46 protein-coding genes, 1 tRNA gene and 9 pseudogenes are annotated in these 56,639 nt (G+C 70.2%); 41 read left to right on the top strand and 15 right to left on the bottom strand.

Annotation, left to right across the window (positions count from 1 at the left end):
- Positions 1-354: 354 nt before the first annotated feature.
- Both ACZ4SA_RS18650 and ACZ4SA_RS18645 read left to right on the top strand, forming a co-directional pair.
- Positions 355-1,392, top strand: a complete 1,038-nt coding sequence (locus ACZ4SA_RS18650) for a bile acid:sodium symporter family protein (protein WP_468275589.1) — start codon at positions 355-357, stop codon at positions 1,390-1,392.
- Positions 1,389-1,796 carry a thioredoxin domain-containing protein gene (locus ACZ4SA_RS18645; protein ID WP_468275587.1) on the top strand — a complete coding sequence of 136 codons (408 nt, stop codon included), beginning with the start codon at positions 1,389-1,391 and terminating at the stop codon, positions 1,794-1,796. The genes ACZ4SA_RS18650 and ACZ4SA_RS18645 overlap by 4 nt, the downstream gene beginning before the upstream one ends.
- A 109-nt stretch (positions 1,797-1,905) precedes the next feature.
- Here the strand turns inward: ACZ4SA_RS18645 and fdhD are convergent, their stop codons facing one another.
- Positions 1,906-2,745: a formate dehydrogenase accessory sulfurtransferase FdhD gene (gene fdhD / locus ACZ4SA_RS18640; protein ID WP_468275584.1), complete on the bottom strand. Its 840-nt coding sequence runs from the start codon at positions 2,743-2,745 to the stop codon at positions 1,906-1,908.
- Positions 2,746-2,750: 5 nt separating this feature from the next.
- Positions 2,751-2,933 (bottom strand): annotated as a pseudogene (locus ACZ4SA_RS18635) (2Fe-2S iron-sulfur cluster-binding protein); the annotation flags it as partial.
- Positions 2,934-3,179: 246 nt separating this feature from the next.
- On the opposite strand from ACZ4SA_RS18635, the gene ACZ4SA_RS18630 reads away from it, so the two are divergent.
- The 22 genes and pseudogenes from ACZ4SA_RS18630 (at position 3,180) to ACZ4SA_RS18525 (ending at position 28,882) form a co-directional block, all read left to right on the top strand.
- Positions 3,180-4,127: a beta-ketoacyl-ACP synthase III gene (locus ACZ4SA_RS18630; protein WP_468275582.1), complete on the top strand. Its 948-nt coding sequence runs from the start codon at positions 3,180-3,182 to the stop codon at positions 4,125-4,127.
- Between the two features lie 22 nt (positions 4,128-4,149).
- On the top strand, positions 4,150-4,611 hold the full coding sequence (locus ACZ4SA_RS18625) for an NUDIX hydrolase (protein ID WP_468275579.1): 462 nt from the start codon (positions 4,150-4,152) through the stop codon (positions 4,609-4,611).
- 126 nt (positions 4,612-4,737) lie between these two features.
- Positions 4,738-5,415: a GntR family transcriptional regulator gene (locus tag ACZ4SA_RS18620; RefSeq protein ID WP_468275576.1), complete on the top strand. Its 678-nt coding sequence runs from the start codon at positions 4,738-4,740 to the stop codon at positions 5,413-5,415.
- Between the two features lie 583 nt (positions 5,416-5,998).
- Entirely contained in the window at positions 5,999-7,180 is a 1,182-nt protein-coding gene (locus ACZ4SA_RS18615) for an ROK family transcriptional regulator (protein WP_468275573.1), read from the top strand.
- A 95-nt stretch (positions 7,181-7,275) separates the two neighbouring features.
- Positions 7,276-8,799, top strand: a complete 1,524-nt coding sequence (locus tag ACZ4SA_RS18610; protein WP_468275571.1) for a sugar ABC transporter ATP-binding protein — start codon at positions 7,276-7,278, stop codon at positions 8,797-8,799.
- Positions 8,796-9,830, top strand: coding sequence for an ABC transporter permease (locus ACZ4SA_RS18605; protein ID WP_468275569.1), 1,035 nt, complete (start codon positions 8,796-8,798; stop codon positions 9,828-9,830). Before ACZ4SA_RS18610 ends, ACZ4SA_RS18605 begins: the two co-directional genes overlap by 4 nt.
- An 81-nt stretch (positions 9,831-9,911) precedes the next feature.
- Entirely contained in the window at positions 9,912-10,958 is a 1,047-nt protein-coding gene (locus ACZ4SA_RS18600) for a substrate-binding domain-containing protein (protein WP_468275567.1), read from the top strand.
- 77 nt (positions 10,959-11,035) lie between these two features.
- Entirely contained in the window at positions 11,036-12,250 is a 1,215-nt protein-coding gene (locus ACZ4SA_RS18595; protein WP_468275564.1) for a Gfo/Idh/MocA family protein, read from the top strand.
- A 33-nt stretch (positions 12,251-12,283) separates the two neighbouring features.
- The gene (locus tag ACZ4SA_RS18590; RefSeq protein ID WP_468275560.1) at positions 12,284-13,291 is read left to right on the top strand and encodes a sugar phosphate isomerase/epimerase family protein; all 1,008 of its coding nucleotides are present in this window, start codon (positions 12,284-12,286) and stop codon (positions 13,289-13,291) included.
- Positions 13,292-13,545: 254 nt separating this feature from the next.
- Positions 13,546-17,241, top strand: coding sequence for a ThuA domain-containing protein (locus ACZ4SA_RS18585; RefSeq protein WP_468275558.1), 3,696 nt, complete (start codon positions 13,546-13,548; stop codon positions 17,239-17,241).
- Positions 17,242-17,325: 84 nt separating this feature from the next.
- On the top strand, positions 17,326-18,462 hold the full coding sequence (locus ACZ4SA_RS18580) for an inositol-3-phosphate synthase (protein ID WP_468275556.1): 1,137 nt from the start codon (positions 17,326-17,328) through the stop codon (positions 18,460-18,462).
- Positions 18,459-20,006 carry an SDR family oxidoreductase gene (locus ACZ4SA_RS18575; RefSeq protein WP_468275554.1) on the top strand — a complete coding sequence of 516 codons (1,548 nt, stop codon included), beginning with the start codon at positions 18,459-18,461 and terminating at the stop codon, positions 20,004-20,006. Before ACZ4SA_RS18580 ends, ACZ4SA_RS18575 begins: the two co-directional genes overlap by 4 nt.
- A complete protein-coding gene (locus ACZ4SA_RS18570) occupies positions 20,003-20,875 on the top strand; it encodes a sugar phosphate isomerase/epimerase family protein (RefSeq protein WP_468275551.1) in 873 nt (290 codons plus the stop codon). The genes ACZ4SA_RS18575 and ACZ4SA_RS18570 overlap by 4 nt, the downstream gene beginning before the upstream one ends.
- Positions 20,872-21,519: an EboA domain-containing protein gene (locus ACZ4SA_RS18565; protein WP_468275549.1), complete on the top strand. Its 648-nt coding sequence runs from the start codon at positions 20,872-20,874 to the stop codon at positions 21,517-21,519. Before ACZ4SA_RS18570 ends, ACZ4SA_RS18565 begins: the two co-directional genes overlap by 4 nt.
- Positions 21,519-22,367, top strand: a complete 849-nt coding sequence (locus ACZ4SA_RS18560) for a TatD family hydrolase (RefSeq protein ID WP_468275546.1) — start codon at positions 21,519-21,521, stop codon at positions 22,365-22,367. The genes ACZ4SA_RS18565 and ACZ4SA_RS18560 overlap by 1 nt, the downstream gene beginning before the upstream one ends.
- A 12-nt stretch (positions 22,368-22,379) precedes the next feature.
- Positions 22,380-23,549: a metabolite traffic protein EboE gene (gene eboE, locus ACZ4SA_RS18555; RefSeq protein WP_468275544.1), complete on the top strand. Its 1,170-nt coding sequence runs from the start codon at positions 22,380-22,382 to the stop codon at positions 23,547-23,549.
- The gene (locus tag ACZ4SA_RS18550; RefSeq protein ID WP_468275542.1) at positions 23,546-24,964 is read left to right on the top strand and encodes a nucleotide pyrophosphatase/phosphodiesterase family protein; all 1,419 of its coding nucleotides are present in this window, start codon (positions 23,546-23,548) and stop codon (positions 24,962-24,964) included. Before eboE ends, ACZ4SA_RS18550 begins: the two co-directional genes overlap by 4 nt.
- Positions 24,965-24,983: 19 nt before the next feature.
- Complete coding sequence (locus tag ACZ4SA_RS18545; protein WP_468275539.1) at positions 24,984-26,153, top strand: sugar phosphate isomerase/epimerase family protein; 1,170 nt, start codon at positions 24,984-24,986, stop codon at positions 26,151-26,153.
- Positions 26,154-26,358: 205 nt separating this feature from the next.
- The gene (locus ACZ4SA_RS18540) at positions 26,359-26,982 is read left to right on the top strand and encodes an HAD family acid phosphatase (protein WP_468275536.1); all 624 of its coding nucleotides are present in this window, start codon (positions 26,359-26,361) and stop codon (positions 26,980-26,982) included.
- Positions 26,983-27,130: 148 nt separating this feature from the next.
- A pseudogene (locus tag ACZ4SA_RS18535) lies at positions 27,131-27,395 on the top strand (aldehyde dehydrogenase family protein); the annotation flags it as partial.
- Between the two features lie 209 nt (positions 27,396-27,604).
- Positions 27,605-28,096, top strand: a complete 492-nt coding sequence (locus ACZ4SA_RS18530; protein WP_468275535.1) for a sortase — start codon at positions 27,605-27,607, stop codon at positions 28,094-28,096.
- Positions 28,097-28,189: 93 nt separating this feature from the next.
- Complete coding sequence (locus ACZ4SA_RS18525) at positions 28,190-28,882, top strand: class F sortase (RefSeq protein WP_468275533.1); 693 nt, start codon at positions 28,190-28,192, stop codon at positions 28,880-28,882.
- A 39-nt stretch (positions 28,883-28,921) separates the two neighbouring features.
- Here the strand turns inward: ACZ4SA_RS18525 and ACZ4SA_RS18520 are convergent, their stop codons facing one another.
- Positions 28,922-30,232, bottom strand: a complete 1,311-nt coding sequence (locus ACZ4SA_RS18520) for a DUF2254 domain-containing protein (protein WP_468275530.1) — start codon at positions 30,230-30,232, stop codon at positions 28,922-28,924.
- A gap of 168 nt (positions 30,233-30,400) precedes the next feature.
- Between ACZ4SA_RS18520 and ACZ4SA_RS18515 the strand changes: the two genes are divergently transcribed.
- A tRNA-Leu gene (locus ACZ4SA_RS18515) sits at positions 30,401-30,485 on the top strand.
- A 259-nt stretch (positions 30,486-30,744) separates the two neighbouring features.
- Here ACZ4SA_RS18515 and ACZ4SA_RS18510 read toward each other — a convergent pair.
- Complete coding sequence (locus ACZ4SA_RS18510; RefSeq protein ID WP_468275528.1) at positions 30,745-31,329, bottom strand: hypothetical protein; 585 nt, start codon at positions 31,327-31,329, stop codon at positions 30,745-30,747.
- Between the two features lie 627 nt (positions 31,330-31,956).
- Between ACZ4SA_RS18510 and ACZ4SA_RS18505 the strand changes: the two genes are divergently transcribed.
- Together ACZ4SA_RS18505 and ACZ4SA_RS18500 are read left to right on the top strand one after the other, a co-directional pair.
- Complete coding sequence (locus tag ACZ4SA_RS18505; RefSeq protein ID WP_468275526.1) at positions 31,957-32,229, top strand: hypothetical protein; 273 nt, start codon at positions 31,957-31,959, stop codon at positions 32,227-32,229.
- 152 nt (positions 32,230-32,381) lie between these two features.
- Positions 32,382-32,864: pseudogene (locus tag ACZ4SA_RS18500) on the top strand (Tn3 family transposase); the annotation flags it as partial.
- Between the two features lie 37 nt (positions 32,865-32,901).
- Here the strand turns inward: ACZ4SA_RS18500 and ACZ4SA_RS18495 are convergent.
- Positions 32,902-33,297, bottom strand: coding sequence for a cupin domain-containing protein (locus tag ACZ4SA_RS18495; RefSeq protein ID WP_468275523.1), 396 nt, complete (start codon positions 33,295-33,297; stop codon positions 32,902-32,904).
- Between the two features lie 52 nt (positions 33,298-33,349).
- Here ACZ4SA_RS18495 and ACZ4SA_RS18490 point away from each other — a divergent pair, with 52 nt between their 5' ends.
- Positions 33,350-34,342 carry a GlxA family transcriptional regulator gene (locus tag ACZ4SA_RS18490; protein WP_468275521.1) on the top strand — a complete coding sequence of 331 codons (993 nt, stop codon included), beginning with the start codon at positions 33,350-33,352 and terminating at the stop codon, positions 34,340-34,342.
- Positions 34,343-34,379: 37 nt separating this feature from the next.
- On the opposite strand, the pseudogene ACZ4SA_RS18485 reads toward ACZ4SA_RS18490, so the two are convergent.
- The 4 genes and pseudogenes from ACZ4SA_RS18485 to ACZ4SA_RS18470 form a co-directional block, all read right to left on the bottom strand.
- A pseudogene (locus ACZ4SA_RS18485) lies at positions 34,380-34,547 on the bottom strand (site-specific integrase); the annotation flags it as partial.
- A gap of 198 nt (positions 34,548-34,745) precedes the next feature.
- Positions 34,746-35,543, bottom strand: a complete 798-nt coding sequence (locus ACZ4SA_RS18480; RefSeq protein ID WP_468275519.1) for a class I SAM-dependent methyltransferase — start codon at positions 35,541-35,543, stop codon at positions 34,746-34,748.
- A gap of 347 nt (positions 35,544-35,890) precedes the next feature.
- Positions 35,891-38,041 (bottom strand): UvrD-helicase domain-containing protein, encoded by a 2,151-nt coding sequence (locus tag ACZ4SA_RS18475; RefSeq protein ID WP_468275516.1) that lies wholly within the window; start codon positions 38,039-38,041, stop codon positions 35,891-35,893.
- A 22-nt stretch (positions 38,042-38,063) separates the two neighbouring features.
- Positions 38,064-38,941 (bottom strand): IS5 family transposase gene (locus ACZ4SA_RS18470; protein ID WP_468275770.1). Its coding sequence is split into 2 segments (ribosomal slippage): positions 38,064-38,569 and positions 38,569-38,941, totalling 879 coding nucleotides; the frame shifts between segments, so codons are not numbered across the junction.
- Between the two features lie 45 nt (positions 38,942-38,986).
- Between ACZ4SA_RS18470 and ACZ4SA_RS18465 the strand changes: the two genes are divergently transcribed.
- On the top strand, positions 38,987-39,394 hold the full coding sequence (locus ACZ4SA_RS18465) for a DUF6193 family natural product biosynthesis protein (protein WP_468275513.1): 408 nt from the start codon (positions 38,987-38,989) through the stop codon (positions 39,392-39,394).
- A 95-nt stretch (positions 39,395-39,489) separates the two neighbouring features.
- Here ACZ4SA_RS18465 and ACZ4SA_RS18460 read toward each other — a convergent pair whose 3' ends face one another.
- A complete protein-coding gene (locus tag ACZ4SA_RS18460; RefSeq protein ID WP_468275510.1) occupies positions 39,490-40,851 on the bottom strand; it encodes a protein kinase domain-containing protein in 1,362 nt (453 codons plus the stop codon).
- 163 nt (positions 40,852-41,014) lie between these two features.
- Between ACZ4SA_RS18460 and ACZ4SA_RS18455 the strand changes: the two genes are divergently transcribed.
- The 4 genes from ACZ4SA_RS18455 to ACZ4SA_RS18440 all read left to right on the top strand — a co-directional run bounded on the left by ACZ4SA_RS18455 (position 41,015) and on the right by ACZ4SA_RS18440 (position 44,689).
- Entirely contained in the window at positions 41,015-41,641 is a 627-nt protein-coding gene (locus ACZ4SA_RS18455; protein WP_468275508.1) for a hypothetical protein, read from the top strand.
- A gap of 458 nt (positions 41,642-42,099) precedes the next feature.
- Positions 42,100-42,465 carry a hypothetical protein gene (locus tag ACZ4SA_RS18450; protein ID WP_468275506.1) on the top strand — a complete coding sequence of 122 codons (366 nt, stop codon included), beginning with the start codon at positions 42,100-42,102 and terminating at the stop codon, positions 42,463-42,465.
- Positions 42,462-42,695, top strand: a complete 234-nt coding sequence (locus ACZ4SA_RS18445) for a hypothetical protein (protein ID WP_468275503.1) — start codon at positions 42,462-42,464, stop codon at positions 42,693-42,695. Before ACZ4SA_RS18450 ends, ACZ4SA_RS18445 begins: the two co-directional genes overlap by 4 nt.
- 404 nt (positions 42,696-43,099) lie before the next feature.
- On the top strand, positions 43,100-44,689 hold the full coding sequence (locus ACZ4SA_RS18440) for an ABC transporter substrate-binding protein (protein WP_468275501.1): 1,590 nt from the start codon (positions 43,100-43,102) through the stop codon (positions 44,687-44,689).
- A 7-nt stretch (positions 44,690-44,696) separates the two neighbouring features.
- Here ACZ4SA_RS18440 and ACZ4SA_RS18435 read toward each other — a convergent pair.
- Positions 44,697-45,026, bottom strand: a pseudogene (locus ACZ4SA_RS18435) (tyrosine-type recombinase/integrase); the annotation flags it as partial.
- Here ACZ4SA_RS18435 and ACZ4SA_RS18430 point away from each other — a divergent pair.
- Positions 45,027-45,116 (top strand): annotated as a pseudogene (locus ACZ4SA_RS18430) (RbsD/FucU domain-containing protein); the annotation flags it as partial.
- 38 nt (positions 45,117-45,154) lie between these two features.
- On the opposite strand, the gene ACZ4SA_RS18425 reads toward ACZ4SA_RS18430, so the two are convergent.
- Positions 45,155-46,135 carry an alpha/beta fold hydrolase gene (locus ACZ4SA_RS18425; protein ID WP_468275498.1) on the bottom strand — a complete coding sequence of 327 codons (981 nt, stop codon included), beginning with the start codon at positions 46,133-46,135 and terminating at the stop codon, positions 45,155-45,157.
- A gap of 356 nt (positions 46,136-46,491) precedes the next feature.
- Between ACZ4SA_RS18425 and ACZ4SA_RS18420 the strand changes: the two genes are divergently transcribed.
- The 4 genes and pseudogenes from ACZ4SA_RS18420 to ACZ4SA_RS18405 all read left to right on the top strand — a co-directional run bounded on the left by ACZ4SA_RS18420 (position 46,492) and on the right by ACZ4SA_RS18405 (position 50,883).
- Positions 46,492-48,543 carry a glycoside hydrolase family 5 protein gene (locus ACZ4SA_RS18420; RefSeq protein ID WP_468275496.1) on the top strand — a complete coding sequence of 684 codons (2,052 nt, stop codon included), beginning with the start codon at positions 46,492-46,494 and terminating at the stop codon, positions 48,541-48,543.
- 69 nt (positions 48,544-48,612) lie between these two features.
- Positions 48,613-48,750, top strand: a pseudogene (locus tag ACZ4SA_RS18415) (DUF397 domain-containing protein); the annotation flags it as partial.
- Positions 48,751-48,883: 133 nt separating this feature from the next.
- Positions 48,884-49,414 (top strand): annotated as a pseudogene (locus ACZ4SA_RS18410) (sulfatase/phosphatase domain-containing protein); the annotation flags it as partial.
- 122 nt (positions 49,415-49,536) lie between these two features.
- Positions 49,537-50,883, top strand: a complete 1,347-nt coding sequence (locus ACZ4SA_RS18405) for a PASTA domain-containing protein (RefSeq protein ID WP_468275494.1) — start codon at positions 49,537-49,539, stop codon at positions 50,881-50,883.
- A 44-nt stretch (positions 50,884-50,927) separates the two neighbouring features.
- On the opposite strand, the pseudogene ACZ4SA_RS18400 reads toward ACZ4SA_RS18405, so the two are convergent.
- Positions 50,928-51,053, bottom strand: a pseudogene (locus tag ACZ4SA_RS18400) (CBS domain-containing protein); the annotation flags it as partial.
- 107 nt (positions 51,054-51,160) lie between these two features.
- Entirely contained in the window at positions 51,161-52,948 is a 1,788-nt protein-coding gene (locus tag ACZ4SA_RS18395; protein ID WP_468275768.1) for a S8 family peptidase, read from the bottom strand.
- 413 nt (positions 52,949-53,361) lie between these two features.
- Here ACZ4SA_RS18395 and ACZ4SA_RS18390 point away from each other — a divergent pair, with 413 nt between their 5' ends.
- Positions 53,362-53,799, top strand: a complete 438-nt coding sequence (locus ACZ4SA_RS18390) for a hypothetical protein (RefSeq protein ID WP_468275491.1) — start codon at positions 53,362-53,364, stop codon at positions 53,797-53,799.
- A gap of 211 nt (positions 53,800-54,010) precedes the next feature.
- Positions 54,011-55,555, top strand: a complete 1,545-nt coding sequence (locus ACZ4SA_RS18385; protein WP_468275488.1) for a hypothetical protein — start codon at positions 54,011-54,013, stop codon at positions 55,553-55,555.
- Between the two features lie 18 nt (positions 55,556-55,573).
- Here the strand turns inward: ACZ4SA_RS18385 and ACZ4SA_RS18380 are convergent, their stop codons facing one another.
- Positions 55,574-56,389, bottom strand: coding sequence for an N-formylglutamate amidohydrolase (locus ACZ4SA_RS18380; RefSeq protein ID WP_468275485.1), 816 nt, complete (start codon positions 56,387-56,389; stop codon positions 55,574-55,576).
- Positions 56,390-56,413: 24 nt separating this feature from the next.
- On the opposite strand from ACZ4SA_RS18380, the gene ACZ4SA_RS18375 reads away from it, so the two are divergent.
- Positions 56,414-56,563, top strand: a complete 150-nt coding sequence (locus ACZ4SA_RS18375; protein WP_468275765.1) for a DUF6336 family protein — start codon at positions 56,414-56,416, stop codon at positions 56,561-56,563.
- Positions 56,564-56,639: the final 76 nt, after the last annotated feature.

Here is a 56,639-nt window from a genome sequence, read left to right as displayed (position 1 = left end):
GTGGAGTGACGCGGCGAGTGCCCCGCGGCCACCGGCCCCAGGGCCGGCTCGGCGCCGACGTCGGCCGGCACCGCGGCGAACGGCAGCCACCAGACCCACCCCTGACGCAGCAACAGGGGACGTCGGCCGTTCGAAGGTCGCTTGCGAGGCATAGGGCGACCTTGGGAGCCGCGGCCGTCTGCCGGCGGTCACCTGACGCGACGCGGCGCGCTCGGTGACCGCCGGCGCTCACCCGTCCCCTGGCCATCATCATGAATCGTGATGTCAATCAGTGCGATGTGCGGGATTCCCGATCAACCGGTGGCGGAGGAACATGAGGAGGGCACGACCCTGATCCGAGAGCAAGTGGAGCACATGAGCCGCCCCCGCGCCCCGCGCCTGCCGTCCTGGCTAACGATCGACCCGTACATACTGGCGTTGCTGGGGACCGTGGGCCTCGCGGCCCTGCTGCCCGCGTCGGGAGCGGCGGCCGAAGTGGCGGGCGGCGCGTCGACCGGCGCGGTGGCCCTGCTGTTCTTCCTCTACGGCGCTCGGCTCTCCACGCGTGAGGCACTCGACGGGCTGCGGCACTGGCGGTTGCACGCGACAGTGCTCGCCGCGACGTTCGTGGTCTTCCCGCTGCTGGGACTCGCCGGGCGTGTGCTCGAACCGGCCGTGCTGACGCCCGCCCTCTACAGCGGCCTCCTCTTCCTGTGCCTGGTGCCCTCGACCATCCAGTCGTCGATCGCCTTCACGTCCATGGCGCGCGGCAACGTGCCCGCCGCGATCTGCGCCGGCTCCTTCTCCAGCCTCGCCGGCATCGTGCTGACCCCGCTGCTCCCGGCCCTGCTGCTCGGCGGCGCGGCGGGCGGTTTCTCGGCCGGCTCGCTGCTGCGGATCGTGTTCCAGCTCCTCGTGCCGTTCCTGGCGGGGCAATTGCTGCGCCGCTGGATCGCCGGGTTCCTGGTCCGGAACAAGAAGGTGCTCGGGTACGTCGACCGGGGCTCGATCCTGCTCGTCGTCTACACGGCCTTCAGCCAAGGCATGACCGCCGGGGTCTGGCACCAGGTCACGCCTGTCCGGCTGGGCGCGCTGCTCGCCGTCGAGGCGGTGCTGCTGGCGGCGATGCTGGTCCTCACCTGGTTCGGCGCGAAGGGCCTCGGCTTCGGCAGGGCGGACAGGGTCGCAATCCAGTTCGCCGGTTCGAAGAAGAGCCTGGCGGCCGGACTGCCCATGGCCACCGTGCTGTTCGGTGCGCAGGCGAGCCTCGCGGTGCTGCCGCTGATGCTCTTCCACCAGATGCAACTGGTGGTCTGCGCGGTGATCGCGAAGCGCCGGGCGCAGGACACCTTGGACCCGGCCGCCCCCGTGCGGCAGGACGCCGGGTTGCCGGGTGCGAAGATCACCGTGTGAAGACGTTTCCGATACGCCCGTTCGGTGCCCGCCCCTGCACGCTGGTCGTCTGCCGCGGCTGCTGCTGCGGCGACGCCCGGAAGAATCCCGGCACGGACCATGCCGGTCAGCTCGCCCGACTCCGTGACGCCGCAGCGGCGTCCGAGGGGCGGCTGGCGGTGCGGACAAGCGACTGTCTCGGGCCGTGCGGCCAAGCCAATGTGATGGTCGTACAGCCGTCCACCGAGGGCCGCCGCCGCGGAGCGCGGGCCGCGTGGATCGGCTGGGCGCTGGACGACGACGCGACGGACGACGTGCTGACGTGGGCGACGGCCGGCGGCCCCGGGATCGCCGCGCCCCCGGCGACGCTCACGCTCCAGATGATCCCGCCGCCGTCGGACGCCAGGCGCCGCAACCGCCGCTGACGCGCGGGCACGCGGAAAGACACCGGACGGCGGGCTACGGCCGCTGACGCGGGGCGCGCGGAAGGACCCGGCCGGCGCAGGGGGTACTCCCCCCGTGCAGCGGGGCGCCTCACACCCCAGTGCCGAGGGCGATGCGCTCGTCGCCCGCGTACACGTTCATGTTGGGGCCGCGCAGGAAACCGACCAGTGTCAGACCGGTCTCCGCGGCCAGGTCCACCGCGAGCGACGACGGAGCGGAGACGGCCGCGAGCACCGGGATCCCGGCCATCACCGCCTTCTGCGCCAGTTCGAACGACGCTCTCCCCGAGACGAGCAGGATCGACCGGGACAGCGGCAGCCGGTCGTCCTGCAGCGCACGTCCGACGAGTTTGTCGACCGCGTTGTGCCGGCCGACGTCCTCGCGGACATCGAGCAGTTCGCCCTCCGGCGAGAACAGTGCCGCCGCGTGCAGGCCCCCGGTCCGGTCGAAGACCCGCTGGGCCGCCCGCAGCCGGTCGGGGAGGCCGGCGAGCAGAGCAGGCTCGACGCGGACCGGGGGAGTGTCGGCGATCGGATGGCGTGTCGTGGTGCGTACGGCGTCGAGGCTGGCCTTGCCGCACAGTCCGCACGACGACGTCGTGTAGACATTGCGCTCCAGCGTGATGTCCGGGACCGGAACACCGGGGGCGAGCGCCACGTCGACCACGTTGTACGTGTTGGAGCCGTCCTCCGTCGCACCCGCGCAGTACACGATCGACCGCAGCTGTGAGCCGGAGTCGATCACGCCCTCGCTGACCAGGAAACCGGCCGCCAGGGCGAAGTCGTCGCCCGGGGTGCGCATGGTGATGGCGAGCGGCTTGCCGTTCAGCCGGATCTCCAGGGGTTCCTCCGCGACCAGGGTGTCGGGACGGGACGAGACCACCCCGTCCCGGATACGGATGGTTCGGCGGCGCTCGGTGACCCGTCCCATGGCGATCAGTTCCGATTCTGTACGTGTTGGTAGCCGAAGCGGCCCTTGATGCAGAGGTTGCCGCGCGTCACCGGGTTGTCGTGCGGCAGGTGACCTTGACGATCTCATTCTCCTGCACATGCAGGGTCAGATTGCAGCCGGCGCCGCGGTGCGCACACCCTCGTCGTCTGCGTCTGGGCCGACTCATTTCAGGTCCCGGCGTTCGGTTGACGAGCGAGGGCGGAATGTGTGGAGGATTGAGTCGACAGAATATTGCATGCAGTATGCCTTTACACGGGGCAAGGATCGTGCCGGGTCCCGTGACCGCGGCCGGCCGGACCTTGGGGAAGCTCCAAAGTCCGGGCGCGGAAGCTGTGGGATCACATGCCGTCGTACCGATCGGTAGCAGCCAAGACTGGGTTGTTCCTGACTTCCGATCGAGGAGAACGCCACCCATGACCGGCTCTCGCGTCGTCGCCCTCGGGCACTACCAGCCCGCCAAGGTGCTCACCAACGACGACCTGGCCGTCATGGTCGATACGAGTGACGAGTGGATCCGCAGCCGCGTCGGGATCCACACCCGTCATGTGGCCGGTCCCGACGAGCCGGTCGACGAGCTCGCCGCGCACGCCGCGGCCAAGGCCCTGGCGTCGGCAGGGCTCATGCCCGCCGACGTGGACCTGGTGCTGGTCGCGACGTCCACCGCGGTCGACCGGTCGCCCAACACCGCGGCACGGGTGGCCGCCAGGCTGGGCATGGCCTCGCCCGCGGTGATGGACCTCAACGTCGTCTGCGCCGGTTTCACCCACGCGCTCGCCACGGCCGACCACACCCTGCGGGCCGGAGCGGCTACCCGCGCCCTCGTCATCGGGGCGGACAAGATGGCCGACATCGTCGACTGGACCGACCGCACGACATGCGTCCTCGTGGGTGACGGCGCCGGCGCGGCCGTGGTCGAGGGCGTCCCGGACGGGCAGGAGCCCGGCATCGGCCCGGTGCTGTGGGGGTCGGTGCCCGAGATGGGGCACGCCGTGCGGATCGAGGGCACCCCGGCGCGCTTCGCGCAGGAGGGGCAGGCCGTCTACCGTTGGGCCACCACCCAACTGCCTCCGATCGCCCGCAAGGTCTGCGAACGGGCGGGCGTCGCACCCGAGGAGCTGGCGGCAGTCGTGCTGCATCAGGCCAATCTGCGGATCATCGAGCCGGTCGCACAGAAGATCGGCGCGGTCAACGCCGTCATCGCCCGCGATGTCGTCCACTCGGGCAACACCTCCGCCGCGTCGATCCCGATGGCTCTGTCGAAGCTGGTCGAGCGCGGCGAGATCGAGTCCGGCGATCCCGTCCTGCTGTTCGGGTTCGGCGGAAACCTTTCGTACGCGGGCCAGGTGATCCGGTGCCCGTGACGCCTCCGGGCAGACTTGCCGCATGGTGACGAAGCGAAGCGCCGGGCTGCTGCTGTGGCGGCGGCGGGAGGCGGAGGCCGAAGTCCTCCTCGGGCACATGGGCGGCCCGTTCTGGTCGGCACGCGACGAGGGGGCCTGGTCGATTCCCAAAGGCGAGTACACCCCCGACGAGGAGCCGATGGCGGCCGCGCGGCGGGAGTTCGAGGAGGAGCTGGGGCTCCAGGCGCCGGTCGGCGACTGGCATCCGCTCGGCGAGGTGCGCCAGTCGAACGGCAAGCTCGTGACGGCGTGGGCGATGGAGGGCGACCTCGACACCACGCTCGTCGTGCCCGGCACCTTCACCATGGAGTGGCCCAGGGGATCGGGCGTGATGCGGGATTTCCCCGAGATCGACCGGGCGGAGTGGTTCGGCGTGGAAGAGGCGCGGCCGAAGCTGGTGGCAGGCCAGCAGGTCTTTCTGGACCGGCTGCTTCCACTGCTGTGACTGCCGCCCGCGTCTCGGTGTGACTGGCGATTGCGCTCGGTAGACTGTAGACGATAGCCAATCGCTCGATCGCCGTTGCCGGTCGCCGCGTTGTTGTTCACGCTCGTTGGCCGGAGGGGACCGCCGATGTTGTCAGCAGGACTGCCGCAGGGAACCGTGCCCAAGCTGGAACGCCCCGGCCCACTGCGTGAGCGTGTGTACGAGGCGCTGCTCGAACTGATCACCACCCGTGCGCTGAGGCCGGGTCAGCATCTGGTCGAGAGCGAGCTCGCCGGGCACCTCGGCGTCTCCCGTCAGCCCGTGCGCGAGGCGCTGCAGCGGCTCAACACCGAGGGCTGGGTGGACCTGCGCCCCGCGCAGGGTGCGTTCGTCCATGAGCCCACGGAGGCGGAGGCCGATCAACTCCTCTCCGTACGCACGCTGTTGGAGGCTGAGGCCGCCCGGCTCGCCGCGGTGAACTCGGGCAGGGCGGGCGTCGAGGCCCTCGAAGCGCTGTGCGCCAAGGGCGAGCAGGCCGTCGCCGACGACGACGTCGACCTGGCCCTGGCCACCAACGCCGCCTTCCACGCCAAGGTGATGGAGCTCGCCGGCAACCTGGTCCTGGCGGAACTGGCGGGCCAGGTGGACCGCCGGGTCCGCTGGTACTACACCCCGGTCGCCCGCCGACGGGGGCACCAGTCGTGGATCGAGCACCGGGAGCTGATCGCTGCGATCTCCGCCCGTGACGAGCAGGGGGCCACGGAGGTCATGCGCGCGCACACGGAGCACACCCGCACGACCTACCACCAGGGCGAACAGGTCTGAACCGGGGCGCTGCCGGGCGGGCCCGGCACCTCTGGCGCCCGATCCCGGCGGCGAGCATGAGCCGCATCGCCGTGTTGCGGACCGGCGCGACACCGGGCGTGTGCACCGTCTTGTTCATCAGCCGCGCGGCCCGGGCCGGCGGCCACCAAGAAGGTAATGGGGAGCGACGCCGTCGGCAGGGGGAGGGGGACGCGCCCACCGGAGCGGCACCCGGACACCACCGGATACGGACCCGGCCACGCCCAAGACGCCCGGCCCGAAGCGCCGGGCCACGCCCGGCCGCGCACCCGCACGCCGAGCAACACGGACCCGGCCACGCCCGAAACGCCCGGCAGCGCACCCGCACGCCGAGCAACACGGACCGGGCCACGCCCCAGACGCCACGCCCAAGGCGCCGGGCCGCGTTCGGGAACCGGGGTCGCGAAAGGTCTTTGTCCCGAGTGTGGAGAAAGTTGGGCCGGAACTGCGCGCAAGTTCTTCCCAGTTCGGTAAAGCGCTGCTACGTTCCCCTCGAAAGCCTGACGGACACAGCCGACTCGGTCCCCAGCCGAAGGCCAGGGGAGGGGAGGGGCACGTGAGACGGATGACAGCTCGACCCGCGAACGCGCACCAGGCGCGACTGCTTCGGCTGCTGCGTGACGGTGGCCCCAACTCCCGCGCGCAGTTGGGCGACGAGGTGGACCTGTCCCGTTCCAAGCTCGCCGTCGAGGTGGACCGGCTGCTGGAGACCGGGCTCGTGGTCGCCGACGGACTCGCCGCCTCCCGTGGCGGCCGTCGCTCCCACAACATCCGGCTCGCGCCCGCTCTGCGCTTCCTGGGCGTGGACATCGGCGCCACCTCGATCGACGTCGCCGTGACCAACGCGGAACTGGAGGTCCTTGGGCATCTCAACCAGCCCATGGACGTCCGTGAGGGGCCGGTGGCGGTCTTCGAGCAGGTGCTGGCGATGGCAGCGAAGCTCAAGGCCTCCGGGCTTGCGGAGGGCTTCGACGGGGCGGGCATCGGCGTGCCCGGCCCCGTCCGCTACCCCGAGGGCGTGCCGGTCGCGCCGCCGATCATGCCGGGCTGGGACGGGTTCCCCGTGCGGGAGGCGCTCAGCCAGGACCTGGGCTGTCCGGTGATGGTCGACAACGACGTGAACCTGATGGCCATGGGGGAGCAGCACGCGGGCGTCGCACGTTCCGTGGGCGACTTCTTGTGCATCAAGATCGGCACAGGCATCGGCTGCGGCATCGTCGTCGGCGGCGACGTCTACCGCGGTACGACCGGCAGCGCCGGCGACATCGGCCACATCCAGGTCGCACCGGACGGCCGCGCCTGCGCCTGTGGCAACCGGGGCTGTCTGGAGGCGCACTTCAGTGGCGCCGCGCTCGCGCGGGACGCCGAGGACGCGGCGCGCGCCGGCCGGTCGCCCGAGCTCGCCGCCCGGCTGGAGGCGGCCGGTCGGCTCACGGCCGCGGATGTGTCCGCCGCCGCGGCCGCCGGGGACGCCACGGCCATCGACCTCATCCGTGAGGGAGGCAACCGTCTCGGCCAGGTCATCGCGGGACTCGTCAGCTTCTTCAACCCGGGTCTCGTGGTCATCGGCGGCGGTGTGACCGGTCTCGGCCACACCCTGCTCGCCAGCGTACGTACCCAGGTCTACCGGCAGTCCCTGCCGCTGGCCACCGGCAATCTTCCCATCGTGCTGGGCGAGTTGGGTCCGACCGCCGGAGTCATCGGCGCGGCACGGCTCATCAGCGACCATCTGTTCTCGCCGGCCTGACCTTCAGGCCGGCGTCGCAAACGGTTCAGCAACAAACACACGCACCTGGTTCCACCCTGCCCGCTCACCGGCCGCACCCGCCGAGGGGACTTGTCATGGCCTCAGAACCACCGCTGCTCACCATGTCCGGCATCACCAAGTCCTTCCCGGGCGTCCGTGCCCTGGACGGGGTGGACCTCGAGGTCCTGGCCGGCGAAGTCCACTGCCTCCTCGGTCAGAACGGCGCCGGCAAGTCCACCCTGATCAAGGTGCTCGCCGGGGCCCATCAGCCCGACGGCGGGGAGATCGCCTGGCGTGGCGAGGCCGTGGCCCTCAGGTCGCCCATCGCCGCCATGCGCCTCGGCATCGCCACCATCTACCAGGAACTCGACCTGGTGGAGGGGCTGTCCGTCGCGGAGAACGTCTTCCTCGGGCACGAGCCCACCTCCGCCGGATTTGTCGTGCGCGGCGGTACGGCCCGTACCGCGGCCACCCGACTGCTCGAGCGGCTCGGCCACCCGGAGATCGACCCCGCGCGTCTCGTGGGTCAACTCTCCGCGGCACAGCAGCAGATCGTCTCGATGGCACGCGCGCTCTCCCACGAGGTGCGGCTGATCGTGATGGACGAGCCGTCGGCCGCCCTCGACCCCGACGAGGTCGACAACCTCTTCCGGATCGTCGGCGACCTGACCGCCGGCGGTGTCGCCGTCGTCTACATCTCCCACCGCCTCGAGGAGATCCGGCGCATCGGCGACCGGGTCACCGTGCTCAAGGACGGCCGGGCGGTCGCCGTCGGCCTGCCCGCCAAATCGACCCCGACCCATGACATCGTTGCCCTGATGACGGGACGCACCGTCGAGTACGTCTTCCCCGAGCGCCCGGCGAGCGGTGCCGCCGCCGCGAAAGAGCCCGTACTGCGCGTCGAAGGTCTCACCAGGAAGGGCGAGTTCGCCCCGGTCGACCTGGAACTGCGGCCCGGCGAGATCGTGGGCCTGGCCGGACTCGTCGGATCGGGGCGCAGCGAGATCCTGGAGACGATCTACGGCGCGCGCAAGGCCGACGCCGGCCGCGTCCTCGTCGACGGCACCGTCCTGCGCACCGGCAGCGTCCGCGCCGCCGTCCGCGCGGGGATCGGGCTCGCCCCGGAGGAACGCAAGGCGCAGGGGCTGCTGATGCTCGAGTCCGTCACCCGCAACGTCTCCGTGTCCACCCTCTCCCGCTTCGCCCGCGCGGGCTGGCTCGACCAGCGTGCGGAACGGGCGGCCGCCCGGCGGGCCACCAGGGAACTGTCCCTGCGGCCCGACAACCCCGACGCCCGCATCCGCACCCTGTCCGGCGGCAACCAGCAGAAGGCCGTCCTGGCCCGCTGGCTGCTGCGCGGCTGCAAAGTGCTGCTGCTGGACGAACCGACCCGCGGCGTCGACGTCGGCGCCAGGGCCGAGCTCTACGCAGTGATCCGCCGGCTGGCCGACGAAGGCCTCGCCGTACTTCTCGTTTCCAGCGACGTGCCCGAAGTCCTGGGCCTCGCGGACCGGGTGCTGGTGCTCCGGGAGGGCAGCGTCGTCCACACGGCGGACGCCCGGGAGCTCGACGAGCACCGTGTACTCGACCTCGTGATGGAAGGGAGCCCGACGGCATGACGCAGCCGGCCACTCCGGCGCAGCAGAACGCGCCGATGACCGCCGCCAAGACCACCCCGGACAAGGGGGGTTCGCGCCGTCCGCTCGGACTGCGCGCCGATGTCCGCAATCTGTCGCTGCTCGGCGTCCTCGCCGTCCTCGTCGCGGTCGGCGGCATCACCAAGCCCGACGAGTTCCTCGCCACGAGCAACCTGCAACTCGTCCTCACCCAGGCCTCCGTCATCGGCGTCGTCACGGTCGGCATGACGTTCGTGATCACCAGCGGCGGCATCGATCTGTCCGTCGGCGCGATCGTGGCGCTCGCCTCGGTGTGGGCGACGACCGTCGCCACACAGGAGTACGGCTTCGCCGGCATCCTTTTCACCGCCGTCATCGTCGGCGTGGGCTGCGGACTGGTGAACGGCCTGCTCATCGCCTACGGCAGGATGGTGCCGTTCATCGCCACCCTCGCCATGCTGGCCTCCGCCCGCGGACTCGCCCTGCAGATCACGGACGGCAGGACCCAGATCGTCACCGTCGACTCGGTGCTCGACCTCGGCATCAGGGACGCCTACGTCCTCGGCATCCCGCCGCTGGTGCTGGTCTTCGCCGCGGTCACCGCCATCGGCTGGCTGCTGCTCAACCGCACCACCTTCGGCCGCCGCACCGTCGCCGTCGGCGGCAACGCGGAGGCGGCTCGGCTCGCCGGCATCGACGTACGCCGGCAGCGCCTCTACCTGTACCTGCTGTCCGGCCTGTGCTGCGGGATCGCCGCCTTCATGCTGATCGTGCTGGCGGGCTCGGGCCAGAACACCAACGGCAACCTCTACGAACTCGACGCCATCGCCGCCGCGATCATCGGCGGCACGCTGCTCAGCGGCGGCCGCGGCACCATCGTCGGCTCCGTCCTCGGTGTCCTCGTCTTCACCACGATCACCAACATCTTCGCCCTCAACAACCTCGAGAGCGCGGTCCAGCAGATCGCCAAGGGCGCCATCATCGTCGCCGCCGTACTGGTCCAGCACCGGACGCTGCGGGGCGGCGACGCCTGACACCGCACGTCCCGCTCCTCCCGCTTCCTCCGACACCTTCTCGCACCGCCCACACCGTTTAGTTGAAGGGGCTGACCCGTCATGCCAGAAATCCCAGCCACCAGCCGCAGAGGACTGCTCTTCGGCACCGCCGCGATCTCCGCCGGCGCGCTGCTGACCGCCTGCACCAGCAACGAGCCCAAGTCCGAGAAGACGGCCGCCGACAACGCCCCGGTCGCCGACGACAAGCCCGGCAAGGCCGTCACCATCGGCTTCGCCGGCCCGCAGGCCGACCACGGCTGGCTGAACGCCATCAACCAGAACGCCAAGTCCCGTGCGGAGAAGTACTCCGACGTGACGTTGGAGATCACCGAGGGCTCCAACGACACGGCCGCCCAGATCGGCCAGGTCCAGACCCTGATCAACAAGAAGGTGGACGTCCTGGTGATCCTGCCCGCCGATGGCAGGGCGCTCACCCAGATCGGCCTGCAGGCCATGAAGGCGGGCATCCCCGTCGTCAACCTGGACCGGATCTTCGACTCACCCCAGGCGTACCGCTGCTGGATCGGCGGCGACAACTACGGCATGGGCCTCAACGCCGGCAACTACATCGGCGAGCAGCTCAGGGGCAAGCCGAACGCCAAGGTCATCGAGCTCGCCGGGCTGGACAACCTCGAGCTCACCAAGCAGCGCACGCAGGGCTTCGACGACGCCCTGAAGAACTACCCCAACATCAAGAAGGTCGCCCGGCAGGCCGCCGACTTCACGGTCGAGTCCGGCCAGGCCAAGATGGCGCAGCTGCTGCAGGCCCAGTCGCAGTTCGACGCGCTGTGGAACCACGACGACGACCAGGGCGTGGGCGCCCTGCGCGCCATCGCACAGGCGGGGCGCAAGGACTTCCTGATGGTCGGCGGCGCCGGGGCCAAGTCGGCCATGGACGCCATCAAGGCCGACGACAGTGTGCTGAAGGCGACGGTGCTGTACCCGCCGACCATGGCCGCCTCCGCCATCGACCTGGCCCGTGCGCTCGGGCAGGGCAAGGGCGTCAGCGGCATGGCCGAGCTGGAGATCCCGGCCTCCCTGACCCTCTACTCGGCCGTCGTCACCAAGGACAACGTCGACGAGTACCTGCCCACTGGCTTCAACTGACCGGCGCGCCCGGGCGATCCTTTCGGGCCCCACAGAGCACACCGACGAGATCGTGACTCCGACGAGGAGGATTCCGCATGGAACTGAGGGACAGTGACGCCGCACCGCCGACACTCGGCGTCGGCATGGTCGGCTACGCGTTCATGGGCGCCGCCCACTCCCAGGGGTGGCGCACCGTAGGGCGCGTGTTCGATCTGCCGCTGCGGCCGGTCCTCGCCGCCATCGGCGGCCGTGACGCCGCCGCGGTGCGCGCCGCGGCCGGCAAACACGGCTGGGCGGCGGCGGAGACCGACTGGCGCGCCCTCGTGGCCCGCGACGACGTGCAGCTCGTCGACGTCTGCACGCCGGGCGACAGCCATGCGGAGATCGCGATCGCGGCGCTGGAGGCGGGCAAGCACGTCCTGTGCGAGAAGCCGCTGGCCAACTCGGTCGCAGAGGCGGAAACCATGGTCGCTGCGGCTGAACGGGCACGCGTGCGCGGGCAGTTGGCCATGGTCGGGTTCAACTACCGGCGGGTCCCGGCCCTCGCGTACGCCCGCCGGCTGATCGCCGAGGGCCGGCTCGGCGCCCTGCGGCACGTACGGGTCACCTATCTGCAGGACTGGCTGGTCGACCCCGACTTTCCGCTGACCTGGCGGCTCCGGCGCGAGCACGCGGGCTCCGGCGCGCTCGGCGATCTCGGCGCGCACATCGTCGACCTCGCGCAGTATCTGGCGGGGGAACTGCTGGTCGGGGTCTCCGCCCAGATGGAGACCTTCGTGAAGGAACGGCCCCGGCTCCAGGGCGTCTCCGCGGGTCTGACCGCATCGGGCGGCAAGGAGCGCGGGGCGGTCACGGTCGACGACGCGGCGGTCTTCAGCGGCCGGCTCGCCTCCGGCGCGCTCGCCACCTTCGAGGCGACCCGGATGGCGACGGGCCGCAAGAACGCGCTCCGGCTGGAGATCAACGGCCGGCACGGATCGCTCGCCTTCGACCTCGAGCGGCTCAACGAGCTGTCGTACCACGACCACCACGAGCCCGCCGCCACGGCCGGGTTCCGCCGGATCCTCGTCACCGAGGCCGAGCATCCGTATCTGGAGGCCTGGTGGCCGCCGGGTCACGCGCTCGGATACGAGCACACCTTCGCACACCAGGCGCGCGACCTGGTCGAGGCCATCGCCACAGGCACCGACCCGGTCCCGTCGTTCGCCGACGGGCTCCAGGTGCAGCGGGTGCTCGCGGCGGTGGAGGAGAGCGCCGAGAAGAACGCCGTCTACACCCCCGTACAGGCACTACAGGCACAGGTCCGGTAGAGGAATCCGGCAGGGATCCGGTTTGGAGGCGCCATGCCACGCCCGTTCACACTGTTCACCGGCCAGTGGGCCGATCTGCCGCTCGAGGAGGTCTGCTCCCTTGCCCGTGACTTCGGCTACGACGGTCTGGAACTCGCCTGCTGGGGCGACCACTTCGAGGTCGACAGAGCCCTCGCCGACCCGTCGTACCTGGACGGGCGGCACGCGCTGCTGGAGAAGTACGGCCTCAAGTGCTGGGCCGTCTCCAACCATCTGGTCGGCCAGGCCGTCTGCGACAACCCCATCGACGAGCGCCACCAGGGCATCCTGCCCGCCAGGATCTGGGGGGACGGTGAGCCCGAGGGCGTGCGGCAGCGGGCCGCGGCCGAGCTGAAGGACACCGCGCGCGCCGCGGCCGCCTTCGGCGTCGACACGGTCATCGGCTTCACCGGTTCGTCGATCTGGCACCTCGTCGCGATGTTCCCGCCCGTGCCCGAGCGGATGATCGAGCGCGGCTACCAGGACTTCGCGGAGCGCTGGAACCCGATCCTCGACGTCTTCGACACCGAGGGCGTCCGCTTCGCCCACGAGGTCCACCCCAGCGAGATCGCCTACGACTACTGGACCACCGAACGGGCCCTGGCGGCGGTCGGCAACCGTCCGGCCTTCGGGCTGAACTTCGATCCGAGTCACTTCGTCTGGCAGGACCTCGACCCCGTCGGCTTCCTGTACGACTTCCGGGACCGGATCTACCACGTCGACTGCAAGGAGGCCCGCAAGCGCCTCGACGGACGCAACGGTCGGCTCGGCTCCCATCTCCCGTGGGGCGACCCCCGCCGCGGCTGGGACTTCGTCTCCGCAGGGCACGGCGACGTGCCGTGGGAGGACGTGTTCCGGATGCTGCGCTCGATCGGCTACGACGGCCCCATCTCGGTGGAGTGGGAGGACGCCGGCATGGACCGGCTGACCGGTGCTCCACAAGCGCTTGCCGCACTGAAACGCTTCGACTTCGACCCGCCGACCGCCTCCTTCGACGCGGCATTCGGAGGCGGCGACAACTAGCGAACACCAGGTCCGAGCCCGGTGGTCGGGAAGGCCGCCGGGCCGGTCCGGGCTGCCCGGGTACACCTTTGTCCTGTGCTGGGAAAAAGTTCAACTTCACTGCTGCGCAAGGGCTTTCGGCCCAGGACGAACCCGGCTACCGTCCCATCTCGTGTACACGGCACAGGTGGTTCAGGAGTGACGGCGCATTCCGGTTCCACGGCACACGGTTCCACGGCACACCGCCCGTTCGACCGGCACACCGGAGGACATTCGTGCACAGAACAAGGCTCAGAGGCCGCAAGGCGCTCGCGCTCCTCACCGGCACACTCCTCGCCGCAGGTTCGCTCGCCCTCACCGCGCCGACAGCGGCGTCCGCCGCAGACCCCGAGGCGGCCCGTTCAGCGGCCGCAGAGGAATTCCAGCAGGTGACCCTCGCCAAGGGCGGTGAGGAGACCGGCGAACCCATGTCGCTGGCCGTGCTGCCCGACCGGAGCGTGCTCCACACCTCCCGCAGCGGCGAGCTGCGGATGACCGACGCCGCCGGCAACACCCGCGTCGTCGGCACCATCCCGGTGTACTCGCACGACGAAGAGGGACTCCAAGGCGTGGGCCTGGACCCCGACTTCGCGCAGAACCGGTTCATCTATCTCTACTACGCACCGCCGATGGACACCCCCGCAGGTGACGCCCCCAACGAGGGCACCGCGGCGGACTTCGCGGAGTTCGACGGCGTCAACCGGCTCTCGCGGTTCGTCCTCAACGAGGACGGCACACTGGACAACGCCAGCGAGAAGAAGATCATCGACATCCCGGCGACCCGCGGCATCTGCTGCCACGTCGGCGGCGACATCGACTTCGACGCCGAGGGCAACCTGTACCTGTCGACGGGCGACGACTCCAACCCCTTCGCCTCCGACGGCTTCACGCCCATCGACGACCGGCCGGGCCGCAACCCCGCCTACGACGCCCGCCGCACCTCCGGCAACACCAACGACCTGCGCGGCAAAATCCTGCGCATCAAGGTCAACGAGGACGGCTCCTACTCCGTACCCGAGGGCAACCTCTTCGCACCCGGCACGGACAGGACCCGGCCCGAGATCTACGCCATGGGCTTCCGCAACCCCTTCCGCTTCAGCGTCGACAAAAAAACCGGCATCCTCTACGTCGGCGACTACGGGCCCGACTCCGGCACCGCCGACCCCAAGCGCGGCCCGGCCGGCCAGGTCGAGTTCGCCCGCGTCACCGGCCCCGGCAACTTCGGCTGGCCGTTCTGCACCGGCGACAACGACCCGTACGTCGAGTACGACTTCGCCACCAAGACCTCGGGCGCCACCTTCGACTGCGCGAACCTGAAGAACACCTCGCCGCACAACACCGGCCTCGTCGACCTGCCGCCCGCGCAGCCCGCCTGGATCCCGTACGACGGCGGCTCCGTACCCGAGTTCGGCAGCGGCTCCGAGTCCCCCATGGGCGGTCCCGTCTACCGGCACAACCCGGACTCCGACTCTCCGGTGGCCTTCCCCGCGGAGTACGACGGCGACTTCTTCGCCGGCGAGTTCGGCCGGCGCTGGATCAAGCGGATCGAGCAGGGTGAGGACGGCACGGTCCAGTCCATCAACCCCGTCCCCTGGACCGGCACCCAGGTCATGGACATGGCCTTCGGGCCCGACGGCGCGCTGTACGTCCTCGACTACGGCACCGCCTGGTTCGGCGGCGACGAGAACGCCGGCCTGTACCGGATAGAGAACGCCACCGGCGGACGCTCACCGGTCGCGGAGGCCTCCGCCAACAAGACCTCCGGCCAGGCGCCGATGCGTGTCTCCTTCTCCTCCGCGGGCACGACGGACGCCGACGGCGACACCCTCACCTACGCCTGGGACTTCGGCGACGGCGCCACCTCCACCGAGGCCGACCCCGTCCACCGTTACACCAGGAACGGCACCTACACGGCGACGGTCACCGCCAAGGACCCCACGGGCCGCACCGGCTCCGCCAGTGTCCGTGTCGTGGTCGGCAACACCGCGCCCAAGGTGACCCTCGAGCTCCCGGCGGACGGCACGCTGTTCGGCTTCGGTGACGAGATCCCGTTCAAGGTGACGGTCACGGATCCCGAGGACGGCGCGATCGACTGCGCCAAGGTCAAGGTGAACTACATCCTCGGCCACGACAGCCACGGCCACCCCATCACCTCGGCCACCGGCTGCTCCGGCACCATCAAGACCTCCGCCGACGGCGGCCACGACCCCAACGCCAACATCTTCGGAGTCCTCGACGCCGAGTACACCGACGGCGGAGGCGGCGGCCAGGCCGCGCTGACCAGCCACGACCATGCCCAGCTGCAGCCCCGCCACCGGCAGGCCGAGCACTTCGACAACCAGTCCGGCATCAAGACCTACGACAAGGCGGCCGCCAACGGCGGCAAGACCGTCGGCGACATCGACAACGGCGACTGGATCTCCTTTGAAACGTACAACCTCGCCGGGTCCACCAAGCTCACCGCCCGGGTCTCCTCCGGCGGCGCCGGCGGCTTCCTCGAGGTGCGCACCGGCTCCCCGAACGGTCCGATCCTCGGCTCGGCACCCGTCCCGGTCACCGGCAGCTGGGAGACGTTCCAGGACATCGACGTACCCCTGCGGGGCGTGACCAAGAGGACCACCGAACTGTTCCTGGTCTTCAAGGGCGGCGCCGGCGCGCTCTACGACGTCGACGACTTCGAGTTCTCCGACACCCCCGTCGACAAGGCCGCCAAGCGTGTCCTCGTCTTCTCCAAGACCGCCGGCTACCGCCACGACTCCATCGGGACCGGCGTCGCGGCCCTGAAGGAGCTCGGGAAGACCAGCAACATCACGGTCGACGCCACCGAGGCGGCCGGCCAGTTCACCACCAGCAACCTCGCCCGCTACGACTCCGTCGTCTTCCTCTCCACCACCGGCGACGTGCTCAACGCCGAGCAGCAGAAGGCGTTCGAGAACTACGTCGCGGGTGGCGGCGGCTACATGGGTATCCACGCCGCCGCCGACACCGAGTACGACTGGGAGTTCTACGGCGGGCTCGTCGGCGCCCACTTCCAGTCCCACCCGCACATCCAGCCCGCCACCGTCCGCGTCGAGGACCACGCCCACCCGGCCACCGAGCACATCGACGGCCCGTGGGAGCGCACCGACGAGTGGTACAACTACCGCACCAACCCCCGTGAGCAGGCACGCGTCCTTGCCACCCTCGACGAGACCACCTACGAGGGCGGCACCATGAAGGGCGACCACCCGATCGCCTGGTGCCAGACCTACGAGGGCGGCCGCGCCTTCTACACCGGCGGCGGCCACACCAAGGAGTCCTACGCGGAGCCGGCCTTCCGCCGGCACCTGCTGGGCGGCCTGCGCTATGCCACGGGCCAGGTGAAGGCCGACTGCAGGCCCCGCACCGGCTACCGGCCGATCTTCAACGGCGAGACCCTCGAGGGCTGGAAGCAGGCCGGACCGGGCAGGTTCACCGTCGCCGACGGCGAACTCCACACCGAGGGCGGCATGGGCATGCTGTGGTACCAGGCCAAGGAACTCGGCTCGTACTCGCTGAAGCTCGACTGGAAGATGGACGGCGACGACAACTCCGGTGTCTTCGTCGGGTTCCCGGCCTCCGACGACCCGTGGTCCGCGGTGAACAACGGCTACGAGATCCAGATCGACGCCACCGACGCCGCCGACCGCACCACCGGCGCCGTCTACGGCTTCAAGTCCGCGAACATCAAGGCACGCGACCAGGTCCTGCGGCCGCCAGGCCAGTGGAACAGCTACGAGATCCGCGTCCGGGGCGAGCGTCTGCAGGTCTTCCTCAACGGAGTGAAGATCAACGACTTCACCAACACGGACCCGGCCCGCAGCCTCAAGGACGGCCACATCGGCATCCAGAACCACGGGGCCGACGACCAGGTGTCCTTCCGTGACATCCAGTTGAAGCAGCTGCCCTCGTAGCCCACCGTGCGCCCATGAGCCGGCGGCGGGCGGGGAGGCGCCGTACCCCCCGCCCGCCGTCCTCCACCACATCGGAACATCGACATGGCAGGGAGGCAGCCCGTGAGAGACGGGAATGCACGCACCGGAGTCTGGTTCGTCGGAGCACGCGGCTCGGTGGCCACCACAGCCGTCGCCGGATGCGCGGCGGTCACGGCGGGACTGCACCCGCCGACCGGCATGGTGACCGAGACCCCGGCCTTCACCGGCACCGGCCTGCCACCCCTGCCCTCGCTCGTCCTCGGCGGCCACGACACCGCCCACTGCCCGCTGCCCAAGCGCGCGGAGCACCTCACGGGGGCGGGCGTCCTGCCGCACGGGCTCGCCTCCGCCGTGCGCACCGAACTGGCCGCGGCCGACGCGGAGATACGGCCCGGAGGCCCCGGCGCCGGCGACACCCGCTCCGACGAGGAACTCATCACGGCGTTCGCGGCCGACATGGAGTCCTTCCGTTCACGTCACGCCCTGGAACGGGTCGTCGTCATCAATGTCTCCTCGACCGAACCGCTCCCCGAGCCCGGCGCCGTACGGCTGCCGCCGAGCTCGCTCTACGCCGCAGCCGCCGTGCGCGCCGGCTGCCCCTACGTCAACTTCACACCCTCCACCGGGCTGCGCACCACGGCCCTCACCGACGCCGTCGCGGCCAGTGGACTTCCCCACGCGGGCCGCGACGGCAAGACCGGCCAGACGCTGCTGCGGGCCGTACTGGCCCCGATGTTCGTGCAACGCGCCCTGACCGTACGGGCCTGGTCCGGCACCAACCTGCTGGGCGGCGGGGACGGCGCCGCGCTGGCCGACCCGGCAGCGGCGGCCGCCAAGAACGCAGGCAAGGAACGCGTCCTCGCCGACACCCTCGGCCACACCCCGGAGGGCGAGGTCCACATCGACGACGTACCCGCGCTCGGCGACTGGAAGACGGCGTGGGACCACATCGCCTTCGAGGGCTTCCTCGGCTCGCGGATGATCCTCCAGACCCTCTGGCAGGGCTGCGACTCGGCGCTCGCCGCGCCGCTGGTCCTGGACCTGGCACGGCTGGTGGCCCGCGCCCACGAGGCGGGCCTCTCCGGCCCGCTCCCCGAACTCGGCTTCTACTTCAAGGACCCGGACGGCGGCCCCGCGGGCCTGTCCGAACAGTTCACCGCGCTGCTGTCCTTCGCCGACCGGCTGCGGGAGACCCCGTGATCAGCTCACTACGGGCCCGCCTGGCCCCGGCGCGAGCGAGTGGCACATCCGAATCGACCCGGCGAGCCCCGGCCACTGGGGCTGCTGCGGCCCGTCCTCCTGCCGGACCCCCGCGACGCCGTGCCACGCTCCGGGACTGGGCCGAACTGCTGCGCGTCTCGGCCCTGTTCACCGTCCCGGGCGACGCCCTGGCCGGCGCCGCCGCGGTCGGCCTGCGGCCCAACCGCGGCACGGCGCTCGCCCTGGGCGCCTCGTTGTGCCTGTACGAGGCGGGCATGGCGCTCAACGACTGGGCGGACACCGCGGAGGACGCCGTGGACCGGCCCCACCGGCCGATCCCCTCGGGGCGCATCTCGCCCCGGGCCGCGCTGGGTGCGGCGGGGTTGTTCACGGCGGCCGGCCTGACCCTCGCGGCCCGCGCGGGCCGCTCCGCCCTCGCCGTGGCAACGGCCCTGTCGGCGACGGTCTGGGCTTACGACCTCCGCCTCAAGCACACGAAGGCGGGCCCGGCCGCGATGGCCACGGCCCGCGGCCTCGACCTCCTCCTGGGCGCAACGGCAACGTTGTCCGCGACCGCCCCCGCCCCACCGCGACCCCAGGGGACGCCGTCGCCGGCCGCGGCGCGCGGCATCGGCCGGGCGACGGCACGCAGGCCGGCGTCCGAGGGCGCGCGGGTCCTGGTGACGGACATCGACGCGGATGCCGCCGAGCGGACCGCGGCCACCATCGAGGACGCTGCCGCCTTCCGCTGCGATGTCGGTGACCGGGCGTCGGTCGAGGCTGCCGTCGCATACGCCGTGGAGCGCTTCGGCACCCTGGACGTCCTCGTGAACAACGCGTTCTCGTGCAGCGCCCGCGGCTCGCGGCGCGGCGCAGGCGCGGTGCCGTCCACGGCGTTCGCCCCCCGTGTCCGACGCGGAGCGCCCGGCGCGGGCGCGACGGCATGGCCCGCGTGGTCGCGCATCGCCGCGGATGCGGCGCCGTCCCGTGCGTTTGCCCGCGGAAGCGTGGGCCGGGGCGCGGTGGCGTCGCCTGACGCGACCGGACGCGTAGCGGCCGCCCGGGGGCCGGGGGGCAGGCCACCCGTGTCCCGTCAGGGTTTCGGGGAGGGGTGGGGCGGGGGATCCTCCACCCCGTCCCGGACCGCCCTGCCCGCCGCCGCGATGCTCGCCGCCCACACCTACGCCGTCACCTCCGTGTCCCGGCACGAGGCGCAGGGCGGCTCGACCCTGGTGCCTCTCGCGGCGTTGGCCGGCACCGCCGTGCTGGGCCTCCTCGCCGTGCGGCCACGCGGCGGGGTGGCGGCCACCCTGCCCGCCCTGCTCGCCGCCGCGTATCTGCGTACCGCCGCGACCGGTTACCTCCACGCCGCGCTCAACCCGTCCCCGCCCCTCACACAACGCGCCGTCGGCGGCGGCATCCGCGCCATGATCCCGCTCCAGGCGGCCCTCGCCGCCCGCTCCGGAGCGGGCGGCACCGGACTCGCCGTGATGGGGCTCGTACCGCTCGCCCGCACACTCGCACGGAAGGTGAGCCTCACGTGAGCCCCCAGCCCGCACCCCTGCGTTTCGGCTACGGCACGAACGGCCTCACCGATCTGCGTCTCGACGACGCACTCGGCCTGCTCGCCGACCTCGGTTACGACGGCGTCGGGCTCACGCTCGACCACATGCACCTCGACCCCCTTGCCCCCGACCTTGCGACCCGCACCGCCGCTGTAGCCCGCAGGCTCGGCGAACTGGGTCTCACCGCGACCGTCGAGACCGGCGCGCGCTATGTCCTCGACCCGCGCCGCAAGCACGGTCCGTCCCTTCTCGACCCGGACGCGGACGCCCGCGCCGCCCGAACCGGGCTGCTGATCACGGCCGTGAAGGTCGCGACAGATCTCGGGGCGCACGCCGTGCACTGCTTCAGCGGTATCACCCCGCCCTGCACGGACGACGACACCGCGTGGAAGCGGCTGGAGGACGCGCTGCTGCCCGTCCTCGACGCCGCCGCCTCCGCGGGCGTGCCGATCGCGATCGAACCCGAGCCGGGGCACCTGCTCGGGAACATCGCCGACTTCCACCAACTGCGCACCTCGCTCGGCAATCCCGCCCCCCTCGGCCTCACTCTCGACGTCGGCCACTGCCAATGCCTGGAGCCCGTCTCCCCGGCCGACTGCGTGCGGCACGCCGGCCCCTGGCTGCGGCATGTGCAGATCGAGGACATGCGCCGCGGCGTCCACGAGCACCTGCCCTTCGGCGACGGCGAGATCGACTTCCCCCCGGTCCTCGACGCCCTCGTGGCCACCGGCTATCAGGGTCTCACCGTCGTCGAACTGCCCCGGCACTCCCACGCCGGGCCCGAACTGGCCCGCGCATCCATCGAGTTCCTCAATGCCGCACGTACGAAGGGAAAGACGGCACCGTGAAGCAGACACCTCCCTGGAGGCGCACGGACGTCGACGCGGGGCTCGCCGACGACACCGCCCGCGCCTGGCTCGACGACGCCCTCGCCGACGCCGCCCGCGCCGCCCAGGCACCCCCGGCCGGACCCTCCCCGTACACCGCGAACACCTGGGAGCTGCGCTTCGCCGCCGCGGGCCGCCACTGCGGCCAGGACAACGCGGACGGTGTCCGCACCCTCCTCCTCATCGAGGCCCGCGCCGACGTGGAGACCCTCACCCGCATCTACCAGCAGGGCAGCGCCGCCGAACGCCGCGCCGTGCTCCAGGTCCTGCCCGCACTCGTCGACGGCCCGTACGCCGTGCATCTGGTCGACGACGCGCTGCGCACCAACGACACCCGGCTCGTGGCCGCCGCCGTCGGCCCGTACGCCGCCGGCCATCTCGAACCGCACGCCTGGCGGCACGCGCTTCTCAAGTGCCTGTTCACCGGCGTCCCCCTCGACGCCGTCGCCGGTCTCGAACAGCGCGCCCGCGGTGACGGCGAACTCGCCCGCATGCTCACCGACTTCGCGGCGGAGCGGACCGCCGCCGGCCGAGACGTCCCCCACGACCTGGATCGCGTGCTGGCCCTGACCGGCACGGCTCTCCAGCAAGCCGAGGAGTCCTGATGCGTATCTTCGACCCCCACATCCACATGACGTCACGCACCACCGACGACTACGAGGCGATGTACGCCGCCGGTGTGCGTGCCGTCGTCGAACCGGCCTTCTGGCTGGGGCAGCCCCGCACCTCCCCGGCCAGCTTCTTCGACTACTTCGACGCCCTCCTCGGCTGGGAACCCTTCCGCGCCGCTCAGTACGGCATGGCCCACCACTGCACCATCGCGCTCAACCCCAAGGAGGCCAACGACCCCCGCTGCGCACCCGTCCTCGACGCGCTGCCCCGCTATCTCGTCAAGGACTCGGTCGTCGCCGTCGGCGAGATCGGCTACGACTCGATGACCCCCGCGGAGGACACGGCACTCGCCGCCCAGCTGCAACTCGCCGCCGACCACGGCCTGCCCGCGCTGGTCCACACACCGCACCGCGACAAACTCGCCGGCCTGCACCGCACCGTCGACGTCGTCCGCGAGTCGAACCTGCCTACCGACCGCGTCCTGCTCGACCACCTCAACGAGACCACCGTCAAGCACGCGATCGACAGCGGTTGCTGGCTCGGCTTCTCCATCTACCCGGACACCAAGATGGACGAGGACCGCATGGTCACCGTCCTGAAGACGTACGGAACGGAGAAGGTCCTCGTCAACTCGGCCGCCGACTGGGGCAGGAGCGACCCGCTCAAGACCCGCAAGGTCGGGGACGCCATGCTCGCGGCCGGCTTCACCGAGGACGACGTCGACCAGGTCCTGTGGCGCAACCCGGTGGCCTTCTACGGCCTCAGCGGACGGCTCGAGCTGGACGTCCCGGAACCGGAAGGCCTCCACGAGGGCAACTCCATCCTCCGCGGCGGGGAATGAGAGGAGCCACGGATGCGCTTCCGCCACCCCGACGGCTCCACCGTCCACCTGTCGTACTGCACCAACGTCCACCCCGCGGAGACTCTCGACGGCGTCCTGGCACAACTGCGGGACCACTGCGAGCCGGTACGCAAGCGCCTCGGCCGCGACCGGCTCGGCATCGGCCTGTGGCTCGCCAAGGACGCCGCCCAGGCGCTGATCACCGACCCGGCGGCACTGCGCACACTGCGCGCGGAGCTGGAGCGCCGCGGCCTGGAGGTCGTCACGCTCAACGGCTTCCCCTACGAGGGCTTCGGCGCGGAGGAGGTCAAGTACCGGGTCTACAAACCCGACTGGACCGATCCCGAACGGCTCGGGCACACCACCGACCTGGCCCGCCTGCTTGCCGCACTGCTGCCCGACGACGTCATAGAGGGCACCATCTCCACCCTCCCGCTCGCCTGGCGCTCCGGCTTCGACGAGCGGGCCGCCGCCACCGCGCACACCGCCCTCACCTCCCTCGCCGAACGCCTCGACGCACTCGAGGAGCTCACCGGCAAGTCCGTCAGGATCGCTCTCGAACCCGAGCCGGGCTGCACCGTGGAGACCACCGCCGACGCGATCGGCCCCCTCGGCGCCGTCGCGGGGGACCGGATCGGCATCTGCATCGACACCTGCCATCTCGCCACGTCCTTCGAGGAACCCCGGACCGCCCTCGCCGCCCTCGCCGCGGCCGGCATCGCCGTCCCGAAGGTGCAGCTGTCCGCCGCGCTGCACGCCGAGCACCCCCATCTGCCGGAAGTCCGCGAGGCGCTCGCCGCCTTCGCGGAACCCCGCTTCCTGCACCAGACCCGCACCCGTACGGCAGCGGGACTGCGCGGCACCGACGACCTCGACGAGGCTCTGGCCGGCGACGCCATTCCCGACGGCGCACCCTGGCGCGCGCACTTCCATGTCCCCCTGCACGCCCCGCCCGCCCCGCCGCTCGCCTCCACCCTGCCGGTGCTCCAGGACACCCTGACCCGGCTCGTGGGCGTCCCGGAGCCCCGCACCCGCCACCTCGAGGTCGAGACCTACACCTGGCAGGCCCTCCCGCCCGAGCTGCGTCCCCGCACCCGTACCCAGCTCGTCGACGGCATCGCCGCCGAAATCACCCTGGCCCGCGACCTGCTCACCGACCTCGGCCTCAAGGAACTGCCATGAGAGACACCCGCCCCACCCCCTTGCTGGTCCTGGACGTGGTCGGCCTCACCCCCCGGCTCCTCGACCACATGCCCCGCCTCAAGGCCCTCGCCGCCGCCGGTTCCCAGGCGGCCCTGTCGACCGTGCTGCCGGCCGTGACCTGCTCCGCCCAGTCCACGTTCCTCACCGGAGCCCTCCCCGCGGAGCACGGCATCGTCGCCAACGGCTGGTACTTCCGCGAGCTCGGCGAGGTCCTGCTGTGGCGCCAGCACAACGGCCTCGTCGCCGGCGACAAGCTCTGGGACGCCGCCCGGCGCGCGCACCCCGGCTACACGGTCGCCAACATCTGCTGGTGGTACGCGATGGGCGCCGACACCGACATCACCGTCACCCCGCGTCCGGTCTACTACGCCGACGGCCGCAAGGAACCCGACTGCTACACCCGCCCGCCGGCGCTGCACGACGAACTGACGGAGAAGCTGGGCACGTTCCCCCTCTTCCACTTCTGGGGCCCGGGCGCCGACATCGTTTCCAGCCGGTGGATCGCCGACGCCACCCGCCACATCATGCGCACCCGTCACCCGGACCTGACTCTGTGCTACCTGCCGCACCTCGACTACGACCTGCAGCGATACGGCCCGGACGACCCCCGCTCCCACCGGGCCGCGGCCGACCTCGACGCGGTCATCGGCCCGCTGCTCGACGACGCACGGAAGGCGGGCCGCACCGTCGTCGCGCTCTCCGAGTACGGCATCACCCGCGTCAGCCGCCCGGTCGACATCAACCGCGCCCTGCGCCGCGCCGGTCTCCTCGAGGTCCACGCCCAGGACGGCATGGAGTACTTGGATCCGATGGCCTCCCGCGCCTTCGCCGTCGCCGACCACCAGCTCGCCCACGTCTACGTCCGCCGCCCCCAGGACCTCGAGGCAACCCGGGAGGTACTGGCCGGCCTGCCCGGCATCGACGAACTCCTCGACGACGAGGGCAAGAAGGCGGGCGGCCTTGACCACCCCCGCTCCGGGGAGCTGGTGGCCGTCGCCGAACCCGACGCTTGGTTCACGTACTACTACTGGCTCGACGACGCCCGCGCCCCCGACTTCGCGCAGCTCGTCGAGATCCACCGCAAGCCGGGCTACGACCCCGTCGAGCTGTTCACGGACCCGCTCGACCCCTACGTCCGCCTCAAGGCCGCCACGGCAGTGGCCCGCAAGAAGCTCGGCATGCGCTACCGCCTCGCGGTCGTGCCCCTCGATCCGTCCCCGATCCGAGGCAGCCACGGCCGCCTCCCCGCGAGCGACGAAGAAGGTCCGCTCCTTCTGTGCTCCACCCCCCGCACCGTTTCAGGCCGCGTCGCGGCCACCGATGTGAAGTCACTGCTGCTCCGTCTGGCGGGCCTCGGCGAACACGCAGAGCGCCCGGCACCCGTGTCCGAATGAAGTGAGAGTGGGAATCACCGTGACCGCGTTCAACGAAGAGACCGCCACCGACGAAGCCCTGCGCCGCACGCTCGGCGTCAGCCGCCGCCGGTTCCTCAGCACCTGCACCGCAGCCGCTGCCGCGGCGATCGCCGCCCCGGCCCTGGGCGCCTCGCCGGCGCTGGCCCGGGGACGGGAGAAGGGCGAGGACAGAGGCCACGACCACGGGCGTTCCGCCCTGGTCCCGCCCCACAAGCGCGGCATCATCCTCTACACCGTCCGCGACGCGACCGGCCGCGACCCGCTGTCCACGGACCTGCCGTCGGGCTTCCGTGAGGTCTTCAAGCAGCTGTCCCGCTACGGATACAAGCAGGTGGAGTTCGCCGGGTACCGCCAGCACGCGAACGCTCCCGGCGGCGCGAACCTCGAGACCGTCGAGGGCGCGAAGCTCATGCGCTCGTGGCTGGACGAGTACGGGCTGCGGGCGCAGGGCAACCACGGCTTCATACCGGGCTCCTGGCCGCTGACGACCGCCGACCTCGACACCTTCAAGCGGCACCTGGAGATCGCCAACATCCTCGGCATGGGTCACATGGGCACCGGCGGCGACCCGACGGGCAGTTCCTACCGGGCCGACTGGGACGTCGCCGCGGACAAGTGGAACGCGCTCGGTGCGATCGCCCGCCGGGAGGGCATCAAGCTCTACACCCACAACCACGACTCGGCGTACGGCTTCCTGCTCGACGGCGGTCCGCTCGACGACCAGGGCCGCCCGACCCGCAGCTCCGGCCTCCGCAAGCTCGAGTACTTCCTCAGGACGACCGACCCGCGCGACGTCTGGCTGGAGATGGACGTCTACTGGGCCCACGTGGCCCAGTACAAGTTCCACACGTACACCGCTCACGACGGCTCCCGGCGTGAGCAGCTCTTCGACCCGGCGGGCCTGGTGGCCCGCCACAACATGCGCTACCCGCTGTTCCACGCCAAGGACGGCACGGTCAACACCCAGAACGGCCAGGGCTACGACATGGTGACGTTCGGCGAGGGCGACATCGACTACCGGACGTTCTTCAGGCGGGTGGGGGCGAAGAACTACCACAACCCGATGATCGAACACGACGGCGCGCCCAGCTCCACGGACCCGGGGCAGTCCCTCGAGGTCGCCCGGGACAGCTACCGGAACCTCGCGGCGCTGCGCGCGCACCGCTGAGATCCCACCGCTGACGCGCAGCGGTCCGCCCGGTGGAACGCGGTCACCGGGCGGACCGCCCCGGCGCGCTCCAGAACAAAGACGCTACCGATCGGTAGTAAGAACGTCGCCTTCCGTCCATCATTAAGCGCGAGCATGTCAACTCGTTCGTCCGACCAGGGCCGAACGGGCTCCCTGAGCTGCCTCCACACCCAGGAGACCCCCCATGCATGCACGCACTTGGACGGTCCGCGCCTCGGCGACCGCCGTCACGCTGACCTTCGTCGCAGCCCTCCCCGTCGGCTCCGCCCACGCGGAAACGACCAGAACGACCACAGCGGCACAGACCCAGAGCGTCGACTACCACACCTGGCTGCGCGACGTCGCCGCCGTCGTCGACGAGGCCCGCCCCTACATCGAGCAGCGCGCGGCCGACGCAGCCGGCGAGAAGCAGGCGATCGTCCTCGACATCGACAACACCTCGCTGGAGACGCACTTCCACCCGTTCTGGGAGCTGCCCACCCCCGCCATCGCCACGATGCGCGACCTCGCCCGCTACGCCGACTCCCGTGGCGTCGCCGTCTTCTTCGTCACCGCGCGGCCCGGCATCATCCACTCCCTCACCGACTGGAACCTGAAGAAGACCGGCTACCCGGTCGACGGGCTCTACGTACGTTCCCTGCCCGACCTGTTCCACGAGGTGAGCGCCTACAAGACCGAGAAGCGCGCCGAGATCGAGGCAAAGGGCTACACGATCATCGCCAACATCGGCAACAACACCACCGACCTGGTCGGCGGCCACGCGGAGCGGACCTTCAAGCTCCCCGACTACGACGGCCAACTGTCGTAACGGCGTACGGCAGCCCGTAACGGGCCCGTACAACGGCCGGGTGGCCGCGGTGACCGGTCTCCCGGCCGCCGCGGCCACCCGTGGCCGTACGCGTCGAAGCCTCAGCCCGTGTCCCGGCTGATCGGCTGCGGATCGGCGGTGATCCGTGATCGTCCTCGTCGGCCTGGAGGCGGAGCTGCCGGCCGCGATGAACGCCTCCGACGGCGCACCGGTGGCGACCCTGTGCACGACACGGTGGCGTTCGGGCGACTCGCCTCCAGGTCCGCGCTTTCAAGGCCGGCCACAGCAAGCCCCGTTCCGGTGGCGACCGCTACGAGCTCTTCGGCGGCTTCGGTGCGTCGTGGCGCGGGGCGTTGGAGAGTGGAGCCGTGCGCGTCCTCCGGCGTGCGGGGGACAGGACCGCTAGTCCGTTCGCCATCACCCGGTTGCGGTTGCGGCGGTGGCTCGCCGCGACGACCTGCGACGCGGCATCAGCGGGAGGACCGGGCCCAGCCCCTTACCGGGTGACAGAGGTGTCGGCAAGCCGTCCAGTGGTGATCACTAACTGTCGGTTGCCTCGTGCGAGGAGCACAGCGGAGGCGCCGTACAGACAGGCCGGACCCTGCTCCACTGGAGGATTGACATGCGTATGGCACGTGCCGGCATCCCGGCCGCCCTCATCCTAGGCGCCCTAGCCCTGTCCGCCCCGGCCGCGATGGCCGCCGAGGAGGACGAAGGGCGCATCAGTATCAGCGAGCAGAGGGCCGCGCCGGGCACCACGGTCACCGTCACCACCAACGCCTGCGGTGAGGAGACCTACGGCAAGGGGCAGTCCGAGGCGGCCGGACAGTTCCACCTGATGGAGAGCGACGAGAAGGGTGTGCTGCAGGGCGAGTTCACGGTCCCCGACGACGCCGAGTCCGGCAGCGACACCATCACCCTGAAATGCCCCCCGAGGACCAAGGTCACCGGCAGCTACCAGATCACCGGCCATCCCAACGGCGCGGTCGACGCGGGCTTCGGCCCTGCCACGGGCAAGGCCACCCAGCTCGCCCTCGGCGGTGTGCTGGTCACCGGTGCCGTCGTCGGCACAGTGGTCAGGATGCGCCGTCGCCCGAGCGGCGTCCACGCCTGACCGGCCGTCAACCCGCCTGCGGCCCCCGGACACCGCACAGGTGCCGGGGGCCGCAGGGATGCCCCGCCCGCCGCTGAGCAAAGGCCCGCCACGATGGAAAACGGTCACCGGCCGAGGAGCGCTGAAGAACCGCGGTCCCTGGTCCCCTCGTTCAAGATGTGCGCCTGCGCCCTGATCGCGGGAATCCTGCTGATGGCCAACGCGGTGCGGGACGACCACCCGCCGCAGCCTTCGCCCGCCCAGGCCCGGTCCGCCTCCGTCCAGGACGACGCCCGGCCTGCCCGGCCCGCGCCCAGGGACACGCCGACGTCCGCTGCGGTCCCGGCGCTCCCGTCGGCGGACCCCGTCCGGCTGGTGATCCCCGCCATCGCGGTGAACGTCCCCGTGTCACGACTGGAGCTGGACCTCGCCGGTACGCTGCAGCCCCCGCCCGCCAATGCCCCCGCGCTGGCCGGCTGGTACGGCGACGGCACGGCCCCCGGCTCGGTCGGGACATCCATTTTCGCCGGGCACGTGAACACCCCCGTGGGCCCCGGCGTCTTCTACCGGCTCGGCGCCCTCACGAAGGGCGACACCGTTGAGGTCGTGCGGGAGGACCACCGCACGGCCGTCTTCACCGTCGACGCGGTGGAGGTCCACGACAAGAGGGACTTCCCCGACGAGAAGGTCTACGGCGATTCGGACCGGCCCGAGCTACGGGTGATCACCTGTGGCGGCGACTACTCCCGCAGCACGGGCTACGAGGGCAACGTCGTCGTCTACGCGACGCTGAGCGCCGTGCGGTAGCGGAAGCCGGTGCCTGTACGCCGCCGTGGGCGCCACCTTTCAGCCGATGCCCTGCCGGTCGGCCTCCAACGCGAACTCGCGCTCCACCGCTTCGGGCAGGCTTCGTTCCACCGCCTGCACCAGCAGCTCCCGGTGTCGGACCAGGGGCTCGTGCCGCTCGTCGGACACGAACCGCAGCAGGTCCTCGAAGGCGGCCATGAGCCGCCGGGACACCTGCGGATCATCCACTGCACGGCCCCGCAACTCCGTGAACCCGAGATCGACCAGGTCCCCCCACCCGGGGCCGTCCTGCACCAACCGCACCACGCCGTCGCGGTCCCGGTGGTGCACGGCACCGAGCGGGAGGTGCGCCACCGCCGCGAGGAAGTGCACGATCCGGTCGATGCACTGTACGGCGGTGGTCGGGTCGTTCACCGCCGGTGAGAGTGCGCGCAGACCGATGTCGGACAACTGGCGCAGTCCGAAGCCCAGGTCCTGATGGAACGTCCGCTCCGTGCCGACCGACACCGAGGCCTGGAGGAGATGCCGCGCCGGCGCCCCCTCCCGCCCACCGTGCACGGCGAGGACGGGCATGCCCGGCACCACGAAGTCCCCGATACGCGGAATGACGCGCAGCACCACGTCCTTGCGGCGGGCGGCCCGCACGAGCCGGGCCACATTCACGTCCCGCAGCGTCCCCGCCCGCCCGTGATGCGGGACGTGCGCCACTTCGTCGGACAGGGGCGCCGGCGCCGAGTCCTGCGCCGGCATCCTGTGCAGCACCCGGAACGACTCCTTCGTCACCCGCTCCACGACGGGACCGACCTTCATCAGCTGAAGCGTCTGCGTCACGTACGCGATGAACAGCAGCAGACTGAGCACGACCATCAGCAGCGTCAGCGCACCCTGGAACAGCGGCACCGACACCACATTCCGCGGATCGGTCTCGCTGTCGTACGACGTGAGAACCAGCAGCGACAGCAGGAACGTCGAGAGGAACACCGAGAACGTCAGCTTGCTGATCCGGCTCCGGATGAAGATCCGTACGATCCGGGGGCTGAAGTTGCCCGCCGCCATCTGCACGGCGACGAGCGAGATGCTGAAGACGACACCGATGAAGGTCATCATCGCGGAGCTGACCGTGGTCACGACGACCTTGGCGTCCTCGGCCCAGGAGATCAGCGTCTGCACGGTGTCGAAGTCACCATCCGCCTGAAGCGACGCCAGGAGAAACCTGTCGAAGGCGTCGATCAGCCCCCACACCCCGCAGACCAGCACGAGCGCGAGGGTGGGGGCGAACCAGAACGTGTCCCGCAGATGTTCGCGCAGCGGGGAGAGGGTGCGGGGCCGGCGATAGGGGCGTTGACTCACGCAGCCGACGGTAGTCTCGCGCAGCGTATCTGAACGGATACACGCTGTGGCGACCCTGTCCGCGCGCCGCCGCGCACCCCACTGACCACGCAAAACGTGAGTGAGAGGCACCTCGATCCTTTGGTATTGTTGTCCATGTCGCCGCGGGAGACCGGGGTCGACCACCTGGTCCGGGTGGCGGAATGGCAGACGCGCTAGCTTGAGGTGCTAGTGCCCTTTATCGGGCGTGGGGGTTCAAGTCCCCCCTCGGACACTTGCTGTAACGATACGGATGCGAGGGCCTCGACCTTACGGTCGCGGTCCTCGCAGCGTTTGAGCTTTGCCAGGGCGGTCCGTTGGCCAACGCGCCGCCGTCGACGAAGGCCAGGCTGCCCTCGCGCTCCCGCCGGCCCCAGCCCCGTGACCTGAACCGGCCGCCCCCCTTCGTGCTGCTGCCGATCGTCGAGGTCCGAAAGGGTGCCCAATGACGAGACAACAGGTCACGGATTCCACGAAATAACGACGGTCCTGGACTACTTCAGCCGGAAGGTCATGGGCTGGTCCATCGCCGACCGTATGCGCACGAATCTGGTCGCCGACGCCCTGTGGATGGCCGCCCGCACCCGCGGCGTGGACGGGCACCCTTCCCCAGCGCGGACAACGCGGCCTGCGAGCGGTTCCACGCGTCCCTGAGACGCAGGGCAGGCGGCGGCGAGCGTGATCGCAGCGCGCCGGGTTCCGTATTGCGCGACGAGGTACGTCCCGGCTTTCTTGTTGATCGCCCGGATCATCGTGATCGGGATCTTTTTGATCATCTGCTCGCCGAACTTCTGGCCGACCCTCACACCGAAAGCTGCCAGGACGCTCTGCGTGCTCATTCCGATCGCGAGCATCATCGCGACGGTCCGCGCGTGCGGATCACGGATGTCCCATCCCCGAGGGTGCGCGATGGCGCCGGCCATCCGCATGTTGACGGCGAAGGATGCGGCCACGTTCGCGGGTGTCGTCACGCCTGCGGTAAGCAGACCTCCGAGCCCCGTGACGAACCCCTGAGCCCCGGCTGCGGCCACGGACTCCTTGATGAGGCGGGCGATGACCGCGTCGATGTCGTCCTTCATGTCCTCGGAGAGTGGCGCTCATCGTCACCAGGTGCCCGGTAATCGGCGCCCTGCCGACGCGAAAGACGGTCCTCGGCCCAGGTCGCCGACCCCGTGATCGGCCCCACGCCGTTCACCATCACCTTCTCCGCGAGATCGGCGATCCACCGCCCGGCCTTCTCGGCCGCTTTCATCAGGAATCGGGGTCTGAGGAACATCCGTGTCAGATCGTGCGCTAAGGGTTCGCCAGGCTGGTTGATGCTTTGACCTGGGGTGATTGAGCGTCGGAGCTTTCGTGGGTCGTTGTTGTCGATCTTCGGAGAGCTGTTGTGGCGGTCGAGTTCCTGACGGATGAGCAGGCGGTTATCTGGACCTCTTGCGCTCGGTAGGCGTGATGAGCTGGTCTTTTGTGTGGCTGACAGTGTCAGTCACCTCTCCGTAGAGTTGTTCAGTGTCACCGGAGCTGATCCAGCTGGCACCGTACGCAAGGGAGGACCTACCCACATGACCACTGCGCCGTCCGAGCGCACCCTCACCTACGCCGAAGACCTCAGGCCCGAGGACGTCCACGCCTTGGAGACGTTCCTCAACGTCTAGTTGGGGCGGGTGTACGAGGAGGTCGGGGAGACAGGTGAGACGTCCTCCGCGATGCGGTCTCTGCTCATCCTGGTCTGCGACTCGGCCGGGCTTCTGTACACGCTCCTCGCGGTGGAGCGGCCAGAGACGTGGCAGCGGGCCGCGATCGTGCGGGAGTGGCAGCGGCTACGCAGCACGGCCCATGAGTTCAACCACTGTGAGGGCTATGACCATGACCGCTGGTGGAACCAGGTACGGCACTTCGACGCCTCCGCTGAGACCGCGGAGCAGGACCGGATCCGCCGGTTCGCTGATATCGGGCCGTACCCCGAGACCGGACATTAACCGCGTGGGGCGGGGATGCCTCGGCGAAGGTCGCGAAGCTGTCCGAGGGCCACGGCGAGTTCGTTGCGGAGCCGTTCGTTCTCCTCGTTCAGTTTCCGGTTGGCGTCCCGCAGCGCTCGCACCACCGTCTCGTGTGACTTGGTGGTGATGCGCTGGTGAGCCGGTTCGGCACGGTGCGGCCGTTCCTGCGGTTGCTGGTCACCGTGGTGGACTTCGACGCCACCCCGGAGGGTACGGCCGTGCTGAACGCCCTGCGGTCGTTGCCGGAGCTGATGGGCCGCAAGAAGGTCGGCCCGGCCGAGATCGACACCGGTCTGCTGACCGGGTCGTGGCGGCGCCTGGTGCTCTCGGCGCCGCATCTGGAGCCGGGCACAGTGGACTGGAAGGCGTACAGGTTCTGCGTGCTGGAGCAGTTGCACCGGATGCTGCGGAGCAAGCAGGTGTTCGCGAAGAACTCCTCCAAGTGGGGCGACCGGCGGGCGAAGCTGTTGGCCGGTGAGGCGTGGGAGCATGCCCGGCCGACCATGCTGGCCTCGCTGAGCCTGCCCGGTGAGGCGGGCGGGCACCTGGCGGCGAGGGCCGCGCTGCTGGACGGCACGTACAGGGAGGTCGCCAGCCGGGTCCCGGGACAGGCTGACGCCATGGGCAGTGGCGTGTCCGAAGCCTGTCGGGTCAGGTGTTGAGGGCGTGCCCGGTCGTTGAGTCCACGTGGTCCGGGATCTCGTCGTGGCGATCGCCCACGGTCGGTGTCCCGGCGGGCTCGAACATAAGGATTGCGGCGCCGGACGGAGCGTACGGCTTGTGCTCTGTGCCTCGGGGAACGGTGAAGACCGTCCCCTGTGGGAGCAGGACCGTGCGCTCCCCATCGGGCTCGCGCAAGGAGATGTGCAGCTCGCCGTCGAGTACCAGGAAGAACTCGTCGGTGTCGTCGTGAGCGTGCCAGATATGTTCGCCCTCGACCTTGGCGACCCGGACGTCGTAGTCGTTGACGCACGTGACGATGCGGGGGCTCCACAGGGCATCGAAGGAGGCCAGAGCCTTGCTGAGGGAGATGGGTTCGCTACTCATGGGCTCATCCTGAGCCGTTTCGCATGGCCGACGTGAGTGCTAGGAATTGCATATGGCGAAAGAATCCTCGCACGCAGTTCACGCGGCGGGCGTACACCGGGTTGTTGTGATCGTGGACGAGAACTCGAACCCCTTCGAGCTCGGCTGCGCGACCGAGGTCTTCGGTCTGCGCAGACCGGAGATCGGCCGTGATCTCTACGACTTCAGGCTCTGCTCCCCCGAGCCCCGCACACTGATGCGGGACGGATTTTTCACGCTCACGGGAGTCGCCGATTTGGAAGCGGCCGACGCGGCGGACACCTTGATCGTCCCCAACCGCCCGGACATCGAGGTGCCCCGCCGTCCCGCCGTGCTCGACGCTGTCCGACGGGCTCACGCACGCGGTGCGCGCCTGGTCGGCTTCTGCAGCGGCGCTTTCACATTGGCGGAGGCCGGAGTCCTCGACGGGCGCCGGGCCACAGCGCACTGGCAGTGGGCGGATTCCTTCCGGGCCCGCTTCCCCTCTGTCCGGCTCGAATCAGACGTGCTGTTCGTGGATGACGGTGACATCCTCACCGCCGCGGGGAGCGCGGCGGCACTCGATCTTGGGTTGCATGTGGTCCGGCGCGACTACGGCGCGGAGGTCGCCAACTCTGTGAGCCGGCGGCTGGTCTTCGCGGCGCATCGGGACGGTGGGCAGCGGCAGTTTGTGGAGCGCCCCATGCCCGACCTGCCGGACGAGTCCTTGGCGCCTGTCCTGGCCTGGGCCCAGAAACGGTTGGACTCACCGCTCACTGTGTCTGACCTTGCGGCGCGTGCGGCGGTCAGTCAGGCGACGCTGCATCGCCGCTTCCAGGCGCAACTGGGCACGACGCCGTTGACGTGGCTCACGGGGGAACGACTTGCCCTGGCGTGCCGGTTGATCGAACGAGGTGAGTCCCGTTTCGAGGTGGTCGCGCGGCGCAGCGGGCTTGGCACCGCTGCCAATCTGCGCACGCTGATGCGCCGCGAGACCGGTATCACTCCGTCGGCATACAAGCGCCGGTTCGGGCCGGAGGTGAATTGAAACGGCGGGGTTCCCCTTCCGGCGAACCACGTGTGCTTTATCGTCTGCTGTCGCCAGGGGCGAGAAGGCTGGTCAGCTCCGAGATCGCCTCGGGGGAGGGCTTGAAGTAGCGGCGGACGTTCTCCGGCTTCTTGTGCCTCGACTTCGCCATCAGCATCAGCAGGGAGGCACCTTGCTCGCCGAGGTGGGTGAGGGCGGAGTGCCTTGTGTCCGCAGAGGCCGTGTGCGGGGACGGTGGTGTTGCGATTCGCCTGGGTAGATTCGGTGCTGCGTTCGCGACTCGGATGCTGGGCTGTGTAGCGATTCGACTGAGTCCGAGTGACTGGCGTCACACCGTTGCTGTGGGATGGAGAGCCGCCCGGATGACGCGTGAGACGCCTGAACCGAGGCGGCTGATCCAACATCAGTCGTTCTGCTTCCAGGCGGTGAGCTGGAAGAGCCGAGCGGTGTGCATGTAGGGCGGGCGTGCGGTGGTGGCGAGTTCGAGGCGTTCGAGGTCCGCGTAAAAGTCCGGTTCGTGCTTGCGTGCGTCGTCGGTGATGTAGTCGCAGAAGCTGCGGATGCCGTAGTGGGCGATGTCCCGGCATCCGAGCTTCCGCAGGATGGGGATGATCTCTTCGGCTGTGTGGAGTGTCAGCGCCGAGTTGAACATCTGGGTCCGGGCCTGATCGGTGTCAAGCGCGGCGAGCGCAGCCGCGGGGTCCATCTCCCGGACGGCGGTGGTCAAGGGCGCCGAATGCCGATTGATCGCCATGACGGAGACCAGGCCCCCGGGCTTCAGCGGGGCGAGCGCCGAGGCGAGAGTGCCTGGGACGTCGTCCATGTATTGCAGGAGGTTATGGCAGAGCACGACATCGAACTCCCCGTTGCCGAGGTCGCGGGGGAGATCGGTCGCGTCGGCCTCGACGCAGCTGATCAGCTCTGTCACGCCGCCTGCCGCGGCTCGCTCGGCGGCCGCGGCGAGCATGGCGGGCGCGTAGTCAACGATGGTGACATGGTGCCCGCGGGCCGCGAGGCGAATGGCGTCCCCACCGTCGCCGCCGGCGAGGTCGAGTACCCGCAGTGGCTCGCCGCCCTGGCCGTCGAGGTGACGGAGCAGGTTTGCCTCGGCGATTGAGTAGCGCAGTCGGCCCCAGGGGGCGTCCTGCCATTCCTGCCAGGTGGTCATCGCGGTATTGAACTTCTCAGGAGCTTCAGGCATCTGGCGACGATAGCGGCCTGGCCGTGCGGGCTGCGGGTGCGGACGTATCAGCTGCACGGTCAGCTGCATGTCCCGATGGTGGTCGTGCGGGCTGCTGGGAGGCGGGTCACGTCGTTGGCCGCAGCGGCTGTTCCGCGGAGGTGAACGATCTCTTCGTGTTGTGCGGCGAGCCGTGCCAGGGCCTGTCCCGGTCGTGACGGTGCGCCACGCCAACGCCGACGGCGGAGGGGCCACCGGTGGCGATCGCCTTGTTCCGTGTCCGTGTCCGTGTCCTGCGCGGGACACGAAGCTCCGACGAAGAGTCTGCCTGACCCATGTCGGCAGAACCAGACAGTGAGGAACTCGCTTTACACTCCCGCCTCCACCAGGAACGGACTGGGCTTGCCCGACCAGGAGACGTACAGGCTGTCGCGGGCCCTTGTGCAGGCGACGAACAGCAGGCAGCGTTCCGACAGCATGTCCGTCTCGTGCTGCTTGGAGTCCACCTCGGGCGGTGTGACCGCCTTCGGGAACGGCAGCGTGTCCTCGGTGACGCCGATGACCGCGACGCAGCGGAACTCCAGGCCCTTGAACGAGTGCATGGTCCCGACGCGCACGGTCGTCCCGTCCTTGGTGGCGGCGTCGGCGGCGCGCAGGGTGGCGGCGGGAACGCCGGCGTCCTTCAGGCGGGCGACCGCCTTCGCGCACGTCTTGTTGAACCGGGCGCTGACCCCGATCTCCCCGGCGCCGACACCCGCGTCCATCCACGCCTTCACCTGCTCGACGAGCAGGTCCAGTTCGGCCTCCTCTGTCGACGCGTCCCGCACGACGGGGCCGTCGCCGTGGAGGGCGGAGCGGTAACCGAGCAGGGTTTCGTCGCGGCCCTCGTCCTCCAGCCGGCCGATCGGGCGGCCGATCAGCAGGGCGGTGGACCAGCGCAGGATCTCCTGCGTACTGCGGTAGTTCTTGCGCAGCTTCACGGACCGTCCGGCCACCTTGATGCCCAGCGACTTCAGCGACACCCGCGAGTCGTAGATGCGCTGGTGCGGATCGCCCGCGATGAACAGGTCGTCCGGGCGGGCGGGGACGGCCGCGCGCAGCAGTCTCCACTGCGCCGGGTGGAGGTCCTGCGCCTCGTCCACCACGACGTGCCTGTACGGCGGCCCCTTCGCTTCCAGCAGCCGTGCCGCCTCCGCGCACGTCTGGAGCCAGGTCCGGCCCCCGTCCGCGGCCAGGTCGGCCGTGAACCGCTCCACCGTCTCCCACACCAGCGGCCGCTCGGCGGTTGTCAGCCGGCTGCCCCGGCCCCGCCGGTCCGCCGCCTCGTACTCGGCCAGGGTGGTGATGCCCTGCGCCAGGACGACATGCCGGTACTCCTGGGCGAGGAACTGCGCGCTGCCGGTGAAGCCCGTCACCTTGGCGGCCTTGCCCCAGCGGCTCACCTCCTCGTTGCTCATCAGCGGCCGCAGCGGGACCGCGTCCGGTGCCTCCGCGACGACCCGGCTCGCGAAGCCGTCGACGGTCGAGATGTCCACGCGTTCCCGCAGCCCCGGGTCGTCCACCAGGGACTCCAGACCCGCCCGGAGCGCGTCGACGAGCGCGTTGGTGTACGTCGTGAGCAGGATGCGGTCGCCCTCGCGCAGGTGGCCGAGCAGGTGTTTCACCCGGTGCAGCGCGACGACGGTCTTGCCGGTGCCCGGCCCGCCCGTGACCTGCGCGGGGCCCGAGTACGACGCCCGGTAGGCCACCTTCCGCTGGGAGGGGTGCAGGAACACCCGCCAGGCCGCGAAGGGCTTCTCGAGGATGTCCCGCAGCTCCTCGGGAGCCGTCACCAGCGCGAAACGCGCCCGGGTGTACTGGATCGCGGTCTCGTAGTCCCGCGTGTCCACCGGCTGCGTGGACGCCTGAAGCGCCGGCGCCACGATGTCCTGCCAGACCTCCTCCACCGTGCAGCCCGCGGCCAGGTACTGCAGCACCTCCCGCTGGTCCTGCGGCAGCAGCGGCGCGAAGACGTCCAGCTGCTCCTGGTCGACGAGCGACCGCGCCTGCCGCAGTGTCTCGTCGTCGATGCCGAGAGCCTTGAGGTCCCCGTCGGAGAACTTCGCGAACAGCCTTTCCTTCGACGAGGTTTCGGCGACCCGTTCGTAGGCCGGCGTGATCTCGTCCAGGGTCGCCGCGTCCCGGATCTCGACCGCGCGCGTCACCTCGTTGATGCTGGACTTCTGCTTCATCGCCCAGGCGATGGCCTTGTCGTGAGCCATGACCCGCAGCAGGACGAAGGTGTCCCCGGAGGGCGGCGCGAGTACCACCCCGCGCCAGAACTGGTCGATACGGATCGTCCGGATCTGTTTGTCCTGCGCCTTCGTCAGGCTCTCCAGCTTCAGACCCTGATCCTTGAAGAGCTGGTCCAGAGAGAGCCGGTTGAACTTCTCCCAGGCGTCGAGCACACCCTTTCTCACCGGGGGCTGGAGCTTGGGGAGTTCGGCGAAGAAACCGATGTCGAAGGCGAGCTGCGGCATGCGGAGATCCTAGGGCCCGTCTTCAAACGGATCTCGCCCAGAGCAGGAACGACGCCAGGCTGACCGCCGCTTCGTAGGAGATGACGGTCTTGTCGTACCTGGTGGCGACGCCTCGGAAGTGCTTCAGCCTGTAGAAGCACCGCTCCACGGTGTTGCGTCGACGGTACGTCTCGCGGTCGAAGCTGGGGGGCCGGCCGCCTTGGCGGCCGCGGTTGTGTCGGTGTCGCTGTTGGTCGGCCTTCTCGGGGATGGTGTGGCCGATGCCGCGTTTGCGCAGGTAGGCGCGGAGGGCGCGAGAGCTGTACGCCTTGTCTGCGATCACGTGGTCGGGACGACAGCGCGGACGGCCGGGGCCGAGGCGTGGGACGCGGATGCATTCCAGCAGCGGTTGCGCGTAGATACCGTCATGACGTTGGCCGGGAGTGATCAGGAGAGCCAGCGGCCTGCCTCGGCCGTCGCAGGCAAGGTGGATCTTGGTGGTCAGACCTCCGCGTGAACGACCGAGGGCGTGATCGTCCGGTTCGTCCGGCTGACGCGTCCCCCTTTTCGGCCGGTGGCGGCGGCATGCTGATGAGCTCGCACGATGGTGGAATCGATCTGGACGAGCCAGTCGATGTCGCCGGCCGCATCAGCCTGGGCCTGGATCTGCTGAAGGGCCTGGGCGAAGACACCGCTCAACGCGTAGCGACGGAAGCGGGTGTAGACCGTTTGCCATGGTCCGTAGCGGTCAGGTAGGTCACGCCACGGCAGGCCGGTGCGTATCTTGTAGATCATCCCGTTGACGACCTGCCGGTCATCCACCCTCGGTCGGCCGGTGATGGCCCGCGGTATGAGCGGAGCAAGCAAATCCCACTCCTGGTCACTGAGTTCGTGTCGGCGCGTCCGACCATGATCTGCCAGGAAGTGATCTTTGATAACGGGCAGCAGTGCCCGCACAATCACGACATGACCAATACTGTTGAAGCAGCCTGGCACAAAATCCTCACCACGGCCGGCGAACCTCGCCGACCGGAAGGATCGCCGCTTGCCGCTCCGTTTGCCCAGCTGGTGCTGGTGGCACATGCAGAGCCGCTGCTTCGCCAGCTCTACCCCTGGGCCGGTATGTGGGAGCTGCACTTCAGCAGGTGCACGGAAATCCGCTACACCTGGGACATCCCCTACATCGGCACCCTAGGAGACGGCCGGTACTACGTCGAAGGGCCGAGCCGAACCAGCCCGCGGATCGCCGAGACAGACAGTGTGCAAGCTGCAGTAGGGATGGTCGTCGATCGTCTGCCATCACACTGCGGCCCGGCCTTCATCGGCAGCGCAGAGGAACTGGCCGCCTACGAGAGATCGCGGGACAACAGGTAGATACGAGCCGCCGACTTCGCGCCGGGAGCTCAGTAGGCACCTTTGAAGACGGGTCCTAGGTGCCCCGGCCGCCCGCGGTGCGGGCAAAGGCCAGGTCAGGCCGAGGAACCGGCACTGTCGCCGTCGAGATCCAGCCGGATGACAGCCAGGGTCTCGGCCACTTCGGCGGTCAGCTCGTCGTCCGGGCCCAGCACCACGCACAGGTCCGTGTGCAGCGGCTGCAGGACTTCGTACGCCTCCGCCGCCCGCTGCTGGGCCAGCAACAGCATGCCGATGTCGCGGCGCAGCTCCACCGCGTTCTCACTCACGTCACCGTCGACGGCGCGGACGGCGTCGAGCACGCCGTGCAGCCCGGCCAGCGCCTCTGTCCCCTGGCCGAGTTCGCCACGGCAGCGCGCCGCCTGGGCCCGGCAGTCCAGGGCCTCCTCGCTGTTCGGGCCGCTGACACGTCCATAGGCGTCCGCCAGGGCCTCGAACTCCGGCAGCGCGGACCGGTGATCACCGGCAAGCTGACGGCTGAACGCCCGGCGCCTGCGGAGCGCGAGGACCGCCTTGCTCTCCGCGCCGAGCACCCGGGCGGCCGGCTCGATCATCTCGCCGACCACTTCGGCCGCCTGCGAGAAGCGGTCCTCGTCCCACAGCGCGGCGCAGTGCTCGTACACCTCGCGGATCTGCTCCCGCAGCTCGTCACGCTGGGCGGGCGGCAGCACGGGTGCCGGAACCGCGTCCGGCCCGGCGCCGGCCGCGTTCTGCCGCGCGCCCGTGGCTCCGGCGCGCGAGCGGGGCGCGTAGGGGCGGCGGAAGATCCCGGTCGGGTCGGGCGCCCCGGCGAGCCCCGCCGCCTCGGGTTCGGACTCCTCGCCGGGCACCGGCAGGAAGGGGCGCAGCCGCTCGTACACCTCCTGCACGTCCGCCGGGCGCGCCTCGGGCGCCTTGCGGAGCAGGTGCAGGACGAGTTCTTCCAGGGCCTCCGGTACGTCGGCCCGCAGCCGGCGCAGCGGCACCGGGGCCGCGTTGACGTGCTGCATCATCAGTTGCCACTCGCTGTCCCCCGCGAACAGCGGCTGTCCGCAGAGCAGTTCGTGCAGGACGCAGCCGAGCGCGTACAGGTCTGTGTGCGGTGTCACCCGGGCGCTGCGCACCTGCTCCGGCGCCATGTACTGGTACGTCCCGACCGGGCTGCCCGTGGCGGTCAGCTTGGTGACGTCCGTGCGCAGGATCGCCGCGATGCCGAAATCCAGCACCTTCACCGTGCCGTCCCGGGCGACGAGGATGTTACTGGGCTTCAGGTCGCGGTGGACGACGGGCACGTCGTGCGCGTACGACAGCACGGTCGCCACCTGCGCTGCCACGGCCACCGCCCAGCTGACGGGGAGCGGCGGCCGGTCCGGGCTCACGTAGCCCCGGACGCCATGGTGATCGCCGTCGACGGCGAGACCCAGACGACCGCCTGGCACGACATCTACCAGGACCCGGAGTCCTTCGGCCTCACCTATACCGAGCTGAGTCGGCGGGTCCGCGTCCCCTTCGAGCTCTACCTGGGGATCTCCCCGGCGGACGCGGCGGCAGATCTTCTACGACCGCAACGTCAAGGGCATCGACGTCGCCAAGAACCTGGCCATGTCCATGGACCAGCGCGACCTCGCCACCCGACTCGCCTACGTCGTCGGCGAGAGGCTCGAGGTCGAGTCGGACGGTCGGCGGATGCCGTTCGGCAAGCTGGTCAACGCCAGCAAGCGGCAGCTCACCAGGACCGACAAAGAGGTCGTGACGCTGTCCGCGCTGCGGACGCTGATCGTCACCACCGTCTTCGGCAGCAAGGGTGTGCAGTACTCGGCGGCCAACGTCCACGAGGGCGACCTGCCGCCCAACACCGACGCCGACGAGGTGGAGGCGGTCGTCGTCCGTCTGGTGTCCCGGCTGATCGGGGGCCGCTTCCCGGACTTCGCCCGACGCAGCGCCATCACGGCCCCGGCCGTGATGGCAGGCCTCGGCGTCCTGCTGGACCGCGCGACCCCCTGGTGCGACCCCGGTGACGCCATGGGCTACGAGACGGTCGAGCACCTTCTCGCCGACGTCCGCTGGGAACGCGAACCCGCCTACTGGGACGGTGTCTGCGCCAGCGTCGGCTCCACCGGCCGACTCAACTTCAGCGGCGGTGTGAAGGACTCCGCTGGCCGCGTAGCGGGCGCGCTCCTCGACCCGCACAGTGAGTTGGGCCGGAAGATCCGGGGTCTGTGGAGCTGAACAGGCCTGCGGCACGGATTCCTTGACGCCGGGACCTTCTCGGCCGACGCCCCTCTCCGGACGGTCTCCACCAGCGGGGCACGGCCCACGGCTCCCGCACCCACCCTGGCGTCGCGTGCCGAGGAGGTCGGACGGGTGGGACAGTAAACGCCTGGGTGATCGCGGTGGTTGCTGCGTTCTTGCTGCGAGAGCATCGCCCTAGTGAAGTTCCGGCCATGACTTCCGGGGTGGTTGTGCGAGCGCTGCAATGGACGCTGGTGGACACGGTGAGGGTGGGTGGGGCGCCTCTGCGTGTTGCGCGCCGTCAGGTTGCGCCGGGCAGTGGCAGCAGAGGGCTGCGCCCGAGAGGGTGTTCGGTCGTGACCCGTTGTCAGTGGCGGGTCCAGGGTGAAGCGGAAGACCGTTCCATGCCGGGGATTTGACGAATAGGGCATCGGAACATCTCTTGTGGGGACAGAGTGGGTCATTCTTATCAGGCGTGGCAGGAAGTGCTGGCCGAGGAGTTCTTCGGACGGCAGCACGCCGGCCACCCGACGCTGTTCTACGTCGACGACGACGTGGAGCAGGAGCTCAGGCACGGATACGGCCTGGAGGAGCCTCTCGCACAGTGTGTGGGCAGGTCCCTGCGGCTGGGGACCGCGGAACCGTACAGCGCGCTCGAGGACTACCGTTGGCGCAAGCGGCAACAGGACAAGGACGGCGTGCCCGTCTTCCTGCCGCTGCTGGCCTGCTCGGTGATGGCCGCGTCCCGGACAGCCAGGAGGGCGCGCGCGGCCTGTGCACCCTTCCCGCCCCCGCCGACCTGCCCTCCAACCGCAGCATGATCGGGTTCGCCCAGTCCCAGGCGCCGCGGAGCAGGAAACGCTGGCTGGAGGAGACCCCTGACGCCCGCCTCACCCTGATCCTCGACGAGCTCCACATGTACCGCGGCACGGCCGGCACCGAGGTGGCCTACCTGCTGCGCAACCTCCGCCACCGCCTCGGCCTCGACAAGAGCCCGAGAAGCTGCGTGTACTCGCCGCCTCCGCCTCCCTGGAGGCCGGACGTGCCATGACTCGATCCTCTCAAATGATCGAGTCCCTACCGAACCCGGAACGGTTCGGCCTGACCACCAGCAAGGAGCCGATCGTCGCCGGTCCCCGCGAGTGACCGCCTCCGTGGCGCCTGCGATCTCGCCGACCGGAGCACGGCCAGGCAGACCCTGGGTGCGCCGCCGGGTACGCTGGCCTGGGCGGACCCGTACTCGCGGGTGGCGTGTGGGGGGCCGGATGGGGGGCGCCTGCCCGCCGGCACCCACCACGATCCGCCCGCGTCCAGTCCGATTCCGGTGCCCGCGCCTTCAGCCTTTCAACGCGTCCTCCGACGTCCAGTTGTGGGAACTCGAGCGCGGTACCGCCTGACCCTTCATGACCCGGTCGCATGGGCGCGGCCGGATACGAGATCAAGAGGCATAGTTCTGTGAAGGCACGATTCAAGCGAACGACAGCACCGCTCGCGGCGGGGCTGTCCGCCGTCCTGCTGGCGGCCGGCTGCGGGGCGGAGCAGGGCGTCGGCTCCGGCGGTGACGGCGTCCGGGTTGCCGTCGGCATCTCCGACGAGGTCCTCGCCACGGACCCCGCGGACGGCTACGACCCCGGCTCCTGGCTGCTGTTCAACAACGTCTTCCAGTCCCTGATGAGCTTCCCCAAGGGCGGCTCCACACCGGAGCCGGAAGCCGCCGAGAAGTGCGGCTTCGAGGCCGGCAGCACCGTCTACCGGTGCACGCTGCGCGAGGGCCTCAAGTTCAGCAACGGCAACGACCTGACCGCGAAGGACGTCAAGTTCTCCTTCGAGCGGGCGTTGAAGATCGCCAGCGACTCCGGCCCCGGGCCGCTGCTCTCGACGATCGACAGCATCGAGACCCCGGACGACCGGACCGTCGTCTTCAAGCTGAAGGTCCCCGACGCCACTTTCCCGAGCAAGATCGCCTCGGGTGCGGGGTCCATCGTCGACCACCGCGAGTACGAGGCCGACGTTTTGCGCACTGACGGCAAGGCCGTCGGCTCCGGCCCCTACAAGCTCGACTCCTTCACCGACAAGGAAGCGGTCTTCTCGGTCAACCCCAACTACAAGGGCAACGCCCGGGTGCGGAACACCGGCGTCACCCTGACGTTCTTCCGCGGCGACCAGAAGCACCTCGGCTCGGCCCTCAAGGACGGCAACGTCGACATTGCCTACCGTGGCCTCACCGCCCAGGACATCGACGGGCTCCAGGGCTCCGTGGAGGCAAGCAAGCAGGGCATCGCGGTCGTCGAGGGCAGCAGTGCCGAGGTCCAGCACATGGTCTTCAACATGAACGACCCGGTCGCGGGCAAGCTCGCCGTGCGCAAGGCCTTTGCCTACCTCATCGACCGGGACGCCCTGGTGAGGGACGTCTACAAGGGCACCGCCGAGCCGCTGTACTCGATCGTCCCCGCCGGCATCGCCGGTCACAACACCGCGTTCTTCGACCTCTACGGCGGTAACCCGCAGCCGGACAGGGCCCGCAAGGCCCTCCGCGACGCGGGCATCGACGAGAAGGTGAAGATCACCCTCTGGTCCACGCCGAGCCGCTACGGCCCGGCCACCGACCTGGAAATGGCGGCCATCGCCCAGCAGCTCAACAAGAGCGGCCTGTTCGACGCGGACGTCAAGTCCGTCGAGTTCGAGCAGTACGAGAAGGGCATCCAGGCCGGGCGGTACGGCGTATACGTCAAGGGCTGGGTCCCCGACTACCCGGACCCCGACAACTTCACCCAGCCGTTCTTCGGCGAGGGCAACGTCCTCGGCAACGGCTACGAGAACAAGCAGATCACCGAGGAGATCATCCCGGAGACCTCCGCCATCGCGGACCGCTCGGCCACCGACGACAAGATCGTGAAGCTCCAGGACATCGTCGCCGAGGACCTGCCGATCCTCCCGCTCTGGCAGGGCAAGCAGTACGCCGTCTACCACGGCAACGTCACCGGCCTGGAGTGGACGCTCGACGCCTCCACGGTCTTCCGCTTCTGGGAGATCAAGAAGGCTTGATCTGTGGCTAGGCCGTTTGACCTGCGGTTTCGCGGGTCGCATCGCCTACCTGTCCGCACCCGGTCCGCAGGCCGCCAAGAACGGCGTCCATGACGGATCGGGTGCGGTCCTCGTCTCCGGGCCACAAGTGCGCGTAGATCCGCCGTGTGATCACCGGGGACGCATGCACGAGGACCAGCTGGACCTGTTTGACGCTTGCCCCGCCGGCGATGAGCGCGGAGGCATAAAAGTGCCGCAGGTCGTGGGTCACCATATGCGGCAGCACGACGGGCTTGCGGCCCTTGCGCTCGGCCGCCTCGTTCTCCGCCGCCTGGAGCGCCTTGCGGGCGCAGTTCCAGCGCTGACCGCAGGGGCCTGCCCGGTGGTACGGACAGGTGAGGCCCGACCGTACGCGAACGTGTTGCTGCGCTGCGGCGTCTTCTGCTGACGCCTCTTCTCGGAGCTGTCGGACGAGCACGGGTTTCATCAGGCGGGCAGGGAGTCGAGCCAGCCGGTCAGGAGCCTGTTGATCTCGGCGGGGCGCTCCTGCTGGATCCAGTGGCCGCAGCCGTCGAGGATGTGGGAGGAGACCAGGCCGGGGAGGGTGGTGGGGTACGCCCTGATCGCATCGGCCATCCAGGTCGTGGAGGCGTCCAGGCTCCCGCCGGCGAACAGGGAGGGCTGGGTGACCGGCGCGCTGTCGAAGTCGGCGAGGTCCTCCCAGTCCCGGTCCATGTTCCGGTAGCGGCCGAGCGCCCCGCTCATGCCGGTCCGCTCGAACTCCCCTGCGTAGACGTCGAGGTCGTGCTCGCTGAGCCAGGCGGGCAGCCGTCCGGCGGGGAAGCGGTCACGCATCGTCCCGCCACGGCTGACGAAGTGCGGGCCGGGCGTGCCGGGCGCGGCCATGGTGTCGGCGGACAGGGCGGCGTAGAAGCCCGCGAGCCAGCCGCGCACGTCGGGCTCGATCTCGGCCTCGGCCCGGCCGGGTTGCTGGAAGTAGGAGACGTAGAACTCCTCCTTCCCGCCCATCTGCGCGAAGATCTGCGTGGGCCTCGGCCCGCCCCGTGGGGCGTAGGGAACGCTGAGCAGCCCCACCGCACGGAAGACGTCCGGCCTGACGAGAGCGGAGTTGGCGGCGACGGCCGCCCCCCAGTCGTGGCCGACGATCACTGCGGACCGTTCGCCCAGGGCGCGCACCACCGCGGCGCTGTCCTCGACCAGCTCCAGCATCCGGTACGCCGTCGGGTCCTCGGGCCGCGAGGAACGGCCGTAGCCGCGGACATCGACGGCAACCGCGCGGTACCCGGCCGCTGCCAGGGCCGGAAGCTGGTGGCGCCAGGAGTACCAGGTTTCCGGGAAGCCGTGCACGAGGAGGACCAGCGGCCCGGTGCCCTGCTCCACCAGGTGGGTCCTGCCCGCGGGGGAGGGGGCGAGCCGGTGCGTGACGTCCGTGGCCTGCTGCGACATGGATCCTCCGGAGCTCGGGGTCGGGCCTGGCGTTGAGTCAAGATCGGCCCTTCAGCATGCGGGAGCGGCGGGGACGTGGCGAGTCCTGTTGCCGCTTCAGCAAAAGCGCAGCTCCTCCGCGTTCGCGACGAACGCGGCAGACATCACCGAGCGAGTGTCCTGATGCCGGGAGGCTCTTGTGGCCGTGGCCCGGGTCCGGCGGCGAAGGGCCCGGAGGCGCACGATGGCGACGGTTCCGGTTTGTGATGGTCCAGACCTCTGTTCATCATCGCCGTAGGCCGTCATTATGGCGCAGTCATGTCAACCCGCTCGCTCGTGGGCGGGCCGCGCGCCGGAAACGGACGGTACCGACGGTCATGCGCAGAACTCTCTCCAGCACCGCCAACGCCGTGCTCGCCGCCGCACTGTCCGCGATCCTGGCCTCGAGCGCGGCGGCGTCGCCCGCCACCGCCGACGAGTCGCCCGCCACGGCGGCGTCCGCGCTTTCCTCCGCGCTCCCCGCCGCGCATCCGGTGCCGACTGCGCTTCCGGCGCCGGCCGCCCGTCCCGCGTCGGTCGCCCACCCGGCGCCGTTCGCCCACCCCGCGCCGGCCGCCCGTCCCGCGTCGGTCGCCGTGTCCTGGACGCCCCCGCTCAGCACCCGCGGCCGCTACATCGTCGACGCCGACGGCAACCGCTTCAAGCTCAAGTCAGGCAACTGGCACGGCGCGAGCGGCACCTGGACCGGCTCCGGCAGCCCCGACGACCCGGCGAACAACCACGCGGGCGAGAAGTCCGACCGGATCCCCCTCGGTCTGGACCGCGCCCCGCTCTCCGAGATCGTTGCCGGATTCCGCGAGCTCGGGCTGAACAGCGTCCGCCTGCCGTTCTCGAACGAGATGGTCCATGACCGACGGCCCGTCGCCGACGCGTCCGTGGCGGCCAACCCCCGGTTCCGGGGCCGGACACCGCTCGAGATCTACGACGCCGCCGTCACTGCCCTCACCGACGCCGGTCTCGCCGTCATCCTCAACAACCACACCAACACGACGCGCTGGTGCTGCGCCGTCGACGGCAACGAGCGCTGGAACGCGAGCCAGAGCGACGCGGTTTGGGAGGCGGACTGGCTCCTCATGGTCCGCCGCTACCGCGCCAACCCGCGCGTCGTCGGCGCCGACCTGTACAACGAGGTACGCCGCAACATATGGGACGACCCCAACTGGGGCCTCGGCGACCGCCACGACTGGTTCGCCGCATCGCAGCGGCTGGGCGACCGCATCCTGCAGGAGGCGAACCCCGACCTCCTCGTCATCGTCGAAGGGATCAACTGGACCGGCATCCCCGTCGACGGCCTCCCGCACGAACGCCCCACCCTGGAGCCCGTGCAACGGCTGTCCCACACCCTCGTACGCTCCGGGAAACTCGTCTACTCGGCACACTTCTACGGCTACACCGGCCCGAACCACAGCGGCGCCACGGGCACGGGCGAGACGTCGGACAACCGCTACCGCGACTTCACCCGCGCCGAACTCTTCGACGTCCTGGACCGCCAGGCGTTCTACGTCACCGCCCACGGCGACCGGCACTTCACCGCACCCGTGTGGATCAGCGAGTTCGGGGTCGGCGGCCGGGACGAGCACGGCGAGAAGCCGCGCGCCTGGTTCGAGAACTTCGTCGACCATCTCGTCCAGCGGGACGCCGACTTCGCGTACTGGCCACTCGTCGGCCATCACGAGAACAAGCAGGGCAACGGCTGGGCCCTGCTGCACTGGGACTCGGCAGGCCGCCGGATCGGTGTGTTCGACGGCGACGACTGGCGGGCAGGCGCCTGGAGCCGGCTGCTCGGCTCCGAGGGCCGGACCGGTCATGTCCTGCCCACCGACCGCTGGTCCATGCTCAGCCCCGACCACGGCGACTTCGTCCAGTCCCTGCGGATGCGCGCAGCGGGCGACTGGGACGCGGGCGCCCGCAAGGCCGTCTGCCCCGACGGCCAGCGCCTCGCGGGTCTGAGCCACACGGGCAACCGTGGGCTGTGCACCGACGCGGGGGCGCGCGACCTCTGGGCGCCGGACGCCCGGTACGAGGCCGTACGCGACGAACGCCATGTACGACCGGGCGACGACTGGGCGGCCGGGTACACCAAGCTGCAATGCCCGGCCGGCCACTTCCTCATCGGCTACAGCGTCCGCGGCGGCGCCGTCTCCACCGCTCTGTGCGCAGCTGCCCGGACCAGGCTGGGGGAGTCGGGCCGTACGGTGTGGTTCGACCGGGGCGACAACCGCCCGCCCGGCCCGGGCGGCGGCGACTTCGCCCACGGCCGCTTCAAAGGCCAGTGCGCGCAGGACGAGTACGCGGCCGGCATCGCGTACACCGGCCGCGTGGGCTCGTACCGCACCCCCGACGCGCTGCTGTGCCGGCCGCTGGTGTGAACGCGGCCCGCGGTCCCTTCCGGCCATGTTTCCGCGTACGAGTGCCACCCACGCCGAAGCCCATGCGGCTCTCAGGGCGACAGCTGCGTGGAGGTCGCACAGAAGCCTGACACCGTCTGCCTCCGCGACTCCAAGGAGGAGAGCGGCCCGGTGTTCGCCATGCCCCCGGCGGCTTGGGTTGATCTCATCGGGTACGCGGCATTCTGACCCGATTGCCAGTGCCCGCGGGTCGCGCGGGGCTCGGAGCGCCGACAGCCCCGTCCGCCCTGAGAGAGGAACGGCCCGGCCCGAGGGGGAGCGGCCTGTGGTTGTCGCCGCGACGCGCCCCCGGTTACGCTGAATGCGCTTCCAAGGACCATGCGTCCGTCCGTACAGCCTCGACCTCACCGGCCTCGACGCCTCGACCGCCGTCGCCTACACCTCCGACCACGGCTTCTTCCTCGGCGAACGCGGCTGGTTCGACAAGCGCTTCATGTACGAGGAGGGCATGCGCATCCCGCTCGTCCTGCGCTGGCCCGGCGTCACCGAGCCCGGCACCCGCCGCGAGGACCTGGTGGCGAACATCGACTACGCCCCGACACTGCTGGACATGGCGGGCCTCGCGCCCCATCCGCGGATGCAGGGACAGTCGCTCGTCCCTCTCCTCAACTCCTCGTCCGAGGAACCGGGTCGGCGCGATGCGGTGTACTACCGCTACTACATGCACCTCGACGTCTGCCACAACGTCCAGGCCTGCTACGGCATCCGTACCCGCACCCACAAACTGATCCACTACCCCGGCCACGGCTCCGCCGCCGACGGAGCGAAGGACGCGCCGCGCACCCCGGCGTGGGAACTGTTCGACCTCACCGCCGACCCGCACGAGCTGCACAACCGACGCGATACGCGGCACCCGACCGGCATGGGCCCGGGCGGGATGGAGAGCAGGGCACAGGTCGGTGACGAAGTGACATCGGGGAGCGGCTTTTGCGTATCAGTCGCTAATATCCCCGCATGTCCGAGAGTGCCGCGCAGCGCCAACTGCGAACCGACCCCCGTACCGCCACGGCCGCCGTCGGCGAAAGGATCTCCCTCACCAACGACGAGGCCAAGGTCCTGCTGGAGGTACTCGAGCCCGGCGAGACCGTCCGGGCCCTCTACCACAATGGTTGGGGCGACGCCGTCCTCACGAGGAACGGCCTCATCCTGCTCCGGCACTTCGGGTCACCCAAGGCGACCCGCGTGCCCAAGCCCTTCCGGATTCTCCGTCGTACCTACGGCATGTTCGACGCCGTCGAGATCCTCGTCGAGGGGCGGCCGCACAAGCTGCACGGCTCGAAACTGGACCCCAAGGGCGAACTCCTCCTCCAGGCCAGGGGAGAACTCCTGCCTCCCGACTCCCCGTTGCGCCCCGGCCGGGGGAAGTGCCTCTTCACCTGGGTGCGCCGACACCCCGTCCTGATGTCCACTGGCGCGGCCGTGCTGTTCTTCACCGGCCTGGGTACCGGCTCCGGCGGGGAGGAGGACGCGGCGCAGGTCCGGGCCGAGAGTGCGGTGGCCGTCGCCGACTTCGTCGACACCCAGCTGTCCGCAGCCGCCGCCGAGGCCGGCGGCCAGCCGTGGATGAGCGTGTCGGCCGCTGACGCCTCCTCCGCCCGCCGGCAGGTACAGAAGACCGAGCAAGGCTGGCGTGTCTGCTTCCAGACCCCGTCGCGCGGCGAGACGGTCCGCCGCGCTGCCACGGTGCTGACGCTCTACGCCGTTCCGCAGGGGGAGAAATGCCCGGCGCGTCTGCACGGTGCACGCCAGGTCGTGATGCCCGACCTCGTCGGCGAACGGTTCGAAGACGCCTCGCGTACCCTGAACGACCTCGGCTTCGATCGCACCGTCCTCTTCCACGCCCACAGCGGCAAGCGCCTGGACGAGGAATCGCGTGAACTGTCCGACTGGCCGGTGTGCCGGCAGCAGCCTGCTCCCGACACGCAGATCTCCGTCGATACACAGGTCGCCGACCTCTGGCTGATCGGTCCCGGCGATCCCTGCGCCGCACCCAGCCCGAAGCCCAAGCCGAAGCCCAAGCCGAAGCCGAAACCGAAGCCCTCCTACGGAACCACCTCCGGCGGAGGCGCCACGGGAAGCGCCACCGGCGGCAGCAGCACCGGCGGCAGCAGCAACGGCGGCGGTTCGTCCTCCGGCGGCTCCTCCAGCACCTCGGGCGGCAGCACCGGTGGGCAGTCCGGTCTCCAGTTCGGGCAGTTCTGTTCCCCGGTGGGCGCCATCGCGACGACGTTTGACGGGCGTCCCGCGAAGTGCTTCATGGGCAAGGACGGCAAGGCTCGGTGGGGCTACAACTCCGGATGACAGGGGCGAGCAGCGGCTGAAGGGGTGGACCCGGGGCAGATACAGGACACGAACTCCCGAAGTACCTTGGCGAAGGTGGCCAGTTCGTCGATCATCTGCGCCGGGAGCGGCTTCTCGTCGAAGTGGGCGATCCGGTTACGGATGTCCTTCACCCGCTTTCCTGCGCGCCCCGTACGGCGGTGAGCCGGCGCGGCGTTGCACACTGACAGCGGCCGGGGCCCGGCGGGAGGCCGGTCCAGGTCCCGGGAAGCACTCCGGGGCCTGGACCGGCCCGCCCCTAGAACGTGAGGTTCCAGGCGTCGATCCAGCCCGTGTCCTGCCGCGCCACGTCACGGACGCGCAGCTTCCAGGTGCCGTTCGCCGCCTCCGAGGAGGCGTTCACCGTGTACGTCTTCGCGACGTTGTCGGCGCTGTCGCCGTTCGGGAAGTCCTCCAGCGTGTAGACCGTCCCGTCGGGTGCGACGAGGGACACCACGAGGTCGCCGCGGTAGGTGTGCTTGATGTCCACACCGACCTTCAGCGTGGCCGGCGCGTTGCCCTCGACGCCGGTCACGGTGACGGGGGACTCCACCGTGGCGTTGTCGACGATCGTGACGTCGGCCGTGTTCTCGAAGTACCCGCCGGGCGGCGGGGTGGTCCCGCCGACCGCCTTCAGCGCGTCGACCTGGCCCTCACCGAAGAACGCGTTCCTGGCCGTCGTACCCGTGCACCGGCTGTCGGACGGGCAGGCGATGTCCGTGGCCTGCTCCGCCAGGAGTGTCCTCAGCCGGGCAGGAGTCGCGGCCGGGTCGGTGCTCGCCAGCAGCGCCGCCACACCCGCGACGTGCGGGGAGGCCATCGACGTGCCGTTCATGTTCCCGTACCTGCCGCCGGGAATCGTCGAGTAGACACCGTACGCGCCGTCGCCGCCAGGGGCCGCGACATCGATGACGTCCCGCCCGAGGTTGGAGTACGACGCCTTCACGTTCCCGTTGCCCATCGCCGCCACGGTCACCACGCCCGGCAGCTCGGTCGGGATGTCGACGCACGCGTTGGTGATGGTGCGGGTGACCGGCGTCGAGTCGTTCGGGCTGGACGTGTCGGTCCGCTTGTTCGCCAGATCGTAGTTCGAGTTGCCTGCCGCGGCGACCTGAAGCGACCCCTTGCCCTCCGCGTACTCCTGCGCGCGGCGCACACCCTCGATGATGGCCGCCTGGTCCACGTTGTCCGGGCAGTTGAACATCCACGGGTCCGTGTAATAGCTGTTGTTGGTGACCTTGAAGCCGTGGTCACCCGCCCACATGAAACCGCAGATGGTGTTCTCCGCGAAGAACAAGCTGGTGCTGGGCTCGGCGATCCGCACGGACGAGATCTTCACGCCGGGTGCGACACCGATGACGCCCTTGCCGTTCTTGGCCGCCGCGATGGTGCCCGCGACATGGGTGCCGTGGGTGCCCACGTCACGCCACGCGCCGGTACGGGTGTCCGCCTTGCCGTAGGCGCAGGACACGGAGTCGGCCGCGTTGAAGTTGGGCGCGATGTCCTGGTGCAGGTCGTCGACACCGGTGTCGAGCACGCCCACCTTGACGGAGGACGAACCGGTGGTCACGGCCCACGCCTTGTCGGCGTTGATCCGGGTCATGTCCCAGCGGTTGGTCTCGGTGAGGGTGGTGGGGGACTGCGGGGGAGTGGCGGGGAGCGCCGGGTTGTACGCGTCGGCCGGCACGTCCGAGGTCCGTGTGGCGCCGACCTGCTGGACACCGCCGACGCCGCGCATGGTGGCGGCGAAGGCGCCGGAGGCGGAGTGCGCGACGACGACACCGATCGCGTGGTAGTGGGCGAACACCGTGCCGCCGTTGGCGGTGACCGCGCTCCGCACGGCCGAGGTGTCGCCGGGCGCGGTGATGACCAGATAGGCCCGGGTGCCCGCGGCCCAGGCGGCGGGCGCGGCGACGGCCGAGGTGGCCCTGGCCGGAGCTGCCTGTGTGCCCTGGGCGGCGTCGACCGCACCGGCGGGAGAGGCGAACGCGACGGCCGCGCCGAGGGCGGCGCCGATGACGAGGGACCGTCTGAGGCGGCGGGACATGCCGCCGGCTATGAGGGGGGTTGTCAAGACATCCTCCGAGAGCCCGGGGCGCTGGTGGCGCCGGCCGGGCTGTTGGTCGAACGGGATCGACGCAAGATCTCAGACGATGGCGTGACGTGGGAAGGGCCCAAAGTGGCCCAAGTGCCCGTCACGACAAAGTGGTTGCCTGTGCTCCGGATCGCGGTGCATCCGGCGGCCGCGGCCGCCGGACCACCCGTCGGGGTCCGGGCCGAGGTCCATGACGCTGCGCGCCGTCTCGTTCGCCGGCTCGGCCCGTGCACTGACGTGCACCGGCTCGGCCCGTGCACTGACGTGCACCGGCTCGGCCCGTGCACTGACGTGCGCGTTCCGTGCGTCACACGGAGCGGACCGGACCGGAGCCGACATGGCGACCGCTGATAGATTCGCCCGCCATGCGATCACGCGAATACGATCTCGACTTCCGTGACCAGTCCAGCCGCATACGCGCCTGGGGCGTGGGTCTGCTGTCCGTGGCGACCGCCCTGTGGGCGTGGTGCGCCATTCTGCTCCTGACGCCCTACGAGGTCGACGAGGAACCCGGCGACCGCTATCCCCAGGAGTGCCGGTCACGGCTGTTCACGGAGTGGGGAACGGCCAACGAGGGCCTCCAGAACGGGGACTACTGCCAGGACGAACGTGACTGGCCGGAAGCGCTGGCCGTGCTCGGGCTGTCCGTACCGGTCTCGGGGGCCGGAATCGCGCTGTTCACGTTCGGCGCACTGAGCCGCCGGATGAGCGCCCACGCTGAGGCGATGCGCGTGCTGGACGAACTGGCGGACAGCCGGGAGCCGTCACGTGATCTCCTGGGCCGGGGCGGCTTCAAAGAGTGACTGCTCGCATCCGTGTCGATCGGCGGGGTCCGATGACTGCCAGGGGCGGACTGAACGGCTCGAACGTACTGCGGTAGTCCTCGCGCACCTTGACGAGCAGCTTGGGCACGTTGATGCCCAGCGACTTCAAAGACACCTGCGTGTCGTGGATCCGCTGGTGTGATGTGCTCCGGCGTGCAGGACGGACGTGACAGAGGAAGGCTTGAGGCCGGTGGCGACGACATCGAGGTTCGACCAGCGCGTGGTCGCGTTGGTCGAGCTGCGGGGGACCCGGATCGAGTGCGAGATGTTCGAGGAAGCACTCTCGGGGCGCGGATGGCCCGTGCTGGAGAAGCGCGGAGGCAGTGTTTCCGATGTCACCGGGCGCTGTGTCTGGTACACGATCGAGGCCCGCTTCCCCGGCAGCGCCATCAACGCTGTCAGGGGAGCCCGCGAGCGGATCGAGGTCATCTCGGACGAGCTGCAGCTGGATCTCAACGTAGAGGTGGCCGACCGCGTGGTCCGTGACCCGGTGGACCGGCCTCACTGGTTCGTCTACGACCGTCCCGAGGCACACCCGCGCACGGCCCGGATTCCTCGCGTCACACGTTGGACGGAACGCTGGAACCTCTGGAGCGCGGAGAACCTTGGAAGCCGGGACACCGGCCGCCTGGTCACAGCTGCCTCTGCCTCGGCGGCGCAGCACCTCTCTGCGCGGCCCCTGCCCGGGACGAGGCCGCAGCCGCGCCGGGCGGCCGCCCGGAGGCACGCGGGAACGTCGCGTCGGGTGCCGGTCGGCCTCGGGACAAGGCGCTACGCCGGGCGCCAGCTCATCTGGTTGCTGGTGTACATGGTGGCGATGATCTGGGCGGGAGCCCGCATCGGTGACCGGTGGCCGCACGGCTTCGGCTCCTGGTGGGGATTCGGGCTGTTCATCTGTGCGCTGATCCCGGTCGGAGTGACCGTGATCCGCAGGGGCATCCCCGAACTTTCGCCGGCAGGAGCCCTGGCCGCTGCAACGGTGCTTGCCGCGTTTCCAGTCGCTCTCGGGATGAACGCGGCGCGCACGGCACCGACAGCGGGCGACGGGTCGCGGGTCATTTCGTATCTGATCGCAGGCTACGTCGTCTTCAACGGGATCCGGTTGCTCGTTCGTCAGTGGACGTGGCAGCGAACGGCACCGTGGTTGCTTCCCGCCCTCCTGCCGATCTTCTTCGGTCTCGTTCCTGCCGCGGGGCTCGGGCTCCATACCTTCTACCTCGACGCCTTCGGACTCGACCTGGAGGACGTCGAGGTCCCGAAGGCGTACCAGATCGTCGTCTCGCTGAAGCTCATGGCGTCGATGAGTCTGTGGCTGATCGCGCTGTCGCTGCTGGGGTACATGAAGCACTTCCACCGGTACATCAGGGACCGGTGGTTCGGGAACACTGTTCTCGTGTTCGTGACCTTCCTGCTTCTGGTCATCGGCACCTTCGACGGCGGGATTCTGCCCGCAGGCCGGGCCGGTGAGGCGGCGGTCGCCGCGGCGAAGTCGGGCAGGACGCCGAGTCCGTATTTCGGCGTCGAGCCGGAATGGGTATGTGCCCGTCCGATAGGCGCGGCAGCGAACATACCTGTCGACGGTGGCGAGTTCGTTCCGTCCCGTCCGTACCTGAAGGTCGGTGACGCAGGTGGCACGGTGGTGCTCTGGGCCGCCGGGGAGGAGCAGGCGCTCAAGCTCCCGATGAGCATGCTCCGCATCGTGCCGGCGGACAGCCGGCCGACGTCTTGCACGTAGCACTGCGGCCGCCGCCGGTCAGCTCCCGTCGCCCGCCCCAGTGCCGATCGCGTCGACCAGTTCCGCCAGCGCCTGTGCGAGCGCGCTCAGCCCCGGGCCCGCCGGGCCGCCGGGCTCGGTCATGTAGACGTCGCGGCGTATCTCGATCATCAGCGCGCCGACCCGCCGGTCCGTGCCGTAATGCTTCAACGGCACATACGCGCCCGCGAACGGGCTGTCCATGCCCGTCCCACCGAAGCCGGCGAACGCCTTGTGAGCGGCGGCGACCAGCTCCGGCGGGGTGTGGAAGGAGTCCGTGCCCAGGCAGATCGGAGGCCGCGGACCGTCGCCGTATAGCTCGTACGGCAGCCGCTCGGTCGGGTACGAGTGCACGTCGATGACGACGGCCCGCCCCACGGCGCCGAGGCGCTCGTCCACGGCCGCCGTCACCGCAGCCGCGTACGGGTGGAAGTACCGTTCGATCAGCGGCTGCGGATCGAACCCGGCGTCACGCAGATCCTTCCGGTGCGTCGTCCGCGTGTAGACCGCGCCCATGCCGACGGCCAGCATCTCCTCACGCTCGTCGGGGAAGCGCTCGGGGTCGGTCACCAGCCGCGACAACTGGTTGACGAACCGCCAGGGCGCGACCCGCGCATGCGCGGCCGCCACGGCCGCGATCTCGGCGGTGTGGGCGTCGGTGATGTGGTCCAACTCCCGCTCGAGCGCTGCGTCGTCGAGCACGATGCCGCCGCGGACGTGTGCGGGTATCGCGCGGGACGAGTGCGGCACGTGCAGGACGACGGGGGAGTCGGCGGCGCCGGGGAGGAGCCGGAAGGACTCTGAGGTGTCGTTCACGCGGAGTTCCTAGCTGCGGTTCGGATCGAACTCGGGGAGGCAAGCACGCCCTGCCTCGTGTTCGGTGGCTTCTTCTGGGCCGTGTGCGGGTGCGACGTCAAGCGGTGGCGCGACTGGCGCACCATCAAGGGCCGGACGGAGGCCGTCACCGTCATTGAGCATTGTTCAACCTGAATTCGCTGGTCATGGGGCTGGCGTGGGCTGGGGCTGAGGTTCTCGTGCCGGTCGGGGTCGTGATCGGTAGCAGGTG

It is taken from the genome of Streptomyces sp. NPDC027962, from assembly GCF_055566095.1.
The sequence above is the reverse complement of the archived record's forward strand: the minus strand, read 5'-3'. Positions and strand labels throughout refer to the sequence as shown.

What these genes read in the sequence shown, in the direction of transcription:
- ACZ4SA_RS18530 (WP_468275535.1), top strand. Translation starts at nt 27,605, where the DNA reads ATGCGTATGGCACGTGCCGGCATCCCGGCCGCCCTCATCCTAGGCGCC.
- ACZ4SA_RS18480 (WP_468275519.1), bottom strand. Translation starts at nt 35,543, where the DNA reads ATGCCTGAAGCTCCTGAGAAGTTCAATACCGCGATGACCACCTGGCAG.
- ACZ4SA_RS18505 (WP_468275526.1), top strand. Translation starts at nt 31,957, where the DNA reads ATGCGGTCTCTGCTCATCCTGGTCTGCGACTCGGCCGGGCTTCTGTAC.
- ACZ4SA_RS18405 (WP_468275494.1), top strand. Translation starts at nt 49,537, where the DNA reads ATGTCCGAGAGTGCCGCGCAGCGCCAACTGCGAACCGACCCCCGTACC.
- ACZ4SA_RS18540 (WP_468275536.1), top strand. Translation starts at nt 26,359, where the DNA reads ATGCATGCACGCACTTGGACGGTCCGCGCCTCGGCGACCGCCGTCACG.
- ACZ4SA_RS18650 (WP_468275589.1), top strand. Translation starts at nt 355, where the DNA reads ATGAGCCGCCCCCGCGCCCCGCGCCTGCCGTCCTGGCTAACGATCGAC.
- ACZ4SA_RS18625 (WP_468275579.1), top strand. Translation starts at nt 4,150, where the DNA reads ATGGTGACGAAGCGAAGCGCCGGGCTGCTGCTGTGGCGGCGGCGGGAG.
- ACZ4SA_RS18465 (WP_468275513.1), top strand. Translation starts at nt 38,987, where the DNA reads ATGACCAATACTGTTGAAGCAGCCTGGCACAAAATCCTCACCACGGCC.
- ACZ4SA_RS18455 (WP_468275508.1), top strand. Translation starts at nt 41,015, where the DNA reads ATGTCCATGGACCAGCGCGACCTCGCCACCCGACTCGCCTACGTCGTC.
- ACZ4SA_RS18595 (WP_468275564.1), top strand. Translation starts at nt 11,036, where the DNA reads ATGGAACTGAGGGACAGTGACGCCGCACCGCCGACACTCGGCGTCGGC.
- ACZ4SA_RS18580 (WP_468275556.1), top strand. Translation starts at nt 17,326, where the DNA reads ATGGCAGGGAGGCAGCCCGTGAGAGACGGGAATGCACGCACCGGAGTC.
- ACZ4SA_RS18420 (WP_468275496.1), top strand. Translation starts at nt 46,492, where the DNA reads ATGCGCAGAACTCTCTCCAGCACCGCCAACGCCGTGCTCGCCGCCGCA.
- ACZ4SA_RS18445 (WP_468275503.1), top strand. Translation starts at nt 42,462, where the DNA reads ATGATCGGGTTCGCCCAGTCCCAGGCGCCGCGGAGCAGGAAACGCTGG.
- ACZ4SA_RS18395 (WP_468275768.1), bottom strand. Translation starts at nt 52,948, where the DNA reads ATGTCCCGCCGCCTCAGACGGTCCCTCGTCATCGGCGCCGCCCTCGGC.
- ACZ4SA_RS18390 (WP_468275491.1), top strand. Translation starts at nt 53,362, where the DNA reads ATGCGATCACGCGAATACGATCTCGACTTCCGTGACCAGTCCAGCCGC.
- ACZ4SA_RS18590 (WP_468275560.1), top strand. Translation starts at nt 12,284, where the DNA reads ATGCCACGCCCGTTCACACTGTTCACCGGCCAGTGGGCCGATCTGCCG.
- ACZ4SA_RS18600 (WP_468275567.1), top strand. Translation starts at nt 9,912, where the DNA reads ATGCCAGAAATCCCAGCCACCAGCCGCAGAGGACTGCTCTTCGGCACC.
- ACZ4SA_RS18620 (WP_468275576.1), top strand. Translation starts at nt 4,738, where the DNA reads ATGTTGTCAGCAGGACTGCCGCAGGGAACCGTGCCCAAGCTGGAACGC.
- ACZ4SA_RS18425 (WP_468275498.1), bottom strand. Translation starts at nt 46,135, where the DNA reads ATGTCGCAGCAGGCCACGGACGTCACGCACCGGCTCGCCCCCTCCCCC.
- fdhD (WP_468275584.1), bottom strand. Translation starts at nt 2,745, where the DNA reads ATGGGACGGGTCACCGAGCGCCGCCGAACCATCCGTATCCGGGACGGG.
- ACZ4SA_RS18550 (WP_468275542.1), top strand. Translation starts at nt 23,546, where the DNA reads ATGAGAGACACCCGCCCCACCCCCTTGCTGGTCCTGGACGTGGTCGGC.
- ACZ4SA_RS18615 (WP_468275573.1), top strand. Translation starts at nt 5,999, where the DNA reads ATGACAGCTCGACCCGCGAACGCGCACCAGGCGCGACTGCTTCGGCTG.
- ACZ4SA_RS18605 (WP_468275569.1), top strand. Translation starts at nt 8,796, where the DNA reads ATGACGCAGCCGGCCACTCCGGCGCAGCAGAACGCGCCGATGACCGCC.
- ACZ4SA_RS18610 (WP_468275571.1), top strand. Translation starts at nt 7,276, where the DNA reads ATGGCCTCAGAACCACCGCTGCTCACCATGTCCGGCATCACCAAGTCC.
- ACZ4SA_RS18495 (WP_468275523.1), bottom strand. Translation starts at nt 33,297, where the DNA reads ATGAGTAGCGAACCCATCTCCCTCAGCAAGGCTCTGGCCTCCTTCGAT.
- ACZ4SA_RS18490 (WP_468275521.1), top strand. Translation starts at nt 33,350, where the DNA reads ATGGCGAAAGAATCCTCGCACGCAGTTCACGCGGCGGGCGTACACCGG.
- ACZ4SA_RS18630 (WP_468275582.1), top strand. Translation starts at nt 3,180, where the DNA reads ATGACCGGCTCTCGCGTCGTCGCCCTCGGGCACTACCAGCCCGCCAAG.
- ACZ4SA_RS18475 (WP_468275516.1), bottom strand. Translation starts at nt 38,041, where the DNA reads ATGCCGCAGCTCGCCTTCGACATCGGTTTCTTCGCCGAACTCCCCAAG.
- ACZ4SA_RS18560 (WP_468275546.1), top strand. Translation starts at nt 21,519, where the DNA reads ATGCGTATCTTCGACCCCCACATCCACATGACGTCACGCACCACCGAC.
- ACZ4SA_RS18525 (WP_468275533.1), top strand. Translation starts at nt 28,190, where the DNA reads ATGGAAAACGGTCACCGGCCGAGGAGCGCTGAAGAACCGCGGTCCCTG.
- ACZ4SA_RS18510 (WP_468275528.1), bottom strand. Translation starts at nt 31,329, where the DNA reads ATGAAGGACGACATCGACGCGGTCATCGCCCGCCTCATCAAGGAGTCC.
- eboE (WP_468275544.1), top strand. Translation starts at nt 22,380, where the DNA reads ATGCGCTTCCGCCACCCCGACGGCTCCACCGTCCACCTGTCGTACTGC.